General features: G+C 43.1%; 52 protein-coding genes and 1 pseudogene (2 of these 53 cut by a window edge). 38 read left to right on the forward strand and 15 right to left on the reverse strand.

Annotated elements, in window-relative coordinates:
• The 11 genes from rplA to rplT all read left to right on the forward strand — a co-directional run.
• Window positions 1-78 carry the 3' end of a 50S ribosomal protein L1 gene (rplA, locus tag R8P61_02235; protein MDW3645861.1) on the forward strand. 621 nt of this gene lie to the left of the window's left edge, so the window shows 78 of its 699 coding nt (coding positions 622-699); its start codon lies beyond the left edge, outside the window; its stop codon occupies window positions 76-78.
• Window positions 79-84: 6 nt separating this feature from the next.
• Window positions 85-612 (forward strand): 50S ribosomal protein L10, encoded by a 528-nt coding sequence (gene rplJ, locus R8P61_02240; protein ID MDW3645862.1) that lies wholly within the window; start codon window positions 85-87, stop codon window positions 610-612.
• A gap of 109 nt (window positions 613-721) precedes the next feature.
• Entirely contained in the window at window positions 722-1,102 is a 381-nt protein-coding gene (gene rplL / locus R8P61_02245; GenBank protein ID MDW3645863.1) for a 50S ribosomal protein L7/L12, read from the forward strand.
• Window positions 1,103-1,257: 155 nt separating this feature from the next.
• Window positions 1,258-5,061 (forward strand): DNA-directed RNA polymerase subunit beta, encoded by a 3,804-nt coding sequence (gene rpoB / locus R8P61_02250; GenBank protein MDW3645864.1) that lies wholly within the window; start codon window positions 1,258-1,260, stop codon window positions 5,059-5,061.
• Between the two features lie 31 nt (window positions 5,062-5,092).
• A complete protein-coding gene (rpoC, locus tag R8P61_02255) occupies window positions 5,093-9,409 on the forward strand; it encodes a DNA-directed RNA polymerase subunit beta' (protein MDW3645865.1) in 4,317 nt (1,438 codons plus the stop codon).
• A gap of 94 nt (window positions 9,410-9,503) precedes the next feature.
• On the forward strand, window positions 9,504-10,016 hold the full coding sequence (locus R8P61_02260) for a phosphoribosyltransferase family protein (protein ID MDW3645866.1): 513 nt from the start codon (window positions 9,504-9,506) through the stop codon (window positions 10,014-10,016).
• Window positions 10,017-10,096: 80 nt separating this feature from the next.
• Window positions 10,097-11,398 carry a serine hydroxymethyltransferase gene (gene glyA, locus R8P61_02265; GenBank protein ID MDW3645867.1) on the forward strand — a complete coding sequence of 434 codons (1,302 nt, stop codon included), beginning with the start codon at window positions 10,097-10,099 and terminating at the stop codon, window positions 11,396-11,398.
• Window positions 11,399-11,748: 350 nt separating this feature from the next.
• On the forward strand, window positions 11,749-12,672 hold the full coding sequence (tatC, locus tag R8P61_02270; GenBank protein ID MDW3645868.1) for a twin-arginine translocase subunit TatC: 924 nt from the start codon (window positions 11,749-11,751) through the stop codon (window positions 12,670-12,672).
• On the forward strand, window positions 12,656-13,243 hold the full coding sequence (locus R8P61_02275; GenBank protein MDW3645869.1) for a uracil-DNA glycosylase family protein: 588 nt from the start codon (window positions 12,656-12,658) through the stop codon (window positions 13,241-13,243). Before tatC ends, R8P61_02275 begins: the two co-directional genes overlap by 17 nt.
• A 521-nt stretch (window positions 13,244-13,764) precedes the next feature.
• Window positions 13,765-13,959: a 50S ribosomal protein L35 gene (rpmI, locus tag R8P61_02280; protein ID MDW3645870.1), complete on the forward strand. Its 195-nt coding sequence runs from the start codon at window positions 13,765-13,767 to the stop codon at window positions 13,957-13,959.
• A gap of 48 nt (window positions 13,960-14,007) precedes the next feature.
• On the forward strand, window positions 14,008-14,355 hold the full coding sequence (gene rplT / locus R8P61_02285; protein MDW3645871.1) for a 50S ribosomal protein L20: 348 nt from the start codon (window positions 14,008-14,010) through the stop codon (window positions 14,353-14,355).
• A 249-nt stretch (window positions 14,356-14,604) separates the two neighbouring features.
• On the opposite strand, the gene R8P61_02290 is transcribed toward rplT, so the two are convergent.
• From R8P61_02290 to R8P61_02305, 4 genes are all read right to left on the reverse strand, one after another.
• Window positions 14,605-16,371, reverse strand: coding sequence for an ABC transporter substrate-binding protein (locus R8P61_02290; GenBank protein ID MDW3645872.1), 1,767 nt, complete (start codon window positions 16,369-16,371; stop codon window positions 14,605-14,607).
• Between the two features lie 68 nt (window positions 16,372-16,439).
• Entirely contained in the window at window positions 16,440-16,895 is a 456-nt protein-coding gene (locus tag R8P61_02295) for a response regulator (GenBank protein MDW3645873.1), read from the reverse strand.
• A 143-nt stretch (window positions 16,896-17,038) separates the two neighbouring features.
• Complete coding sequence (locus R8P61_02300) at window positions 17,039-18,022, reverse strand: MBL fold metallo-hydrolase (protein ID MDW3645874.1); 984 nt, start codon at window positions 18,020-18,022, stop codon at window positions 17,039-17,041.
• Window positions 18,023-18,031: 9 nt separating this feature from the next.
• Window positions 18,032-18,682 carry an HAD hydrolase-like protein gene (locus R8P61_02305; GenBank protein ID MDW3645875.1) on the reverse strand — a complete coding sequence of 217 codons (651 nt, stop codon included), beginning with the start codon at window positions 18,680-18,682 and terminating at the stop codon, window positions 18,032-18,034.
• Between the two features lie 182 nt (window positions 18,683-18,864).
• On the opposite strand from R8P61_02305, the gene R8P61_02310 reads away from it, so the two are divergent.
• From R8P61_02310 to R8P61_02360, 11 genes are all read left to right on the forward strand, one after another.
• A complete protein-coding gene (locus R8P61_02310) occupies window positions 18,865-19,626 on the forward strand; it encodes a LytTR family DNA-binding domain-containing protein (protein MDW3645876.1) in 762 nt (253 codons plus the stop codon).
• Between the two features lie 105 nt (window positions 19,627-19,731).
• Window positions 19,732-21,126: an ATP-dependent protease ATPase subunit HslU gene (gene hslU / locus R8P61_02315; protein MDW3645877.1), complete on the forward strand. Its 1,395-nt coding sequence runs from the start codon at window positions 19,732-19,734 to the stop codon at window positions 21,124-21,126.
• Between the two features lie 35 nt (window positions 21,127-21,161).
• Window positions 21,162-21,647, forward strand: coding sequence for a cytidine deaminase (locus R8P61_02320; GenBank protein MDW3645878.1), 486 nt, complete (start codon window positions 21,162-21,164; stop codon window positions 21,645-21,647).
• Window positions 21,648-21,796: 149 nt separating this feature from the next.
• On the forward strand, window positions 21,797-22,114 hold the full coding sequence (locus R8P61_02325) for an antibiotic biosynthesis monooxygenase (protein ID MDW3645879.1): 318 nt from the start codon (window positions 21,797-21,799) through the stop codon (window positions 22,112-22,114).
• A gap of 70 nt (window positions 22,115-22,184) precedes the next feature.
• Window positions 22,185-22,790 (forward strand): hypothetical protein, encoded by a 606-nt coding sequence (locus tag R8P61_02330; GenBank protein MDW3645880.1) that lies wholly within the window; start codon window positions 22,185-22,187, stop codon window positions 22,788-22,790.
• A 32-nt stretch (window positions 22,791-22,822) separates the two neighbouring features.
• Entirely contained in the window at window positions 22,823-23,194 is a 372-nt protein-coding gene (locus tag R8P61_02335) for a hypothetical protein (GenBank protein MDW3645881.1), read from the forward strand.
• A 3-nt stretch (window positions 23,195-23,197) separates the two neighbouring features.
• Window positions 23,198-23,470 carry a hypothetical protein gene (locus R8P61_02340; protein ID MDW3645882.1) on the forward strand — a complete coding sequence of 91 codons (273 nt, stop codon included), beginning with the start codon at window positions 23,198-23,200 and terminating at the stop codon, window positions 23,468-23,470.
• 5 nt (window positions 23,471-23,475) lie between these two features.
• The gene (locus R8P61_02345; GenBank protein ID MDW3645883.1) at window positions 23,476-23,931 is read left to right on the forward strand and encodes a hypothetical protein; all 456 of its coding nucleotides are present in this window, start codon (window positions 23,476-23,478) and stop codon (window positions 23,929-23,931) included.
• A gap of 65 nt (window positions 23,932-23,996) precedes the next feature.
• Window positions 23,997-25,322 carry a vanadium-dependent haloperoxidase gene (locus R8P61_02350; GenBank protein MDW3645884.1) on the forward strand — a complete coding sequence of 442 codons (1,326 nt, stop codon included), beginning with the start codon at window positions 23,997-23,999 and terminating at the stop codon, window positions 25,320-25,322.
• A gap of 120 nt (window positions 25,323-25,442) precedes the next feature.
• Window positions 25,443-26,480 (forward strand): tetratricopeptide repeat protein, encoded by a 1,038-nt coding sequence (locus tag R8P61_02355; GenBank protein ID MDW3645885.1) that lies wholly within the window; start codon window positions 25,443-25,445, stop codon window positions 26,478-26,480.
• Between the two features lie 9 nt (window positions 26,481-26,489).
• The gene (locus R8P61_02360) at window positions 26,490-27,056 is read left to right on the forward strand and encodes a hypothetical protein (GenBank protein ID MDW3645886.1); all 567 of its coding nucleotides are present in this window, start codon (window positions 26,490-26,492) and stop codon (window positions 27,054-27,056) included.
• A 76-nt stretch (window positions 27,057-27,132) separates the two neighbouring features.
• Here R8P61_02360 and R8P61_02365 read toward each other — a convergent pair whose 3' ends face one another.
• From R8P61_02365 to bamD, 4 genes are all read right to left on the reverse strand, one after another.
• The gene (locus tag R8P61_02365; protein ID MDW3645887.1) at window positions 27,133-28,041 is read right to left on the reverse strand and encodes a DUF4835 family protein; all 909 of its coding nucleotides are present in this window, start codon (window positions 28,039-28,041) and stop codon (window positions 27,133-27,135) included.
• 2 nt (window positions 28,042-28,043) lie between these two features.
• Window positions 28,044-29,240: a bifunctional phosphopantothenoylcysteine decarboxylase/phosphopantothenate--cysteine ligase CoaBC gene (coaBC, locus tag R8P61_02370; protein ID MDW3645888.1), complete on the reverse strand. Its 1,197-nt coding sequence runs from the start codon at window positions 29,238-29,240 to the stop codon at window positions 28,044-28,046.
• 279 nt (window positions 29,241-29,519) lie between these two features.
• Entirely contained in the window at window positions 29,520-29,822 is a 303-nt protein-coding gene (locus R8P61_02375) for a DNA-directed RNA polymerase subunit omega (protein ID MDW3645889.1), read from the reverse strand.
• Window positions 29,823-29,899: 77 nt separating this feature from the next.
• Complete coding sequence (gene bamD, locus R8P61_02380; GenBank protein MDW3645890.1) at window positions 29,900-30,736, reverse strand: outer membrane protein assembly factor BamD; 837 nt, start codon at window positions 30,734-30,736, stop codon at window positions 29,900-29,902.
• A gap of 235 nt (window positions 30,737-30,971) precedes the next feature.
• On the opposite strand from bamD, the gene R8P61_02385 reads away from it, so the two are divergent.
• Window positions 30,972-32,045 (forward strand): LptF/LptG family permease, encoded by a 1,074-nt coding sequence (locus R8P61_02385; protein MDW3645891.1) that lies wholly within the window; start codon window positions 30,972-30,974, stop codon window positions 32,043-32,045.
• Window positions 32,045-33,712 (forward strand): hypothetical protein, encoded by a 1,668-nt coding sequence (locus tag R8P61_02390; GenBank protein MDW3645892.1) that lies wholly within the window; start codon window positions 32,045-32,047, stop codon window positions 33,710-33,712. The genes R8P61_02385 and R8P61_02390 overlap by 1 nt, the downstream gene beginning before the upstream one ends.
• Before the next feature lie 155 nt (window positions 33,713-33,867).
• Here R8P61_02390 and R8P61_02395 read toward each other — a convergent pair whose 3' ends face one another.
• Window positions 33,868-35,016 carry an iron-containing alcohol dehydrogenase gene (locus tag R8P61_02395; GenBank protein ID MDW3645893.1) on the reverse strand — a complete coding sequence of 383 codons (1,149 nt, stop codon included), beginning with the start codon at window positions 35,014-35,016 and terminating at the stop codon, window positions 33,868-33,870.
• Between the two features lie 149 nt (window positions 35,017-35,165).
• Here R8P61_02395 and R8P61_02400 point away from each other — a divergent pair, with 149 nt between their 5' ends.
• From R8P61_02400 to R8P61_02410, 3 genes are all read left to right on the forward strand, one after another.
• Window positions 35,166-36,011: a sulfurtransferase gene (locus R8P61_02400; GenBank protein ID MDW3645894.1), complete on the forward strand. Its 846-nt coding sequence runs from the start codon at window positions 35,166-35,168 to the stop codon at window positions 36,009-36,011.
• A gap of 14 nt (window positions 36,012-36,025) precedes the next feature.
• Entirely contained in the window at window positions 36,026-37,102 is a 1,077-nt protein-coding gene (locus R8P61_02405; protein ID MDW3645895.1) for an alpha/beta hydrolase, read from the forward strand.
• Window positions 37,103-37,205: 103 nt separating this feature from the next.
• The gene (locus R8P61_02410; protein MDW3645896.1) at window positions 37,206-37,496 is read left to right on the forward strand and encodes a hypothetical protein; all 291 of its coding nucleotides are present in this window, start codon (window positions 37,206-37,208) and stop codon (window positions 37,494-37,496) included.
• A 243-nt stretch (window positions 37,497-37,739) separates the two neighbouring features.
• On the opposite strand, the gene R8P61_02415 is transcribed toward R8P61_02410, so the two are convergent.
• From R8P61_02415 to R8P61_02435, 5 genes and pseudogenes are all read right to left on the reverse strand, one after another.
• Window positions 37,740-38,834 (reverse strand): ATP-dependent 6-phosphofructokinase, encoded by a 1,095-nt coding sequence (locus tag R8P61_02415; protein MDW3645897.1) that lies wholly within the window; start codon window positions 38,832-38,834, stop codon window positions 37,740-37,742.
• A gap of 63 nt (window positions 38,835-38,897) precedes the next feature.
• Window positions 38,898-40,358 carry a hypothetical protein gene (locus tag R8P61_02420; GenBank protein ID MDW3645898.1) on the reverse strand — a complete coding sequence of 487 codons (1,461 nt, stop codon included), beginning with the start codon at window positions 40,356-40,358 and terminating at the stop codon, window positions 38,898-38,900.
• A 124-nt stretch (window positions 40,359-40,482) separates the two neighbouring features.
• On the reverse strand, window positions 40,483-41,145 hold the full coding sequence (locus tag R8P61_02425) for a sterol desaturase family protein (GenBank protein ID MDW3645899.1): 663 nt from the start codon (window positions 41,143-41,145) through the stop codon (window positions 40,483-40,485).
• A gap of 308 nt (window positions 41,146-41,453) precedes the next feature.
• Window positions 41,454-43,556: a methylmalonyl-CoA mutase gene (gene scpA, locus R8P61_02430; protein MDW3645900.1), complete on the reverse strand. Its 2,103-nt coding sequence runs from the start codon at window positions 43,554-43,556 to the stop codon at window positions 41,454-41,456.
• A gap of 24 nt (window positions 43,557-43,580) precedes the next feature.
• Window positions 43,581-44,687, reverse strand: a pseudogene (locus R8P61_02435) (methylmalonyl-CoA mutase family protein).
• Window positions 44,688-44,792: 105 nt separating this feature from the next.
• Here R8P61_02435 and R8P61_02440 point away from each other — a divergent pair.
• Complete coding sequence (locus R8P61_02440; GenBank protein ID MDW3645901.1) at window positions 44,793-45,146, forward strand: iron-sulfur cluster assembly accessory protein; 354 nt, start codon at window positions 44,793-44,795, stop codon at window positions 45,144-45,146.
• 80 nt (window positions 45,147-45,226) lie between these two features.
• Here the strand turns inward: R8P61_02440 and R8P61_02445 are convergent, their stop codons facing one another.
• Window positions 45,227-46,363, reverse strand: a complete 1,137-nt coding sequence (locus tag R8P61_02445; GenBank protein ID MDW3645902.1) for an SPOR domain-containing protein — start codon at window positions 46,361-46,363, stop codon at window positions 45,227-45,229.
• 207 nt (window positions 46,364-46,570) lie between these two features.
• Between R8P61_02445 and R8P61_02450 the strand changes: the two genes are divergently transcribed.
• From R8P61_02450 to R8P61_02495, 10 genes are all read left to right on the forward strand, one after another.
• A complete protein-coding gene (locus tag R8P61_02450; protein MDW3645903.1) occupies window positions 46,571-48,376 on the forward strand; it encodes an ABC transporter ATP-binding protein in 1,806 nt (601 codons plus the stop codon).
• Between the two features lie 130 nt (window positions 48,377-48,506).
• Window positions 48,507-49,310: a DUF3108 domain-containing protein gene (locus R8P61_02455; GenBank protein ID MDW3645904.1), complete on the forward strand. Its 804-nt coding sequence runs from the start codon at window positions 48,507-48,509 to the stop codon at window positions 49,308-49,310.
• A gap of 37 nt (window positions 49,311-49,347) precedes the next feature.
• Window positions 49,348-50,364, forward strand: a complete 1,017-nt coding sequence (gene murB / locus R8P61_02460) for a UDP-N-acetylmuramate dehydrogenase (GenBank protein ID MDW3645905.1) — start codon at window positions 49,348-49,350, stop codon at window positions 50,362-50,364.
• A gap of 496 nt (window positions 50,365-50,860) precedes the next feature.
• Window positions 50,861-51,127 (forward strand): DNA-binding protein, encoded by a 267-nt coding sequence (locus R8P61_02465; protein MDW3645906.1) that lies wholly within the window; start codon window positions 50,861-50,863, stop codon window positions 51,125-51,127.
• A 592-nt stretch (window positions 51,128-51,719) separates the two neighbouring features.
• Window positions 51,720-52,832 (forward strand): glycosyltransferase, encoded by a 1,113-nt coding sequence (locus tag R8P61_02470; GenBank protein ID MDW3645907.1) that lies wholly within the window; start codon window positions 51,720-51,722, stop codon window positions 52,830-52,832.
• Window positions 52,829-53,104 (forward strand): hypothetical protein, encoded by a 276-nt coding sequence (locus R8P61_02475; GenBank protein ID MDW3645908.1) that lies wholly within the window; start codon window positions 52,829-52,831, stop codon window positions 53,102-53,104. Before R8P61_02470 ends, R8P61_02475 begins: the two co-directional genes overlap by 4 nt.
• Before the next feature lie 24 nt (window positions 53,105-53,128).
• The gene (locus tag R8P61_02480) at window positions 53,129-54,232 is read left to right on the forward strand and encodes an ABC transporter permease (GenBank protein MDW3645909.1); all 1,104 of its coding nucleotides are present in this window, start codon (window positions 53,129-53,131) and stop codon (window positions 54,230-54,232) included.
• A 24-nt stretch (window positions 54,233-54,256) separates the two neighbouring features.
• Complete coding sequence (locus R8P61_02485; protein MDW3645910.1) at window positions 54,257-55,483, forward strand: PP2C family protein-serine/threonine phosphatase; 1,227 nt, start codon at window positions 54,257-54,259, stop codon at window positions 55,481-55,483.
• A 102-nt stretch (window positions 55,484-55,585) separates the two neighbouring features.
• Window positions 55,586-56,980 (forward strand): nucleotide sugar dehydrogenase, encoded by a 1,395-nt coding sequence (locus tag R8P61_02490; protein MDW3645911.1) that lies wholly within the window; start codon window positions 55,586-55,588, stop codon window positions 56,978-56,980.
• Window positions 56,981-57,131: 151 nt separating this feature from the next.
• On the forward strand, window positions 57,132-57,671 hold the 5' portion of the coding sequence (locus R8P61_02495) for a polyprenyl synthetase family protein (protein MDW3645912.1). The gene runs 453 nt beyond the window's last position; the window shows 540 of its 993 coding nt (coding positions 1-540); its start codon is at window positions 57,132-57,134; the stop codon falls past the right edge of the window.

Consider the following 57,671-nt stretch of genomic DNA (forward strand, 5'->3'; position numbering starts at 1 on the left):
TACTTCAAATCCATTAGCATGGCTTCTACGATGGGGCCAGGTGTGAAAATTGATAAGTCTAGTGTGCCCGGAATTTAATGTATCATGACGAAAGAACAGAAAATTCAATTAGTTAAAGACCTCACGGAGAAGTTTCAGGAGTATCCTAACTTCTACATCACTGAGGCAGGCGGGCTCACAGTATCAGAGACAAATCAACTTAGAGCCTTGTGCTATGAGAAGGGAATTCCCCTTCAGATGGTAAAGAATACCTTGGTAAAGAAAGCACTCGAAAATCTTGAAGGAGACTATTCTGAAGTCTTTGATGTACTGAAAGAACCTTCTTCTATCTTTTTCGCAGGTGTAGAGAATCCAAGCGTACCGGCAAAATTGATCAATGAGTTTAGAAAGAAAAATGAGAAGCCTCTTCTAAAAGCAGCAGTTATTGATACTTCTGTCTTCAAAGGAGATGATCAACTCAAAGCACTTGCTGAACTCAAGTCTAAGGACGAACTGATCGGAGAAGTTATCGGATTGCTACAAAGCCCAGCGAAAAATGTTATCTCTGCGCTTAAGTCTAGCGGCGGTACTCTTGCAGGACTCCTCAAGACCCTTTCCGAAAGGGAAGAGTAAGATTTATACGCCGTGGCTAAGCTTCCATCGGATTACCGAATTGCCCGGCACATTATTTTGAAGTTATTTTTTTTGACATAAGACATTTACACTAAACGGCATTTTAAAAATGGCAGATTTGAAAGCATTCGCAGAGCAGCTGGTTAACCTGACGGTAAAAGAAGTTAACGAACTAGCTGACATATTAAAAGAAGAATACGGCATTGAGCCTGCAGCTGCTGCAGTTGCAGTAGCTGGACCCGCAGGAGGTGGAGAAGGTGGAGAAGAAGGCGGTGGCCAAACTGAGTTTGATGTAATGCTCATCAGCCCAGGTGGCGCTAAGCTCAACGTTGTAAAAGCAGTTAAAGCTATTACAGGTCTAGGCCTGAAAGAAGCTAAAGGAGTAGTTGATTCAGCTCCTACTGCTGTTAAGGAGAAAGTTTCTAAAGAAGAAGCTGAATCCGTTAAAGCTCAATTAGAAGAAGCTGGTGCTGAGGTAGAGCTGAAGTAAATAAACCATTTGATGGGTTATTTAAGTTCTACCCATAGAATAGACCTGATTCTTGTAGTCAGGTCTATTTCTCCATGTTTTTATATGATATGACCATGATTCGCAATATCCAAGCAGTAAAATTTGTGTCTTCAACCCACTAAACCGATAGCAATTTGAGTAGCACAAAGCAGCCGAAACGGATTTCCTTCTCCCAGATAAACAAGGTGATCGACTATCCGGATTTTCTTGAAGTACAACTCCGTTCATTTCAAGAATTTTTGCAAGTTGATACCCCACCAGACAAAAGAAGAGAAGAAGGACTGTTCAAGGTATTTAAAGAAAATTTCCCGATTACCGATGCGCGGGAAAACTTTGTTCTTGAGTTTTTGGACTATTACATTGATCCTCCCAGATATTCTTTATCAGAATGTAAGGCGAGAGGTCTTACTCATTCCGTAGCACTCAAAGCAAAGCTCTTTCTCTACTGTACAGACCCTGAGAATGAAGACTTTGAACCGGTTACCCAGGAAGTTTACTTAGGTAATATTCCTTATATGACCGGAAAAGGTACCTTCATTATCAATGGGGCTGAAAGAGTAGTAGTAAGTCAGCTGCATCGTTCCCCCGGTGTGTTCTTTGGCCAGTCATTCCATGCAAATGGTACAAAGTTGTACTCTGCCCGTATCATTCCTTTCAAAGGATCATGGGTAGAATTCTCAACTGATGTAAATAATGTCATGTACGCATACATCGACCGTAAGAAGAAATTCCCGGTCACAACTCTGATGCGTGCAATCGGATATAGCTCCGATAAAGACATCCTTGAGATTTTCGGCCTCGCAGAAGAGGTGAAGATCAATAAGGCGAGTGTAAAGAAAAGTATCGGAAGAAAGTTAGCCGCCAGGATCTTGAGAACCTGGACGGAAGACTTTGTTGATGAAGATACAGGTGAAGTAGTATCTATTACCAGAAATGAAGTACTCTTCGAAAGGGATCATGTGATCGCTAAAGAAGATTATGAAGACATTCTTGATTCTGGGGTAGCTTCTATGATCCTGGTTGCAAGTGATGCTAGTGCCGCTGAGTACTCCATCATTTACAACACCCTCCAAAAAGATAATTCTAACTCCATGTCTGAGGCAGTTGACCTCATCTATCGCCAGCTGAGAAATGCTGAGCCGCCAGATGAAGAAACGGCTCGTGGAGTAATTGATAAATTGTTCTTTAGCGATAAGCGTTATGACCTCGGAGAAGTAGGTCGCTATCGTTTGAACAAAAAATTGCACGGAGTATTTGAAGAAGACAGTCAGGTACTGACCAAGCAGGACATCATCAAAATTGTTGAATTCCTGGTTGAGCTTCAAAACAGTAAAATGAATGTGGACGACATTGACCACTTGAGCAATCGTCGTATCCGTACTGTTGGGGAGCAATTGTACTCTCAGTTTAGTGTAGGTCTCGCTCGTATGGCGCGTACCATTCGTGAAAGAATGAACATTCGCGACAATGAGATCTTTACTCCGGCAGACCTGATCAATGCAAGGACACTTTCCAGTGTTATTAACTCCTTCTTTGGAACCAACCAGTTGAGCCAGTTTCTGGATCAAACGAACCCACTCTCTGAGCTTACTCACAAAAGAAGAGTATCAGCTTTGGGACCAGGGGGACTTTCTCGTGAAAGAGCCGGTTTCGAAGTAAGGGACGTTCACTATACTCACTACGGGCGTCTTTGTCCGATTGAGACTCCGGAAGGTCCAAACATTGGATTGATCTCTTCTCTTTGTACCTATGCCAAAATCAACGATATGGGATTCATAGAAACCCCATATAGAAAAGTTGAAGAAGGGGTAGTTTCGCCTAATGCGACTTACCTGAGTGCAGAAGAAGAAGACCAAATCATTATCGCACAGTCAAATGCGCCGATTACAGAGGATGGGAAATTCATGAATCCCAAAGTCAAAGCCCGTAAAATGGGTGACTTCCCGGTAGTTGAGCCTAATGACGTAGCATATATGGACGTTGCGCCCAACCAAATCGTGAGTGTGGCTGCATCTCTGATTCCATTTCTGGAAAATGATGATGCAAACCGTGCCTTGATGGGATCAAACATGCAACGTCAGGCAGTACCTCTCCTCAAACCGGAAGCACCTATTGTAGGTACAGGTATTGAGGAAAAAGTAGCCCTGGACTCTCGCTCCATGATGAAAGCAGAGGGCAAAGGGGTTATCGAGTATGTGGATGGAAGTAAAATTGTTATTAACTATGATCGCTCTGCTATTGACGATCTTGTTAGCTTCAATTCTAATGTAGTTACCTACATGCTTCCCAAATTCTCCAGAACCAACCAAAACACTTGTATCAACCTTCGTCCGGTTGTAAAAGTGGGAGATAAGGTTGAAGCTGGAGATGTGGTTGCAGATGGATACGCAACAGAAGATGGCGAATTGGCACTCGGTAAGAACCTCCTGGTGGCCTTCATGCCCTGGCAGGGATATAACTTTGAGGATGCCATCGTAATTTCTGAGCGTGTAGTTGCTGAGGATGTTTATACATCTCTACACATCGAGGAGTTTGAATTGCAGGTTAGAGATACCAAGCGAGGGGAAGAAGAACTTACCCGTGAGATTCCTAACGTAAGTGAAGATGCGATCAAACATTTGGATGAAAATGGATTGATCCGTGTTGGAGCTGAAGTAAATCCTGGCGACATCCTGATTGGTAAGATTACTCCTAAGGGAGAATCTGATCCTACTCCAGAAGAAAAACTGCTGCGTGCAATCTTTGGAGACAAAGCGGGAGACGTAAAAGATGCATCTCTCCGTGTACCTCCTTCTATTGCTGGGGTAGTTATTGATAAAAAACTTTTCTCTAAAGAAAAGAAAGAAAGCAAAGCGAAAGCTCGTGATAAGAAGCTCCTTCAAGGATTGGAAGAGCGCTACAATAACGAGCTCATGGAGTTGAATAACACCATGGTTTCCAAGCTTCTCGGACTCTTAGGAGATCATAAATCAAAAGGAGTTAAGAATAAGTTCAACGAAGAAGTTATTCCTAGTGGAAAGAAATTCACGGAAAAAGGACTTTCTTCTCTCATCTTCCTGGATATCGTCCCAACCGGATGGACAGGAGATGATGATCTTAACAAGAATATCGAGCACCTCTTCAGAAATCATAAGCGTCGTTATGACCTGATTGAAGGTAGCTTCAGAAGAGAAGAGTATCAGATCCGTGTTGGAGATGAGCTTCCTTCCGGTATTTTGAAACTCGCCAAGGTTTATGTTGCCAAAAAACGTAAACTGAAAGTAGGTGATAAAATGGCTGGGCGCCACGGAAACAAAGGGGTAGTATCTCGTATTGTTCCTGTGGAAGATATGCCATTCTTGCCAGATGGAACTCCAGTTGATATCGTACTCAACCCGCTTGGTGTACCTTCCCGTATGAACCTGGGACAGGTATATGAAACCATTTTGGGATGGGCCGGTAAAAAACTAGGCGTAAAATTTGCTACACCTATCTTTGATGGTGCGAGTGTCGAAGATGTTAACAAGTATATCAAAAAGGCAAAATTACCCGATTATGGGGTTGCTCAGCTGATCAATGGTCAGACTGGAGAGGACTTCAGTGAGAAAACTACCGTGGGTATTATCTACATGCTGAAACTGATTCACTTGGTTGACGATAAGATGCACTCCCGTTCCATCGGACCATACTCGCTCATTACGCAGCAGCCTCTGGGTGGTAAAGCTCAGTTTGGTGGTCAGCGTTTTGGTGAGATGGAAGTATGGGCCCTGGAGGCCTTTGGTGCAGCTCACATCTTGAGAGAGATGCTGACTGTCAAGTCGGATGATGTGATAGGTCGTGCGAAAGTGTACGAATCTATCGTGAAAGGTGATGTATTGCCTTACCCGGGTATCCCTGAATCATTCAACGTATTGATTCATGAGCTTCGTGGTCTGGCTCTAGAGGTAACATTAGACTAATTGTTTGAAAATTAATTATTGGAGGTAACATATGCCCATCGCTAAGAATACCAAAATAAGCAGTGATTTCAAGCGTATCACCGTGAGTCTCGCTTCGCCGGAGGCTATCCTTAACCGCTCCAATGGTGAGGTCTTAAAACCTGAGACCATCAACTATAGGACTTATAAGCCGGAAAAGGATGGATTGTTCTGCGAACGTATATTCGGTCCTGTAAAGGACTATGAATGTCACTGTGGTAAGTATAAGCGTATTCGATATAAAGGCATCATTTGTGATCGTTGTGGTGTAGAGGTAACTGAGAAGAAGGTGCGACGTGAAAGAATGGGCCATATCCAATTGGTGGTACCGGTAGCTCATATCTGGTACTTCCGTACACTTCCTTCCAAGATTGGCTACTTGCTCGGTCTTACAGGGAAGAAACTTGACCAGATTATTTATTACGAACGCTATGTCGTTATAAATCCTGGTATCATGGAGAAAGAAGGCATTGCAAGGATGGACTTCCTTACCGAGGAAGAATACCTGAATATGCTGGAAACAGTTCCCAAAGAAAACCAGATGCTTCCAGATGATGATCCGGAAAAATTCCTGGCTAAAATGGGAGCAGAAGCCCTTGAGGCAATTCTTTCTACCATTGATCTGGATGATCTTTCTTATACTCTTCGTCAGAAAGCAGCTACTGAAACTTCTCAGCAAAGAAAGAATGACGCACTTAAGCGTCTGAAAATTGTTGAGGCCTTCCGTGCAGCTAACCGTCGTATAGAGAACCGCCCTGAGTGGATGGTTGTCAGAATTGTACCCGTCATTCCTCCCGAATTGAGACCCCTAGTCCCGCTGGAAGGTGGACGTTTCGCAACTTCTGACTTGAATGATCTTTACCGTAGGGTAATCATTCGTAATAATAGACTTAAGCGTCTGATTGAGATCAAAGCACCAGAAGTAATCCTTCGTAATGAGAAAAGGATGCTTCAGGAAGCAGTTGACTCTCTCTTCGACAATACCAGAAAAGTTAATGCAGTTCGCTCTGACTCCAACAGAGCCCTCAAATCTTTGAGTGATATGCTCAAAGGTAAGCAGGGTCGTTTCCGTCAGAACCTGCTTGGAAAACGTGTAGATTACTCCGGTCGTTCTGTGATCGTAGTAGGACCTACGCTGAAGCTTCACGAATGTGGACTTCCCAAGTCTATGGCTGCTGAGCTTTTCAAACCATTCGTTATCAGAAAGCTGATCGAAAGGGGAATTGTTAAGACAGTAAAAAGTGCGAAGAAACTCGTAGATCGTCGTGATCCGGTGATCTGGGATATTCTGGAAAATATTCTGAAAGGACACCCGGTTCTGCTAAACCGTGCTCCAACCCTTCACCGTTTGGGTATTCAGGCATTTATGCCTCGCCTGGTGGAAGGAAAAGCGATCAACCTGCACCCCTTGGTATGTACAGGTTTCAACGCTGACTTTGACGGAGACCAGATGGCGGTTCACGTTCCTTTGAGCAATGAAGCTTGTCTGGAAGCTATCGTTTTGATGCTTGCCAGTCATAACATTCTTCACCCTGCAAACGGTTCTCCGATTACCCTGCCTACTCAGGATATGGTATTGGGAGTATACTACCTCACCAAAGGTAGACCCAAGCAAAAAGGAGAAGGACTCCTCTTCGGTGGTTCTGAAGAAGTTGAAATCGCTTACAATGAAGGAGTTGTTGCAAAACACGCCATCATTAAAGTACGATTGAGAAAGCAGGATGAGAATGGTGAATATATCCTGAATGAAAATGGTGAGGAAGAAACTGAATATATCGAAACCACAGTTGGAAGAGTCTTGTTTAACAAGATTGTACCGAAAAAAGCGGGTTACGTAAATATTCTGCTTTCCAAGAAAACCATGCGTACCGTTATCGGTGATATCTTCCGTAAGGCAGGATTGGTTGATACGGTTAAATTCCTGGATGATCTCAAAGACCTCGGGTTTAGAGAAGCATTTACAGGAGGACTTTCATTCGCCTTGGATGAGGTGATTATTCCAAAGGCAAAGGATTCTTTGATCAAAGAGGCAGAAGCCAAGATCGAAGAAGTTGCGATGAACTATGGAATGGGTCTCATCACGGAAAACGAACGTTACAACCAGGTAATTGATATCTGGACACATACCAATACTTCTCTTACGGAGACGCTAATGAAGCAGCTTGCTACCGATAAGGATGGATTCAATAACATCTACATGATGTTCCATTCTGGTGCAAGGGGTTCCAAAGAGCAGATTCGTCAGCTTGGAGGTATGAGGGGATTGATGGCCAAACCGCAAAAAACCCTCAAGGGATCTGCCGGTGAGATCATTGAAAACCCGATTCTGGCAAACTTTAAAGAAGGACTCTCAGTACTTGAGTACTTTATCTCTACCCACGGTGCACGTAAAGGTCTTGCAGATACCGCCCTTAAAACAGCGGATGCAGGTTACCTGACTCGTCGTCTTGTGGACGTAGCACAGGATGTGATCATTACAGAGCACGATTGTGGTACACTGAGAGGATTGACTACTTCTGCCTTGAAAGAGAACGAGGACGTGATTCAGCCTTTGGGTGAGCGTATCCTCGGTCGTGTTTCTCTGGACGATGTGTTTGATCCACTTGATCCTGAGAGAAAGATTGTGGAAGCAGGCGAAGAAATAACTGAAGCTATTGCCGCAGAGATTGAAGATTCTACCATTGAAAGTGTAGAGATTCGCTCTGTATTGACGTGTGAATCTCGTCAGGGAGTATGTGCAAAATGCTACGGACGTAACCTCGCTACTGGAAAACTGGTGCAAACCGGAGAAGCAGTAGGAGTAGTAGCTGCTCAGTCTATTGGTGAGCCAGGAACTCAGCTTACGCTGCGTACCTTCCACGTGGGTGGTATCGCTCAGCGTGTTGCCTCTGGTAGCCAGTTGATCTCTAAATTCGAAGGAAAGATCGCGCTCGAAAATGTGAAAGTTGTTGAGCGTGAAGAGGATGGAGACACCATCAAAGTTGTTATCAGTAGAGCTGGTAAACTGAAGATTCTTGATGACCAATCTCGTATACTCTTCTCGAATAAAGTTCCTTACGGATCCAGAGTCTATGTAAAAGACAAGCAAAAGATCAAGAAAGGTGTTCTCATGTGTAACTGGGATCCCTATAACTCCGTGATCATCTCCGAGTTCAACGGTAAAGTTGAAATGGAAGATGTGAAAGATGGGGTAACCTTCCTGGAGGACACTGATGATCAAACTGGACACAAAGAGAAAGTTATCATAGATAGCCGTGATAAGACCATCAACCCAACCATCCACGTTGTAAACGAGGCGGGTGAAGAACTTCGTTCATACAACCTGCCTGTAGGTGCTCACCTGGTGGTAGATGATATGGAGAAAGTTACTGCGGGTAAGGTAATGGTTAAGATTCCTCGCTCTGGTGGGGGAACAGCGGATATTACGGGTGGTCTTCCTCGTGTTACCGAGCTTTTCGAAGCCCGTAACCCTTCTAACCCTGCAGTAGTAACAGCTATTGAAGGTATCGTTAGACTGGGAGGTATCAAACGTGGTAACAGAGAGGTATTCATCACAGCTCCCGATGAGTCTGATGAGAAGAAATACATGGTTTCTCTGAAGAAACACATTCTCGTTCACGATGGAGACTATGTGATGTCAGGAGAATTATTATCTGATGGTGCAACCGCTCCTAAGGATATCCTGGCAATCAAAGGTCCTAGTGCCGTACAGGCTTATATCGTAAATGAGATTCAGGAGGTTTACCGTATGCAGGGGGTACCGATTAACGATAAACATATCGAGGTAATCGTACGTCAGATGATGCAGAAAGTAGAAATCGTGGATGCGGGTGATACTATCTTCCTTGAAAAAGAAGTAGTAAACAGACTGGACTTCCAGGAAGAAAATGACTGGATCTTCGATAAATTGGTTGTTGATGACCCCGGTGAATCAAACGTACTGAAAACAGGGCAGATCATTTCTCAGCGTAAGCTGCGTGATGAGAACTCTTACCTCCGCAGAAATGACATGAAACTTGCCGTGGCTCGCGAAGTAAGACCTGCAGTATGTAAGCCAGTGTTGATGGGTATTACCCGTTCTTCACTCGGAACTAAGAGCTGGTTGTCAGCTGCTTCCTTCCAGGAAACTACCAAAGTACTCAGTGAAGCTTCGATCACAGCGAAAATCGACCATTTGCTTGGTTTGAAAGAAAACGTGATCGTTGGACACCTTGTACCAGCAGGTACTGGTCTTCGCAAGTACCAGGACATTATTGTAGGTTCCAAAGAAGAACACGAAGCCCGGATGGAGCGGAACTCAGGTCCTCGCTACCGTGCCTACGCAGACTAATACTTGATTTAGTATACAAAAGAAAGGGACTTCGGTCCCTTTCTTTGTTTTATCAGCTATCTATTTCGTTAATTGCATTTCTTAAATCAGCACTATGACGGCAGATAAAGTACAAATTCTGGATGAAGCCGCTATCCTTGCGAGATTGAAGCGGATGGCTTATGAGATATATGAAGCTAATTTTAGTGCGAAAAAGCTGGTTCTCATAGGGATTGATGAAAGAGGCGGATACCTTGCCGATCTATTAGAGGGATTTCTGAAGGAGATTTGTCCTCATAAAATCGAACTCATCGATGCCGAATTAGATCGGGAAGCCGAAGAAGGCATTGGAATCACATTATCCGGAGATCTCGATAAACTCGCCAATCAGCATATCATTGTTGTAGATGATGTCCTGTATAGTGGCACGACCATGCTCAATGTCGTAGCTATTCTGTTGCAGGTCAAACCCCAGAGTATTCAAACTGCTGTATTGATTGATAGAGGCCACCGGGCGATGCCAGTATCTTCCGATTTCATTGGGCTGGAACTGGCTACCACCATTCAGCAGCATGTGTACTTTGAAAAAGGAAAAGGTAAAAAGAAAATGAATGCCTTTATCATGTAATTATCTACAGAAATTTGGGATATTCTTCACCAAATAAGCCGTAAATTTATCCTCTGTTTAAACAAAAATTCAGCAAATATATGTCTCACATTCCTAATACACCTCTAACTAAAACTGTGGATCCTATATTCGACATCATTGCAAGAGAAGAAAAGCGCCAAAAAGAAGGAATCGAACTGATCGCCTCTGAGAATTTTGTAAGCCCTGAGGTAATGGCTGCTGCCGGAAGTTGTTTGACCAATAAATATGCAGAAGGACTTCCCGGAAAAAGATATTATGGAGGATGCGAAGTGGTTGATGAAGCAGAAGAGCTTGCCAGAGAAAGAATCAAAGAACTCTTTGGAGCCGAATGGGTGAATGTGCAACCGCATTCAGGAGCCCAGGCAAATGCAGCTGTTTTTCTTGCAGTCTTAAAGGCAGGTGATACCATTTTAGGATTCAATCTGGCCCATGGAGGACACTTGACTCATGGTTCCCCTGTAAATTTCTCTGGTAAACTATACAGACCTACCTTTTACGGAGTTAGCCAGGAAACAGGAAGGGTTGATTTGAATGAAGTCCGAGATACCGCTCGTAAAGAGAAACCTAAAATGATCATCATGGGAGCCAGTAGTTATTCCAGAGACTGGGATTACAAGGCATTCCGGGAAATAGCGGATGAAGTGGGTGCAGTCTTGATGGCAGATATTTCTCATCCTGCGGGATTGATAGCTAAAGGACTATTGGATAATCCGCTTGACTATTGTGATATCGTTACCACGACTACCCATAAGACCCTGAGAGGAACCAGAGGAGGCTTGATTATGGTAGGGAAGAATGGTCCTAATCCCATGGGAATCACTACCAGAAAAGGAACCGTAAGAAGAATTGGTTCTGTACTCGATAGTGCTGTATTTCCCGGAACACAGGGAGGTCCTTTGATGCACATCATTGCTGCCAAAGCCATCGCTTTTGGGGAAGCACTGAGACCTGAATTTAAAACCTATGGAGAGCAGGTGATTCGCAATGCGCAAGCACTAGCCAAAGCCATGGTGGATAAAGGTTATGGAGTGATTTCGGGAGGAACAGACAATCACTCTATGTTGATCGATTTGAGAAATAAGGGTGTTACGGGGAAAGTTGCCGAGGAGTCTCTGGTAAAAGCCGATATCACCATTAATAAAAATATGGTTCCTTTCGACACAGAAAGTCCGATGGTAACCAGTGGAATGAGATTGGGAACACCTGCTTTGACTACCCGCGGATTGAAAGAAGCGGATATGGAGAAAGTAGCTGGCCTGATCGACAAGGTACTTAGTGATCCAGATAATGAAAGTAGCCTGAAAGAGGTGAAAGCAGAGGTAAATACCTTTATGGAAGCTTTCCCTATGTTTCAGTGGTAAACACTTTATAAAAAAATTTTATAATCCCGGCCTTCAAAGCAAGGTCGGGATTTTTTTAAGGTGCTTGTACAAAGGATTTCTAATGGAATTTGTCCCTAGAAACTGTACATCATTTACTCCAAACCCCTTATCATTGTGAACAAAAGCTAGCAATCTGCTCAAGTCCGAAAAATTACAGGAATAAAAATGTATTGTTTCCTTATCCTGTGCAGGATATACCTGGCTTTTTTCCTCAAACTCTTAAGCTCGATTTTTTTGCGTAATTACCTAATGCAATTCTGCAAGCTTAACCTTCTAATTCGGTATATTTGTATATAAATTTTCGATTAGCTCATTAAAGGAAGAAGATTGTGGGACTAGTTTCTAAATTCAAAGAATTCAGGCAAGGCAATAAGAAGAAAGAGGCCGATGATCCAATTGAAGAGGGTGAAATGTCATTTCTCGACCATTTGGAAGAATTGCGATGGCATTTGATGCGTGCATTGATAGCTATTCTGGCATTCGGGATTTACTTTTTTATATACAGAAAATGGTTTGTCGAGGAGATCATCATGGTTCCCTTTACCAGTGATGCACCTATCAATCAGTTTCTCTGTCAAATTGGATTTTGTGGAGAGGAAGTTGTCATTGACTACCAGGTGTTACATCCCACGGAGCTATTCCTGAAATCCATCATGATTTCTTTTGTGGGAGGTTTGGTACTCTCTTTTCCCTACATTCTGTGGGAAATGTGGCGTTTTATCAAACCGGGCCTTCATGAGCATGAGCGAAAAGGCACCCGCTGGATTGTCTTCGTGATGAGCCTACTTTTCTTTGCCGGTATAGCCTTCTCCTATTTCATCATATTACCTTTCTCCATTCGATTCCTGGCCACCTTTGAGTTGTTTGGGGAAATCAGCATTGCCTGGCGAATAGGCTATGTACTTTCATTCTTCGCCCAGATTATTCTTGCCGGAGGTATCCTCTTTGAGATGCCAATTCTTGCCTACTTCCTGGCCAAAATCGGGGTGATTACCCCTCAGTTTTTGGTGAGTTATCGAAGGCATGCCATCGTTGTTTTACTCTTAATCTCTGCGATTATTACTCCTCCGGATGTACTTTCTCAAGTACTCATATTTATCCCGCTATTGCTTCTTTATCAAGTCAGTATCCGGGTAGTTCGGGTTGTTCACAGAAATAAAGAAAAAGCACTCGCCAAGGAAAAGGAAGAAGAGGAGAAAATGAGAGAATCTGCCCTTAGCAAGCAACCCCCATCTAATGGATCAGAGTCTTGAACAACTGATAACGGAAATTAAGGGCTGTACGGCTTGTAAAGATCTCCCTTTAGGTCCAAGGCCTGTTTTGACAGGAAAGGTTGCAGCCAGGATTGTATTGACAGGCCAGGCACCCGGCACCAAAGTACATGCTACTGGCATCCCCTGGGATGATCCCAGTGGCGACCGATTACGGATGTGGCTGGATATGGAGAAAGAGATCTTCTACAATGAAAATTATCTGGCTGTCATACCTATGGGCTTCTGTTATCCCGGCAAGGGTGAAAGGGGCGATTTGCCTCCGCGTCCCTTATGTGCCGAGCTTTGGCAGGATAAGTTGAAGGCTAAACTCCCAAATGTAAAACTCAAGCTTCTCATCGGCCAGTATGCCATCAAATACTATTTAGGGAAAAGACGAAAAAAGACACTCACCGAAACCGTCAAGCATTGGAGAGAATACCGCGATGATGGTTTTATCCCTTTGGTACATCCCTCTCCCCGCAACATCATGTGGCGCCGACGCAATCCCTGGTTTGAAGCAGAAGTCGTTCCTCAAATCAGGCAGGAGGTTTGGAAGGTAATAGGCGAGTGACGCTTTAGTATTTAGTATAATTATTAATGTTCTCTTCTTCTTTTCCTTAGATAGATCCGTCATAAATTATTCAGGGCGGGCATCGCAAAAATCAAGCTGCTGCCAATCCATCGCAAAGTCCGACCCCCGCACACGATGCAGCAGCGCGGCCCCGTCGAGCAAGGAAGAACGTGTTAGTGTTTTTGAGTCTTAGGGTGTTGGCGTTTGATGCGCATATAAATTACTCCATCCAGTCTAACACCCTAACATACTAATACCCAAACGCCTTTCCCCCCACCCAGACGCGATGGCCCTGCAGAGCCCATCGGGGGTCGGGGCGGCAAGTGAGGCTGGCTTTGGGCGCTGCGATTTTTGGCTCCACCTTTACTAAAAAAGGTGGAAAAACGCTCATAAAGTGAAATCCATAAAATAAAAGGAAGATTCTTTACCAGGGAGACATGATTTTTCAATACAAAAGCTATTGATTCAGAAATTATTTCCCTACCTTTGCAATCCAAATTTTTAATCAATAGAACACTATCATGCCAAAAATGAAGTCTAATTCAGGGGCCTCTAAGCGTTTTAAAAGAACCGCCTCTGGGAAGCTTAAGAGAAAGCATGCTTTCAAAAACCACATTCTGACCAAGAAGTCCAAGAAGCGTAAGCTGAAACTGAGACATTTTGCCGTAGTAGATGCATCGGACGAAAAACGTATCAATGCAATGCTCAACGACTAGGGTCAAACCTATTTTAATTTATCCATTAACAATTAAAAGAAAAGCAAAATGCCACGTTCAGTAAATGTAGTAGCAGCAAGGGCCCGTCGCAAGAAAATGATGAAACATGCGAAAGGCTACTTCGGTCGTAAAAAGAATGTTTGGACCGTTGCAAAAAACCAAATCGAAAAAAGCTGGCTATACGCCTACAGAGACCGTAAGAATCGCAAGCGCGAATTCCGCAAGCTCTGGATACAGCGTATCAATGCCGGAGTACGCCTCCACGGAATGAACTATTCTACCTTCATGGGGAAAGTTCTCAAAGCCGATGTTGGCCTCAACCGTAAAGTACTCGCTGATTTGGCCATGAATCATCCAGACGCTTTCAAAGCGGTGGTTGATACGGTTAAAAAATAAATTAGCTTACAAACTTAAAAAAAGCCCTTCATATGAAGGGCTTTTTTGTTTTTATATGAATGCTCTTCATCTCGAGGCTTGGTATAGCTCTGGCATGCCGCGCTGAGAGATCGTGTATTTAAGCTCGATCATACCTACAGGTTTTCTCGCCAAACTATCGGCACCCCAGCTTCGAACTGACAAGAAATGCAAAAGCCTCCACCAAAGGCAGAGGCTTTATGCTATATTTTTAGGTCCTTGTAAAACTGCTTAATTCACTCGCTTCACTCCATCTGCAGTATACTGACCGATATTCACAGACTGATTGCTTTGGGTAGAACCAAAGTGATAGTCGATATGCAAGCCTTTCACAACAGGAGTAACACGAAGGAAGGTTTCCAAACCTACGCCCATGCTGGGATCGTAACTATCCATCAGACTTATCAGAAACTTCGCAAGGTCATAGCCCTGGATAGAATTGTCTGAAGGAGGCATTTTATACCGTTTTAAATACTCGATGTATACCCTTTTGTAATCTTCGTCTTCTTTGGTCTCCAGATGAGTTGTGCTGAAGAGAATTTGGAAATCCTCTTTTACATCAATCGGAAGAGTTGTGTAGCGCGAACGGAAATGAGGGGAGCCCATTACTCTAACGGCTTTTTCTTCTTTTTTCAAAAGATTCACGATTAGAGAAGCTGCTTCTTCATTGCCCATAAGAGGAATATAAACTCCTGTACTATCTTTTACTTGATCAATCAAGTCTGGAATTTCTTCCAGGGCCTCTTCTTTAAAATCACGTCCAAAGTATAGCGTATCTACGGTTCCTCCCAGCATATTGAATCTTTCGGTAAACCCATCGGCCAATTCCTGGGTGCCATTAGATTTATCCGAAAAGATGCTTATGTAATTGAGATTGAGCTCATTGAAAGCATAATCAGCCATACGTGCACCATGTGTTCTTACAGATGGATGGGCAAGAAAGGTGAAGCTTTTATTTTCAACCAAGTCCTCAGCCGGACTCATCGGCACAATCTGTGGAATACCTCTTTCCTCAGCATACTCAGATATGATGCGTGAAGTGGCATTATATATTCCTCCTATAATCAATTGAGGTTGTAGATAATCCAGCTCCTTTAACTGAGTGCGAGTCGTTAGGGTATCTCTAAAGGTATCAAATACTCTAAGGTATATCTTTTTACGAGTGGCATTGCCGAGCTCATTCAAGGCCAGTTGCATGCCTTCATAAAATTCCAGCCCCCTTACACTCCTATCCGGAATCTTTCCCCCATAGCCCATACTTTCGCTGCTTGCGTAGACCGGAAGGAATAAAGCAATACGCAAAATCTCAGGCTCAAAAATCTCGATGGGTTCATTTTCTGGCTCTTCAGGGAAAAGCTTTTGAAAGAAAGGACTGTCTTTGCCTTTGTTTTGCAGATACAAAGAATAGCGATTTTTTGCAGCTTCCCGATCCCCTGCCATCAACTCCCTATAGAGCAGTGCTTCCATGACCATTTGTTCGATACTGCCAGGAGCATTGTTGAAATACTTCTTGAGCAGGTTGAGATCTGCATTTTCAAAAAGCTCTCTTTGAAGAGCAGCTTTTGAATCTCTTGCGAGGCGACTATCACGGGATGATCCCAATTCTGCCAAAAGATCCAGGCCCCGCATGCGGTCGGCATCGGTATTGAAGCTCCTGGCATTTAGTATGCCTTTATGATACTTGGCATTATCTGCATATCGGGATTGAGGATAGTTTTGAATAATATCGTCAAACCTTTGTAAAGCAATATCATCATAGTTGAGATAATAAGCAGAAAGGCCTGAGAGGAATATCGCCGTTGTGCTGGCCTGGTTAAATTCCCTTTCCCGAGCCAATTCAAACGCGTCCCATGCTTTGCTGTAATTCTTGCTGGACAAATACCTTTTACCTTGCTGGATCAATTGCTCTGATCGCTGGTCTTGCTTTAAGGTGGTCTGCTTTAAGAGATTACAGGAAGAGAGGGTAAATAATAGAATAAGTATAAATAGCCTATACATATATAGTTTCCAATTTGCTTGTAAGTTCCCAAAAATTCCTGAAAGATTCAGCTAATTAACGGGCTTTCCTACAGATCTGTATGTTTATGCGCAAGTTTCACGCGTTTCATCCAAAAATTCTCTATTGCAAGAAGAATTTTAGGCAGATCATCGTAGTCAAGCGGTTTCTTTATATAGGCGTTTGCGTATGACTGATATGCTAGTTGTATGATCTCAGGGTCGTCATGGCTTGAAAAGATCACAACTGGTATATTTCTCCAGTTTTTACTCTGTTTCAGAATATCAAGTGTTTCCAGCCCTGATTTTACAGGCATTTGCCAATCTAACATAATTAAAGAGGGTAGAGGATATTTCTCCTCATTACCGTCTGATTTTGTCAGATAGTTTAACAAGCTTTCACCATGATTAAAAAACGTGACATCGAAAGAGAAATCATGCTCTTTCAAAGCTTGTTTGAACAATTCTTGTTCGATCTGAGAATCTTCTGCGTATAGAATAAGATTCTCATACGTATTAATACCCATACCCGTGGAACGTATCCCTGTTATAGCATTCTTAGTAGTACTCGTTATGGCGTTTTGGCTGAAAATATTGAGCGTGTATCTTATTAAATACAAGGTCAATCTAAAGGTAGCGAAATTCTTTAGAAAAGAACAAAAATATGAAATTAATTTGATTTCTGTTTAAACCGATTCCGAAATATTTGCAGTTTCGAATTTTTTTCTTCTATGTTTATATAGCCCTCATCTTCCAGTAAATCTAGGTATCCTACCATCATGGCCCATCCAATTACGTTTCTTCCGTACATCTGAGTAAAGATTTCATGGGGATTAAGGATGCCATTATCTATGTGAGATAAGCATTCCAGTTTTCTTCTGTGAATTCGCTTCTCTTGTTGACGAATGGTGTCATGAGCGTGTTCGAAGGCTTCATAATGACCCGGGAATACTTTTTGAATCTCCAGTTTTTTCAGACGTTTATAAGAATCCAACATTTGAAGCAAGCCTTTTACCCGCTCATTGGGATTTTCCAGACTGGGATCAATTACGGGGCTGGGAGTAATGGAAAGCAGCATATCTGAAGAAATCAAATGTTGCGCTTCTGCCTGGTAAAAACAGCATTGATTGATACAATGCCCGGGGGTATATAGGACCTCCCATTTATTCCCGCCCATGTCCAGAAAATCTCCTTCTTCGTAACTCATGAGATATTTTTCCGGAATAGCTTCCCAGGCAGTACCGAATGCCTGAAATATGCGGGCGAAAGTTTGCTGGACAATGGTATCTGGTCCCGCACCATACAAATTGAGATTGTCTTTTATGAGTTTGATCCGACTTTCTCTCATTGCCGACAAATCAAGGGCCCATGGCCAGGCATAGCGTGGGAGATATACCTTCGCTCCACTTTCTTTAGCCAGACTTGCCGCTGCCCCCATATGATCGACATGAGCATGTGTGATGATTATTTTTTGCAAATCCCCAATCTCAAGTCCTTCTTTGGCCAGTCCTTCTCGTATCGCCTGTATATTCTGAGCTGTCTTTTCTCCACAATCAATAAGTACGGGTTCAGGCTCTACAAACAAATAAGCATTGACAGATTTCATCCCGAAGAGGGTGGGAAGCTCAAGACGAATGGGGGGAGTATATGACATCAAAAATTGTTAGAAGACGAGTTTGTCAATTAGTTTGAGTAGTTTCTTGGGTTTGCTAAAGTCCTTGATTACTGGAAGTCCCATTTCCTTAAATGGTCTGGATATGCCGGGCAATACTACGCCAATAAAATGTACATCCGCTTTTTTGGCTGCTTCGTAATCCGGCATGGTATCTCCCCAGAATATCACTTCCGTATCGAATTTCTTTTTTAGCATACTCAATACTTCTGCCTTATTGCTAGTACTATACCAGTCCTGAAGAAAAGGAGTAAGTGTATGCCCGTACAAATGATCTTCTACTTCACTGATATGAGCCGCTGAACAAACAAATTTCAGATTAGAGGTGTTTTGGAAAAATTCCGGTATCCCTGCAACCAGTTTTGCTTCGGCTAGGATGGGCTTATAAATTTTCAGGGATTCTTCTACATAATCTTCTGCCTGCTTACGGGAAGCATTTTTGTCCATCCCTATAATATGTTCAAAGATGTAGGCAAATTTCTCCTTCCTTGGCATTCCGATCGTACTATGTGCATAGGCCCGAACTTCCTCCACTTTCTCTGGAAATTCCCGGGCGATCATCTCCTCATATATCCGAAGCTTGATCGACTCCGTATCCACAATTACTCCATCTTTATCAAAAACAAAAATAGGATCAGGCATGTCTTTTTTTATTAGGGCGGGAAAATAAAACAGGATTGGGAGAATACAAAAAGGAAGTAGGGATCAATTTTTTTTGATTTCGTGCATCCCCGGACCCGCCTTATCCGTCTATTTAGTAGTTTAAGCTAAAAAACACTATTTTCGTTAATTGAAAGATTTACATTTGAGAATAACACAATACTATGCTAAAAGCCGTTATCGTTGAAGATGAAAAGAATAGCCAGGAGTTGCTGAAAGAGCTGATCGGTGAATATTGTGAAGGAGTAGAAGTGGTTGCGATTGCAGGTAATGTTGCAGAAGGACTCGCCGCCTTGAAAGAACATAAACCGAGTTTACTTTTCCTAGATATAGAACTGCCCGATGGGGATGGATTTCAGATTCTTGAAAATGCTGAAAACCTGGACTTTGATGTCATTTTCACAACTGCATACGACCAGTATGCGATGAAGGCATTCAAGTTTTCTGCAACTGACTATCTGTTGAAACCAGTAGATATTGACGAACTACAGAGTGCAGTCGAAAGAGTAACTGAGAAGCAGAAAGAAGAGGATGGTTCTGATAAAAGTGAGCAACTAAGTGCTTTGATAGCCAATGTCCGTAACATGGGCAAGCCTTTCAAACGCATCGTGCTTCCTACTTCCAATGGATTTACCGTTGTTAACCCGGAAGACATCATTCGTTGTGAATCAGACCGAAACTATACCTTCATATTTCTGAATGATAAAAGACGTATCCTGGTTTCCAGAACCATCAAAGAATATGATGAAATGTTGAGAGATTTCAATTTCTTCCGCATCCATCAATCTCACCTGATCAATCTGGCTTATCTGAAAAACTATACCCGAGGTAGAGGAGGTTATGTAGAATTGTCAGACGGTACGACCCTCGATGTTTCTGCCAGAAGAAAATCAGAATTCCTCAAGCGAATGGCTTACGATAGTTGATTTGCGAACATATAACTAAGAAATTCGTTCATCCTTATAGGGAAAGCCCAAAAGCTTTCCCTACATTTTTTTTAATTTGCGACAAGAATTACTCGAACAATATAAATGCTAGATTCACTTACACCCGCCCGGATCGTACAGGAGCTTGACAAATTCATCATTGGTCAGGCAGAAGCGAAGAAGTCCGTAGCTATTGCTCTAAGGAACCGTTGGAGAAGGCTGAAAGCTGCCGAAGAGATCCGCAAGGAGATCATCCCCAACAATATCATGATGATCGGACCTACCGGTGTAGGTAAAACCGAGATTGCCCGAAGGTTGGCTCAATTGGCTCAGGCACCTTTTGTTAAGGTGGAAGCTTCCAAGTTTACAGAAGTGGGCTATGTAGGGCGTGATGTAGAAAGCATGGTCCGCGACCTGGTGGAACAATCCGTCAATTTGGTCAGAGCTGAGCAAAAGGAGAAAGTAAAGGAAGCGGCTTTGGAAAACGCCAATGAAGCTATCCTGGATATATTGATTCCGCCTATTCGCAAGAAAAACAAGAATCCCATTATCCTCTCGGATGATATAAAAGAAGGCATTGGCTTTAATACCAGTTCTGCCTCGGAAGAAGAACTCAATGAGCGGACCCGGGATAAGTTCAGGCAAAAACTCTTGAATGGAGATTTAGAGGAAAGGAAAATCGAACTGGAAGTAACAGTTCCATCTCATAATGTTCAAATCGTTGGGCCTATGGGTATGGACGGTATGGACGGCCTGCAGGATATGTTGAGTGGGATGATGCCTAAGAAGCAGAAGAAGCGAAAAATGACGGTTGCGGAAGCCCGCGAACATTTGATTGAAGAAGAAGCTGCCCGACTGATAGATATGGATAGCGTAACCCGTGAAGCCATTGAAAGAGCGGGCAATAGTGGAATCATTTTCATAGACGAAATCGACAAAGTTGCCGTTTCCAGCGAAGGAGGCAGAGGAGGAGCGGATGTTTCTCGTCAGGGAGTACAAAGAGACCTCTTGCCCATCGTTGAGGGATCAACGGTCAATACCAAGCATGGTGTGATCAAAACAGATCATATCCTCTTTATTGCGGCTGGGGCTTTTCATATTGCCAAGCCCTCGGACCTGATTCCGGAACTTCAGGGACGTTTCCCCATTCGAGTAGAACTCAATTCTCTGACCGAGAATGATTTCGTAAGGATTCTCTCCGAACCTCAAAACGCCTTGACCAGGCAATACAGTGCTTTGTTGGAAAGTGAGAACGTAAAACTGAACTTTGAGGAGAAAGCGATCGCTGTCATGGCTCGTATGGCATTTCAGGTAAATCAGGAAGTGGAGAATATTGGTGCACGTAGATTGCATACCATCATAAGCAATCTGCTGGATGATATTCTTTTCGAAGTACCGGATTTGAATCCTGAGAGTTCCTTTACCATAACTGCTGATTTTGTAGAGGAAAAGTTGGGGAAAATGGTTGATAAAAAAGATCTCAGCCAGTATATCCTGTAAAAAACCTATCTTGAGAGCTTCTCAAAACCATGACTATGGAAAAGAAGGAGTTCAAGATTTCCTATCAGCTATTTTCTGAAAGATCACAACTTCCCCAGGATGAGCAAAATCTTCTGGACAGGGCCTTTCGTTCCTGCAATTTTGCCTATGCGCCATTTAGTCGCTTTCGGGTGGGAGTAGCAGTTTTGCTGGATGGAGGGGATATCGTTTTAGGTAATAATCAGGAAAATAAAGCTTTCCCTTCCGGACTCTGTGCCGAACGGGTTGCCCTCTTTTCCATAGGAGCTTCTGGGAAAGCGACTAAGATTCGCAAAATGGCTATCCGTGCGATTAGTGCTGTAAATAAGGTAGATGCCCCTGCGATGCCCTGTGGAGCTTGCAGGCAGGTCATGCTCGAGTACGAGCAGATGACAGATCACGATATGGTCGTTCTGATGCAGGGAGAAGAAGGAGATATCCTCCGGGTAGAAGGTGTAGCCAAAAGTCTGCTTCCCTTCCACTTTGATACAAAATTCACCTAAATCAAAATGTTAGCCCAAAAAAGCCGCGCTGGGGATGGAACGAAAATGTAGCGGATGGAAATGTGGGTAGGCCTTGGTTTTTTCGTTCCGATTTTGTGCAACTTTTCTAAAAAGTTGCGAAAAGAACCCTATAATATTTATCAAAAACAATGATCGCAAACACACCCGAACCTCCCTATTACGCAGTCATATTCAGCTCTACGAGAACAGAAGGCGATAATGGCTACATCGATATGGCCATTCGCATGGAAGAACTGGCCCGTGAGCAAGCAGGATTTTTAGGCATAGAAAGCGCAAGAAGTGAAGTAGGCATAACGGTCTCCTACTGGAAAGACCTGGAGTCCATCAAAAAATGGAAACAGAATTCCGAACATCTGATCGCCCAACGAAAAGGGAGGTCGGATTGGTACAAAAGCTATAAGACACGCATAGCCAAAGTCGAAAGAGACTACGGTTTTGAGCTGTAGAGATTTTATATGTCCATGCAGCGAAAATTCGTAGAATTTCGATTGGATAGATATACAATAAATTGAATTTATGATCAACAAGCGACTATCAACTATCATACTGTGCATACTTTTTTCCGGATGTTGCATTCGGAGTTCCGCTCCCTGTTTCTGTTCACCTCCCGATCCCGAAATCGAAGCGCAAGCCCTGAGTTGGATCAGTCCCTTTGATGCTTCCACAGATCACATATTTGAAGACGAAAATGGAATCCTGGATACCCTGGAAATCGAAAGAATTCAGGATACGGAATGGACAGGCGGTGAGGAATGTGGAACACAAGGAGATCGGGAAGTTGCAGTTTTACGATCCAAAAGCAATAACGAAAGGCTTTTCAGCCTCTCAGCTAGCCAAAACGTACTCGTAAGTTTTAACTTATATGAAGAACCCACTTCCTTTATTCCCGGATATCTGAATACCCTGGGCGATGAAATCATCGTATTTGAGGAAAACAGCGATGGGGAGCTGGATGAAAATTTTGAGTGGCAAGGGGAAAGCTTAAGGGTTATAAAGATAGCCTGTGAAAGTACGGATACGAGCTGCGACGATTATAAGATGAAAAGTTTTATTGTCTCCGAAAGCCTGGGATTGCTGGAGTACGTTGATATGAATGGATTAAAATGGAGCCGGATCAATTGATCCTGAGAGGGCTTCATCATATTGAAGCAAAGATGAAAACACAAGAAATCGTTTATACCATCGAAGAATTTTACGATTGCCCCCGAGAGGGAATCGCCGAATACCAGGGAACTCCGGTTTACTATACCTGCCTTTTTGATGAAGAAGCAGAGGAATGGTCGTCGATATACGAACTTCGTGAACTGGCAGATGAGAGCCTGAGTAAAATATTCAAACATGAAGGAAATTGGCGGGACTGGAGCTATGTTCCCCAGAAAAAAGTTCTGCAGGCAGCGGGCGAGGGAGCAGAAGTCCAACAAAGCTTTATCTTGAAAGAGGGAGAAAGAATTAGACGGAAGGCGGTATTTATTCGCTTTGCTAAAGGATGTTGGAATGGCTATCTGGTAGAATGGCATCCTATTTAGAAAATGATGAACGATCCTCAGAAAAAAGCCATGGACCTGATTGCCTATCTGTCGGCAAGAAAAGATACAGAATTTATCACTAAAGAACTGCTTGCAGATGCATATGAACTCATTTTTCATTATGAGTGGGGGATCGCATTGGAAAATTTGATGGAGATGCTTTATGAAGAAGAATTCAGCTGGGATAAGGAGGGACTGAGAATCGCTCGGGAAGCCTGGATAGCTGCTGGATTGAACTGGAAGGTTTGGAAGTCTCTTTTAAAAACGGGAAGTTAAAGCCTATGTCCTACGTCCTACATGCAATCGTAGCAAAAGAAGCAGTGTTAGACCGAATGCTATCTGAAATAAAAGCTGCTAAGAAAATAAACCTGGAACAAGGCTTTGCCATGATCCCCGTAAATGGAAAGCTGGCAGATATTATAGATCCTGCTTCAGATTCAGAATGTATTGCAGATTTTATCATGTTGACTGATGCTTTCGAAGAAAGAGTTCTGGAGATTCTTAAAGAAGAGAAATGGGCCTACCTGGAATCAGAATTCTTCGGCGGAAGGGGTGGACATATGGGTATTGTTTGGGAAGAGGGCAAAAGAAAAATGGAAATCTCAGAAAGCTATACTGGAGCAAATGAGCTCCTTAGGGAAATAGGGGTGAGGCGTACAAGTCATCTGGATGAGTTTGATTGTATGGGGCTGGGAAGGCATAGAAGTGTGGATGACTGGTTGGAAGAAAATCCATAACTTATGGTGTAAATACGACTTCTTAGTCGTTATGCCCTATAGAAAACCACTCAACCCTAAAGCCGATGAAAACGAAAAGCCTGCTTATTCCCATTGTCCTATCCCTGTTTCTGCTAAATTTCCTTTCCTGTACACAGCCCAAAAAACCGGCCCCAAAAGATTATGATTCTCAACTCCTCATCTCCTGGAATGAACTCATTTTCAAAATAGCTGTAGCTGAGGACGGACTTATGACCCTCAAAGGAGTCCGAACAGCAGCCATGATGCACACAGCTATGCATGATGCGATCAATAATAGCCTTAGTATTTATCAAACCCTTGCTTACCACAAAGAAATAATCTGGGTTGAACCAGAGCTAGCTGCTGTTCAGGCAGCTTTTGAAGTTGCTGTATCCCAGTATCCTGATCAGAAAAAGGTCTTCCAAATGGAATTGGATAAAGTGCTTTCAAAAATGGAAGAAGGACCTGGAATGGAACAAGCCATTGCTACAGGCAAAGAGGCTGCGATGGAAATCCTAAAAGTACGAAGTGAAGACCGATGGAATGCAGAGGCAAGCTATGACTTTCATCCTATGGCGCCGGGGGTATATGCAGAATTCAATGAGCATAGTGGAACGCCCGAAGGTTTCATTTTTGGAGCGGGTTGGGCAAATGCAGAAACCTTTCTATTGGATAGTCCCGACCATTTTCGCTCACCGCCTCCACCTGAAATCAAAAGTGAAGCCTACACCAAAGCCTTTGAAGAAGTCAAAAATTATGGATCGCAAGAAAGCGAAGTGCGGACAACTGACCAGGCACATTTGGCCATGTGGTGGAAAGACTTTGTTGAAAACTCTCATAATCGACTAGCAAGAGATTTAGTGGTTAAAGAAAAGCTGAACCTCTGGGAAGGAGCCCGTCTATTTGCCCTGCTAAACCTGACGATCTATGATGCCTATGTGAATGTGTTTGACAATAAATTTCACTACAATCACTGGCGGCCCTATACTGCCATTCGGTGGGCAGAACATGATGAGAATCCCGATACTGAGGCTGATCCCGAATGGAACAATCTTCATAAACATACCTATGCCTTTCCTTCCTATCCTTCTGCCCATGGAACTGCAAGTTCGGCAGCTATGACTGTATTGGCTCATACCCTGGGCAAGGGAAATGATTATATCTTTTCAATGCGGACGGATTCTGTAGATATAGGTGGACCATTTTCTGGCAAAATAGCCATGGATCCTCCAAGTCGATCTTTTGAGAAGTTCTCTGATGCTGGTCTGGAAGCTTCTATGTCTCGCGTCTACCTGGGAATACATTTTCGCTACGATTCAGAGGAAGGACATGCTCTGGGAAATAAGATAGGGACCTACACCAGCGAGAATTATTTGCTCAAAATAAACTAGGAAATCCGGAAAAAAGCTTACTGGAAATTTATGGAATAGATTTGGTGGGTTAATCTAATGATTAAGGACCTATTTCTGCCCGTTAACCATGAGGCCTTTACTCCCACTTAATACACTGACATGAAAACCGTATCAGCTTTTCTCCTTTTATTTACTCTCTCTCTTTTTACTTTCGCCCAAAACAGCATAGAAGACATTGTCAGAGAAGGCATTGGCTACCATGATGCGGGGGAATATGATAAAGCCATAGCAACCTATAAAAAGGCCTTGAAAATCGATTCAAAGTCTACCCTGGTCAATTACGAAATTGCCCTGAGCTGCATGCGGAAGGGAGATTATAAGAATACCGTAAAATATGCCAATAAGGTCTTGAAGCGTAAAGAGGATCATATGACCTCTGCTTATGTGGCTAAAGGTTCTGCCCTGGATATGTTGGGAAAGACCCGTCAATCCATCGATTTATTTGAAAAGGCTATAGCAGAAGGCGATGAGCATTATTTGCTTTATTACAATCTGGCGGTCAATTACCTGAAGATAAACAATCTGGGAAAGGCAGAACCCAATTTGGTGGGAGCCCTTAAAAATAATCCCTCGCATGCAAGTAGCCATTATCAATTGGCTCGCATTCACAATTGGAAAGACAATCCTGTACAATCTCTACTGGCCAGCCACTTTTTCCTCCTCCTGGAACCTGATACAGATCGAGCCATAGAAGTTTATAAAATTATGGAGTATCACTTTGGGGGCAAAGTCAAAAGAGATAAAGAGGATAAAAAGAAGATCACTATTAGTATAGATCCTAATACAGATTCTGCCTTTTCAGCAGCAGAATTGACTCTCTCTCTGCTTTCTATTTCAGATGATCTGGCTACAGAAGCCCTCAAGGAAATTGATGAAGATCTTGAGCTGGAAGGATTGGATGCATTTACAAGAAAGACCCAGTCATTTATTACGGTTTTAGAAGAATCTTCGGAAAAAGGCCGAGATGAGATTTGGTGGAACCTCTATATCCCAACACTACAGGAAATCGCTAAATCCGGTCATCTGGAAGCCTATTGCCACTATATCCGCTTAGGGAATGAGGAAAGTTCTGCAAAATGGCTGGAAGAAAATGAGGATAAACTGGATGCCTTTATCAAATGGATGAATGAAGGCTAAGCCTGTTTTATGGATAATGAAAACCCGCTTAATCTCAGAAAGGCGCCTCTCATCAGGGATCGCTGGCTAATACTTGGCTTTCTTCCCTTATACATCTTATTTGGACCTGTAGCACTCTATGCCGAAGGGAGCGGTTTAGTTTTCCTGATAATTTTGCTTGCAGTTTGTCTTGGGTTCATAGGCTATAGGCGCAGTTGGAAGATAGGGATTGCTGCTTTGCTCAATCCCCTGATAGCCTTACCTGTTTTTTATAGCTTTCAAGCGATATTCAGGTATGCATGGGGACGTCCAACCCTCATTTACTGTAGCTATAAGGAAAAACCTTTGCAGTTTGATGAAAGTAAGGAAGTCTATGTGAAATCCTGGGATGATGACTGTGATTGGGATATGCTTTATAAGCTGAGTTCAGATTTGAACAATTGGATCACTGAAGGATTGATGGAAAATCTGGGAAAACCCGGGATAATACATCTTGTGTTTTTTATCCTGGCTATTTTCTTGACTTTCGCATTCCTTTCCCGGACAAGTTTGGCGCAAAACTTCTTTAGAGCCAGAGCTCTTAAGTCTAAAGGATAAAATTTAGTAATATCCGATGCTCATCTCTGTGCAACAATTCCTGGCATTTTTATCCATCTTGATGTTCAGAAAGCCGTCAATTCCCCTCCAAAACAGAATTGTATCGGGCGATATTGGAGGGATCAATTTCATTCATGATATTGATAAACTCCTGTTTATCGTTAGAGAAAGCTTTTCCAAATACGCCTACCAATTCATTTTGCTTGGCATCTAGGAAAGTTTTGATCAGGATTAAGAGGGGATTTTGTTGATTGAGCCTTTGGAGTTCTTTCAAAGATTCCATAATTGCTCTTCTTCCCTGTGCAGGTTTTGACTCCATGATATCCAGCCCCTGACGATGGTATTTGTATACGATATCATGAAATGATTTGTAGCGACTATTGCTCAGGTTTTCCATCAACCAATAGCGGTTTCTGTTATTCTCATTGGCTCTCCATCCGCTTTCATTGGAAGCAGAGGATGCGAGGTTTACGATTTCCTGGCATTTTTGGAAGAAAGGGCTTCCTCCATTTAATCCAAAGCTATCATAATCAAAAGCCAAAATCAGATAAGCATAAAAATTCAGCAGGGCAGTCAGATTATCCGTATAGGAATTGTCTGTAAATACCATGTTCTGATAGGCTACATAATTGAAATTGAAAGACTGATCGGCAACCTTTAGCAAAACCGTTTCATAGGTAGAGTTATAGGTAGGACGAAAAACCTGCAAGTTCATATTGCAGACAAAGTAATCCGGGGCAGGTCTTTGGATAACTACAATCTGGAGATTGCAGCGGATTCTTTCCTGTGATTCAAATTTATCTCCGCCCCATTGGGTGAAGTTCATGTATTCGGAGATATTTTTCTGCATATCTTCGAATACGGTTCTATCACTTTGTATCCTGCCTGCATCAACAGAAACAGAACAAAGCAATTCCTGAGAAAATCCACTTTGAAAAGCGAGGAGGAAAATGAGGAGAAAGAAAGGCTGTGTTATCCTGTTCATGTTTAGGTATTTCTTGCGGCGAAGAGTTTGATGACTTTCTGCAAAATATCTCCCGCCAGTTCTGCTTTACTTTTAAGGGGAAGGGCCTCCACATTTCCTGCCTGATCCATGATGGTTACTTTATTGGTATCATGTTTAAATCCGGCACCCTTATCCCGCAATGAGTTTAAAACTACGAAATCCATCTTTTTCTTAAAGAGCTTTTTTTGTGCATTGTCTAACTCATTTTCGGTTTCCATAGCAAAACCTACCAATATCTGTCCCTCAGGCTTCTTTTCCCCCAGGGATTTTAAGATGTCTTTGGTCCTTTTCATAGGGATTTGCATATCATCTCCGCTTTTTTTGATCTTTTGTTCCGCTGTAGTCATAGGAGTGTAGTCTGCCACAGCGGCTGCCATGATGATACAATCCTGTCCTGTGGCCTCCTCTGTTACGGCTTCAAACATATCCTGGGCGGAGATTACGCTTTTGAATTTCACCCCTTTAGGAGGACTTAATTGTGTAGGCCCTGAAACCAAACTCACATCGGCTCCCATATACCAGGCGGCTTTAGCTAAAGCATATCCCATTTTTCCGGACGAATGATTGCTGATAAAACGAACGGGATCGAGGGCTTCCTGGGTAGGACCCGCACTTATGAGAAATTTCTTACCTGCAAGCTCAGTGCCCCGGAAATGAGATTCGATGATTTCATAGATTTCTTCCGGCTCCAGCATTCGTCCTACACCTTCCAATCCGCTAGCGAGAAATCCTTCTCCAGTTTCCAATACAATACATCCATCCGCTTCCAGTTCTTTCAGGTTTTTCTGCGTACGACCATGCTTGTACATATCTACATCCATAGCGGGTGCAAGCATGACCGGACAGCGAGCCGCGAGATAAACAGCAGTGAGGGCATTGTCGCAGAGGCCATGGGCAAATTTTGCGAGGGTATTGGCTGTAGCAGGAGCTACAATCATGAGGTCAGCCCACAAACCCAATTCCACATGCTCGGACCAGTTCTCTTCCCAAATGCCACTGAATACGCTTTTGCCTGAAAGGCTACTCAAGGTAAGTTCTCCAAGAAAGGCATTTACAGAAGGGGTGCATACAACTTTTACTTCTGCACCGGCTTTGATGAGAATTCGAAGGAGCAAGACAGACTTATAGGCAGCGATACTACCCGTTATGCCGAGAACAATCTTTTTTCCGCTTAACATAGAATGTGGGGATTAGCGAGAATTAAAGGTATGAAATTATTTTCACTGAGGATTTAGAGAGCATTCTCTAAGCTTCAACAAGCTTGTCATTGCGAGCCTGTGTTACAGGTGTAGCAATCTCCTTGAATCGAATAAGTATTTGTAGCCAAGGGGATTGCTTCGACCTTGATAAGGCCTCGTAATGACAGCAAGGCTGGGTCTTTACACAAAAAAAGCGGGCATTGCCCGCTTTTTTATGCTTTTCGATGCTAGAGGAAAGATCAATTTCCCCTGCAGCTATTAATTTTCAAAATCGTGGGGATCTCTGTAATAGATCTCTTCGGCCAGAAATTCTTCCAGCGCTACCTGAGTGGGCTTAGGTTTGCGCTCATAGAAACGGCTGATCTCGATCTGCTCCTTATTTTCCATCACCTCTTCCAGGTTGTCATAAGCAGGAGCAAACTCGGCAAGTTTTTGGGTCAGCTCATCCTTGATGTCGAGGGTAATCTGATTGGCTCTTTTGCCAACAATGATCAGGGACTTATACAGGTTTCCTGAAAATTCGCCTACCTTCGGTACATCAACTGGGATAAAATCTTTCATATCAGCTTAAATAATTTAGATCGCAAATATCGTAAAAGATAACGAGATTTCTATCAGGGTGTTGCAAAAATTTAAAATTAACTCCCATTTGCCTCACCGGCCAGTACTTTTCCATAGCCTTTCTTGGCTTTTACAAAGGCAGCTTCTGCATCTTTGACGAAAACACTGTTGGGATACTTATCTATAAATCGCTCATAAAGATCCAATGCATCGAGGTAGCGATTCTTCTTTTTGCTGAAAATACTGTTGTCAGCCAGATCTGCCGCTGATTTGAACCAAAGATACTGGGCTTCTTCACGATAGCGAGAATCCGGAAATTCCTGGATCATTACTTCAAATGCTTTGGTGGCAGCACGGAAGTTTTGGATTTTGAAATAAACATTGGCATTCTCAAATGCTTTTTTCGCCAGCCTTTCCCTCAATTCTGTCATCAGCGTATTGGCTTTCTCAGATCTTTCATCTACCGGATAATTGTTGATGAATAACTGGAACTGACTGATCGCTTTCAAGGTAGCAGCCTGATCCAGGTAATATGGGGCAGATTCGAGGTATGCACAGTATCCTACCATATACATACATTCTGGTGCGAGGGGATCATTGGGATACAATTTGGAATACTGCTCAAAGTTGAAGGCAGCCGTCGTATAGTATCCACTTCCATACTTGGAGTATGCATATGCATAGAGCACTTCTTTGGCGCGAGGTTGTCCACGGTAGGCCGTTTGAAGTTCTTCCAATAGGAAGGATGCTTTGTCATAGTCCTTTCTTTCATAAAAGTAAAAAGCAGCAGAGTCTTTCTGTGCTACTGTTCCTTTTCGGGACCATTTACTAAACTTTTTATATTCCTTGCCACAGCCTACAGTCATCAAAGCAATCAGGAGGGCCAGGCCGATTATTCTTATATTTTTTTGCATAGAGCGCAAAATTACAAAATTGTTATGTTTCAAAGAAGTCTAAAGCCAGATGAAGGTTGTATGGCTGATAGATCTTTTCTTTTATTCTATGACTGAGAATTGAAGGAAAAGGTTGTCTCCTGTTTCAGCTCTAAGCACTGTTTCTTAATTTTACGCAGATTTTGAAGAAATATAGAAAAAGCTGGCAACCAAATGAGGCTTTGTCGGCACTTTAACAAAAATTGCGGATAGAGGAATGAATATCCTGGATCGATACATCATTAAACAATATCTCACAGCAAGTTTGTTCATCCTGGGGATGATCATTGCGATTGCCGTGATGATTGATTTGGTGGAAAGGATAGATTTCTTTCTGGACCGGAAACCTCCCTTTAGTGAGATCATCTTTGATTATTACCTCAACTTCATTCCCTTCTGGGCGGATCTCTTGAGTCCGGTCTGTATTTTTCTGGGGGTGATCTTTTTTACTTCCCGGATGGCAGGGCGCTCGGAGGTCATTCCTATGTTGGGTGCGGGAGTAAGTTTTTACCGCATTTTTGTACCCTATCTGATCTGTGCAATCGCATTGGCCGGGGTTTCCTTTTATTTCAAAGGCTATCTCATTCCCCGTGCAACAGAAGAACGGGTAGCCTTTGAATACAAATACTTTAAAAAGAAGACCATACACAGAAAGCGGGATATCCATAAAAAGGTAGCCCCCGATACCTATGTCTACATCGGCTTTTACAATGAAAAGCGGAAAGAGGGGCATACTTTTAACCTGGAACAAACCAAAGACGGGGATATCATCGCCAAGATTGAAGCCAAACGGATCCTCTGGGTAGACTCTACAGAAAACTGGCGACTGATCAATGCGCGACTGCGAAAGATGAAAGGGAAAAAGGAGCGTATGTGGACGACTCCGGAATTGGATACTACCTTCCTTTTGTATCCAGATGATATCTTTATTCGGGAAGAAGCGGAAAAGACGAAAACCTCAGAGGAGCTTGTAGAGTATATAGAGCTGGAGGAAATGCGGGGCTCAGACATCTTGAAGGCCTTGTACATCGAAAGGCATCGACGCTTGTCCGATCCTCTGGCTATGATTATCCTGACCATTATTGGTTATGCTATGGCCTCTCGAAAATCGAGGGGCGGTATCGCCTTACAAATTGGATTGGGACTATTTCTGTGCCTACTATATGTGGGCCTGCTTTTTGGTAGCCAGGCGATGGTCAGTCAGACCTTTCCTGCCCAGCGAGCTGTTTGGGTTCCCAATGCTATTTTCCTTCCTATCGCACTATTCTTAATGCGCATAGTACCGAAATAATGGCCGAATTAGCTGAAACTTCCTATCCCAATGAAGTACCGGAGGGACATCCTTACCGACTACTGGGTATTGGTATTTTGATGGCGGCACTCTATTTCCTGGCCTATGGCTTTCATGGAATGAGTGATACCGATCAGGGATTTCTTTCCGCTTTATCCTATAGAGTGCTACAAGGTGAGGTTCCCTATATAGACTTTATCTATATCAGGCCACCCTTAAGTTTATACCTCCACGCCTTCATTCAATCCCTCTTACCTGCTTCTCTGGAAATCCTGGGAGAACGCTTTGTCTTTTATCTCTTTATGGCACTGAGTGTGTTTTGGACCATTAGAGGACTGCAGCATTTCTTTGATTTCCGAAAGATTGGTATTTCTACCGAACTGTTTCTGGTCATGGCTTTTGCCTGCAGTGTTCACAATTTCCCGCCCATGGCTTGGCATACGATTGATGGCATCTTATTCTCCTCACTGGGAGTCTATATGGTGGCCCGCAGGCAAAAAATTTATTGGCATGTCTTTGCTTTGTTTTGCTTTGTGGCAGCTGCCCTTTGCAAACAGGCATTTTATCCTATGCTGGTTTTTGGGCCGGCTCTACTCTTTCTTCAGTATGGAGCAAAATACGCATGGAAACCAGCGGCTATATTCGGAGGAATATTAATGGCATTTCTGGGCTCTCTGTATCTTAGTTATCCAGAATATTGCGAAGCTTTCCTTGCGCAAAGTACAGGAGAAAGCAGGCTTGCTGATCTAGTGGATGTTGCCATAGTCGAATATGCAAAGCCCTTTCTGCTCATTGTTTTACCTTTATTGATTGTCTGGAGGGCTCATGCGATCTATACCTGGAGGTATTTACCTGCCGGGATATTTGGATTAGCCTTTTGGGGATTGTTGGGTATGCATGTGTACCAAAGTTTAAAATTGGATGCTTATGTAGCTCCTTCCTTTGGATTTGCTCAGGCTTTCTGGTTGATCGCAGCAGGAGTTGCAGTTAAAAGTTTCTGGCTAAATCGAGCTGCATTTTCTTTTCTGCTGAGTCTCTTGAGTATAGGTTGGTGTGCAGGTATAAGCTGGGGCTACGCCAATCCCATGCTTTTCTTTACTCCCATTCTTTTCGCCTTTATTTATGGATTAAATGAAGAATTGGAACTGAGTGTGCCTCGCTATTTTTATGGGGTCGCCTGTATTCTCCTGATATGGGTTTTTGCTTTCCTCTACCAATATCCCTACCGCGATCAGGATAGAGACACTCTGACTGCCAAACCCGGCATGTATGTGGAGAAATTGACAGGCTTGAGAACTGGCGAACCATTTGAAGAAAAGCTCCTGGAATTGAAGGACTTTTTCGAAAAGTATGATCCAAACAAGACGGCCGTTCTTCCCGGCTATCCTATGGCCCATTATCTTTTTGATGCGCAAAATCCATTGCCCGTTGACTGGGCGCATAATGCTGAAATGAATTATGCTCGTTTGGAAGATGAGTTGAAGTTGAAAATTTCGGAAGAAGTGGAATGGGTTCTCCTTGAAAAAGAGGAGATAGATATGTTTGACGAAGAAGATCGTTATGGGTCTATGCTGAGTGGATATGTAAAGGAAAGTTGGCTCCCTGCGGATACAAGTGAGTATTTCTGGCTTATGAAAAACCCGAAACTGGAGCCAGCTTCAGATTAGTAGGGGAGGGTTATTTTTTACAACATGTTTGTCATTGCGAGCACTAATTTAGGGCGAAGCAATCCCCTTGATTCCAGTAGGTGTTTTGTATTCAAGGGGATTGCTTCGCCTGTATTACAGGCTCGCAATGACAAGACTGTTTGCTGAAGCTTTCTCTACCAGGCTTTCTGGTAAATCGCCCGAAAATCTGCCCTGCTCACAGGCTTGGGATTGTTGGGATGGGCGAAATCAGCTATCGCCAAATCGCTCAAAGCTTCTAAATGAGATTCTTCCACGCCTTTCTCCCTGAGTTTGGTAGGTAATCCCAGTCTTTGGTTCAAGGCAAATAGTTCCTCGATCAGGCCTTCTGCTGAAGGATTCTCCATAGAAGTCAGCCGAGCCATTTCTTCAAACTTATCCTCCAGGCCGGTCATATTGAATTCCATTCCATAGGGCAGATTGATTGCATTGGCAAGTCCGTGGTGCATATCCAATAAGGTAGAGAGGGGGTGGGCCAAAGAATGGACAACTCCCAGACCTTTTTGAAATGCAACAGCTCCCATCAAAGAACCCAACATCATTTTTGCTCTGGCTTCAGGAGTTGGGTTGAGGGTGGCGGCTTCAATGGAATCAAAGATGAGTTTCATACCCTGTAAAGCAATCCCATCAGCCATGGGATGGTAGTTTTTGGCGAGGTAAGCTTCCATATTATGGGTAAGGGCATCCATACCGGTTGCGGCTGTAATATGTGCCGGTAATTCATAGGTCAGAGCAGGATCGGCAAAGACCTGTTTCGCCAATAAACTGGGCGCAAAGAGGATACGTTTGCGCTTACTTTCATCCTCAGAAATAATAGCTGATCGTCCAACTTCACTCCCTGTACCAGAAGTAGTAGGCACCGTTACAAAATGCGGAACAGCTTCCGTAACATATTTATCCCCCCCTATCAGGTCATCATAGACAAATAAATCCTGATGGTGATTGATCCGTAAAGCGATGGCTCTTGCTACATCCATGGCAGCCCCTCCGCCTATGCCTATGATCGAATCCCGATTCGAACTTTTATATGCATCTCCTCCGGCGAGCACATCAGACTTGACAGGATTCGCATGCATATCAGAAAATACATCCACACTAAGTCCTTTTGCATGTAGATGGCTCAGGATTTCTTTGAAAAAGCCCAATTCAGCAACATTGGGATCCGTAACTACCAGAGGACGTTCGAGTCCATGTTTTTTTAGGTAGTCCGGCAATTCTTTGATTACTCCCTCACCAAATCTGATATCTGTGGGGAAACTAAAGGAGGTAGGAGAAGTGATGTCCATAATTTGTTCTTGAAGGGATACAAAATAATATACCCAAATGAATCGGACAAGGCTTTCATTTTTTTCTCCAGTTTAAGAGAAGAAAAAAGAAAAAATCTGTAACTAGGGAAGGATTTTTAATAGCTACTCCGGCCCAATTACAAACTGCTATGTATAAGACCTTTATTAGCGCATATGAACTGGCTCAGCATTTAGATAATCCTCAATGGCAAGTCTTTGATTGTCGCCATGAGCTAAAGGACACAGAGGCCGGCCGAAATGCCTATAAAGTAGGACATATTCCAGGAGCTATCTTTGCCCATCTGGATGAAGACCTCTCGGGTCCTATAGATGCTCCCGTGACAGGAAGACATCCTTTGCCCCATCCCGATAAATTTTTGGAAAGTCTTCAAAACTGGGGATTGAATCCCGATACTCAAGTAGTGGTTTATGATGATAAAGGGGGGGGTATTGCTGCCAGACTTTGGTGGATGCTGAAGGCTATGGGGCATGAAGCTGTTGCCGTGTTGGATGGAGGAATCCAGGCCTGGGAAGCTTCTGGCGGAGCTTTATCCACAGACATTCCCCAAGCGTCTAAGGGAACTATAGAAATCCAAATGCAGGAAGGGGTTGCGGTAAATGTAAAAGAAGTGGAAGCACGTTCGCAATCCGGTCAGGGACTCCTGATCGATGCCCGGGCAGGAATTCGGTATCGAGGCGAAAAGGAACCCATAGATCCGATAGCGGGACATATTCCCTCAGCTGTTTCTGCTCCCTGGATGGAGAATTTGGGGGAAGACAAAAAAATCAAATCGAAAGAAGACATTTCCGCCCGTTTTCAGGAAATACTGGGAGATACGCCCATAGAAGAAAGCATCGTCTATTGTGGGTCGGGAGTTACTGCCTGTCATAATCTTTTGGCAATGGAATATGCGGGCTTATCTGGAGCAAGATTATACCCTGGTTCCTGGAGCCACTGGATAACGGATAAAGATCGTGCAATTGAGAAAGAATAAGAATACCTGAGATTGTGGCTAGCTTTGACTCTATAGAACTAAAAGCAGGTAAAGCTGCTTATGAGGCCATCATGGATGGAGGCCTCAAGCCTGAAATGATCAAACTAATGTCTGGTGCAGCTGGAGGTCCTAAATGGATCGTGTTGGGACATTTGGATCGCTACCTTTTTGGAGAATGGTTTAAGGGCCGAAAGGAGGCCCTTCCTATGATCGGCTCATCGATTGGCGCCTGGAGGTTTGCATCATCAATGGCCTTTCCTGATCCTGTAAAAGGATTGGAGTTGTTTAAAGAAGGTTATTTCGGTCAGGCCTATTCTGACAAACCCACACGTGAGGAAATTACTGCTGTCATTCCTCAGGTAACGAAAGAATATATAAACCCGGATACGATTCCTCATATTTTGAATCATCCTTTTGCGCGGCTTTTTGTCATTGCAGTTAAAAGTAAAGGACTACTTGCCAGCGAAAACAAATTGCTGCAAGGTACCGGGCTTATTGCGACAATTATAGGCAATGCGATGAGCCGAAGGAACCTCAATGCCTTCTTTCATCGGGTTCTTTTTCACGATCCCCGGGGAGAAAGCAGTTTTTTGGGGAAAGATGCTTTTCCTACTACAGAAGTCGAACTCCATAAAGATAATTTTGAGGCAGCTCTTTTGGCAACGGGCGCCATTCCTATGGTCATGGAAGGTATTCCCAATGTTCCGGACGCACCTGAAGGAATGTATAGAGATGGAGGTTTGATTGATTACCATTTGACCCTGCCTTATCAATTGGGCGAAGGAGATATCGTATTTCAACCGCATTTCTTTGACCAGGTAAAGCCCAGCTGGTTTGACAAAAAACTCAAAAATCGCAAACCCTCAGAAGCGGAGAAAAATCATGTGCTTTTGCTTCACCCTTCTCAAAAGTTTATCCAAAAACTTCCTGGCGGCTATGTACCGGATCGAAAAGATTTTGAAAATTTTCCCACCAAAGAGCGTCAGGAGCGATGGGAAAAGGCCTTTGATCTCAGCAAAGAAGTCAGAGATGATTTTGCAGAATTAGTTCAAAGTGGAAAAATTCGGGAAAAATTGAAATTATGGGAGTGATGCGTGACTTATCAAATATTTTCCTATCTTATAATTGAAGCCATACTGAAAACTCCCTAGAAGTATTAAAAACGCACATTTTACTAATATTAATACTTTAATTATGGGAAGCTTACTACCGCTTATTATTCAACTTATTTCAGGTGCAGCAGGAGGAAATCTTGCCGGATCACTCATGAAGAATCTTTCATTGGGTACGCTTGGTAATTCTATTGCCGGTATCCTGGGAGGAGGGCTCGGAGGTCAGGTATTGAACATGTTTATGGACATGCCCGCTGGAAGCATGGACGTTGCCGGAATTTTGGGTAGCGTTGCCGGTGGTGGAGTAGGAGGAGGAATCGTGATGGCTGTTATTGGCCTGATTAAAAAAGCGATGGCAGGGGGAAATAGCTAAATCAAGGCATACCCACGCAACATATGACCTTGAGCAGATATATTCCTTGCTCAAAGAAATGCGGAGCCGAAAGGCTCCGCTTATTTTTTGTCATGTGAACAAGGGTAGTGTGAAGCGAATAGTATCCAGGATAATAAGGATGGAGAAAGTTCAAGTGCAAGTATCAAGCTCAAATGCAAAAAGGAAGGTAGTAATCCCCTGAACTTGAAATTTGAATTTGCGCTTGATCTTTCTTTTTACCCATCAATCACCAAAGCTGATTCCGATTCCACGCGCTACCTGAACCAGATAGGAGTTAGGATCAACAAAATTGTAGGTGGAGGTCGCTTCTTCCAGGCTTACGTCTATGATGCTATTGTTGCGATAAGCAGCCATTCGTCCAAACTTTCCTTCCAAAACCATCTCAAAAGCCTTTACTCCATACTGAGTTGCCAAAATGCGGTCAAATGCAGTAGGTGTTCCTCCTCTTTGCAAATGTCCCAGGACCGTAACTCGAAAGTCTCCTGCACAATCCGAAGCTTTCAATTCCTCTACCAAACGATAGCCTGCACCTCCCAATCTCTTATGACCATATCCAGCTTCACCCATATCAGTCGCAACCACAGTTCCGCCTTTGGGCTTGGCTCCTTCTGAAATCACAATATTGGCAAAGCCTCGTCTTTGTTTATAACGCGCATTTATGCGTTTTGAGATTTTCTGGATGTCGTATTCTATCTCCGGAATCAGGCAAACTTCTGCGCCACCAGCTATGGCAGAATGCAAGGCTATCCAGCCCGCATCTCTTCCCATAGTTTCCATAATCATTACCCTCGAATGGCTTTCTGCTGTGGTTACGAGTTTATCAAAACTCTCAGTTGCTACCTGCACTGCTGTTTGAAAACCAAAGGTATAATCCGTAGCGGAAAGGTCATTGTCAATGGTTTTGGGTACCCCGACTATGTTGAGCCCTTTTTCGCAAAACTTCCTGGAAATCTTTTGAGAGCCATCTCCACCGATGCTGATGATAGCATCAAAACCCATTTGCTGGCATTTTTCTATCAATTCATCAGAACGATCTACTTCGGACCAAGTGCCATCTTCATTTTCTACGGGCCAACTAAAAGGATTCCCTCTATTGGTCGTCCCAATGATGGTTCCCCCTTTGACATGGATACCACTTACTGCCTTCTCATCTAATGGAACAATTTCCATAGGATCCAGCAAGAGGCCATTGTAAGCCTCCACGCATCCGTATACTTCCCAGTCTTTTTCTTGCAAGGCGCGTTTAACTGCAGCTCTGATTACTGCATTGAGACCCGGACAGTCGCCACCACCGGTCATGATCAGGAGTTTCTTCATAAAAAATATGCATGGCCTGTGAGTACAGGCGTTTTTCTCTCGGGCAAAGATAGAAGATTGCAGCTATTTTATACGCTTGCCTTCCCATATTCCCGAAGATTTTACTCCCTGAATGGTTTTGGTATAGGCCCATTTCCCTTTAAAATACTTTCCATCAGAAATGGTGATACTAAAATCAGCGGTAGTTCTCCTTCTTCCATCTGTGAGAATTCCTTCCAATCTTTTGTTTCGAGCATCATAGCTTGCTTTATAAATAGAGACTTTGTCTCCCTTGCCGCTTACCTTATTGCTTTTCTGGCTGAATTCGATTTCCCCAAATTCAGCGGTATCCCAGATACCTTCCCATGGGAAATTCTGAAGGCTGGGCATGCGACTGGAAGTTTTGCTACCGGTCCATCTACCTTGAGTTTTTGAATCATTGAAAGACCAACTCCCTCCCATATTTTCCCCAGAAATGGTCCATTTGAAGGTGCCCTCTCTTGTCCCATTGACAAATTCTCCTTTTAAGGTTTGAGAATTTGGGTCATAATAGCCTTCGATGGTTCCCAATTTCCCATAATCACCATATACCCTGTTTCCGGAAGTTTTTAATCTAAGGACGTCAAAAGAAGTTTTCCAGGTTCCTTGCCAGGAACTTGCGGGAGATTTGATCAGCTGATCGACTGGAATTTTACCGGTCTCTACGAGATCTGGGAGTCTTTCCAATAGTTCTGGTTTGATATTTCCGGGATCTAAGGTGAGAGTTCCGCCTGGATTTCTGCTGTCTGGATTATCGGGTTTATCGGGCTCTTTTGTATCTGTAGTCGAATTTCCGGGATTCCGGGGATTAGGATTCTCTGGCTCTTCAGTCGCTTCTTCTACTTGAGTAGTTGCTACTTCTGTCCGCTTTCTTTCTGCTGGAGGTTCATTGAAATTTTTCACGAGAAAATAGCCAAGACCTATAAATGCAAGAAGTCCTGCGCCCATCAAGTAATAGCGGACATTGCTGGTGCGGGTTTGGGGCCTGGCTTGAACGCTTTGCCTTCTTCTTTTTTCTGCCTCTGCTTTTTTTCGAAACTCTTCCTTCTTTTTCCCTTCAATGGCCTGAAGCTCACGGATGAGCCTTTGGGTTTCTTCTTTATATTTTCCGTTGGGATACTTTTGAAAATAATCCTGGTAGCCTTCTATATCATTGGATGCGGAGGCGATAGCCCAGGCTTTTTCTTCAGTTTGTTCGTTGAAATATTTTTCCAGGATGGGATACTCATCATCGAGACTATTGAGAATATCTACCAGGGTTTTGTTGATTCTGGCCATTTGAGTATTGAAATCACCGGCATCAATGAAATCTTGTTCACGCTCATTTACGGCTTTAGAAAAGCGACTTGAAAGGATGATGATTTTTCCCTGCAGGGGTTCAATTTCCTCTTTCAACTCCTTGGTCGATCTGGCTGCCTCATCCAGAGTTTCGATGAGGCTATTCATAACCTCCTTTACTTCATTATTGGCAAGTAGCTTCTTTAATTCCAGGGTATATGCATCCATATCTGAAATGTTTCCATGAGAATATAAGGATTTATTTACTCAAGGCAAGGCTTGAGGCATGGGCATAAAAAAGGCTCGCCTCCTTCAAAAGAACGAGGCGAGCTAATCTTTTACATGAAGTGAATTACTGAGGAATAGCGGTTTTAACCCCATCCTCTTTCACGGTAACTCTTCCTTTCTGTGGCATGGTTCCAAATATCCAGTCCCAAAGAGGAGAAGAAACTCCATAGGCCACGGAATCATCTTTGTAGTGATGGATCGCGTGATGTACCCATAGTTTTTTCAACTTGTTTTTGGGTGGCTGGAATACATGGGTGGCATAATGGATGGACAGATAGCTGGCATATCCAGAAAGGAAACCGGCTCCAAATCCGTATCCAAAGTCTCCCAAACTTGCTCTGAATAACCAAATGAAGAAAAGGGCCAGAGTTGCACTCATTAAAGGAGGCATGATCAAGCGCTTTTTGTCACGTGGATATTCATGGTGGATACCATGAATCAGGTACTGAAACTTTTCAGCAGAGGGAAGGTGTTCTACAATATGAAACACATGTTTGTGCATCATATATTCGAAGAAAGTCCAGAAAAACAGACCAAACCAAAACAATCCGGCTATCAACCAGCCAGACATATGGGTTGTGGTAAGTCCAAAGGTAATAAGACCGATAGAGGCGCCGTAAAACAGGATCAGGGGAACCGAAATATGCGTTACGGTTAGTTTCTCTAGAATCGGGTTATTAAATACAGCTTTGCTTTCTCCTTTTTTGATGCTGAATTTATTTTTCATAGCTAGGTATAAGATTAAAGGAAAATTGTATTTCTAATAATTAGTCATTCCTACTTCAAAAATCCGGATTATTTCTAACCGGTAATGTTGTTATGAGGACAAAGTCCCTAAAAAAATAGTAGAAGGACGAGGGCTTAGTGGAAAGGACAGGATGTGTGAATCTCTTTAAGTGATTATAGTGTATGTATCTACGCACATGTAATGCGATCTGAACAGAACTTAGTTTGTTTGTCAACCTTAGCGGTAGCAAATCTAACCTATATACTCCAATAAATTGAAAAAGTTGCTTTAAATAGTTATTAATTAGCTCATGCTAAGAGTTTCTTGAGGACCTCTCCGGCTGCTTCGGGAACCGGGGTTCCAGGGCCGAAAATACCCCCTACTCCTGCTTCATATAAGAAGTCATAATCCTGTTTTGGGATTACCCCTCCGGCTATGACCATGATGTCATCTCTTCCCAGTTTTTTCAACTCTCCGATGAGTTGTGGAACGAGGGTTTTGTGTCCGGCAGCCAGACTGGAAACCCCTACGACATGCACATCATTTTCGGCAGCTTGCATGGCCACTTCGCTAGGCACCTGAAAGAGTGGACCGATATCTACATCAAATCCAAGGTCAGCAAAACTGGTTGCAATCACTTTCGCTCCTCGATCATGTCCATCCTGTCCCATCTTGGCGACCAGAATCCGAGGACGTCTCCCTTCCAGTCGGGCAAATTCGTCAGCGAGTTTACGGGTCTCTTCAAAAGATGCATTATCCATAGCTACTTTGGCATAAACGCCACTTACTGATTGAATGGGGGCCTGGTATCGGCCAAAGTGTTCTTCCATCGCTTGAGAAATTTCGCCCAAAGTTGCCCTGGCACGGGCAGCCTCCACGGCCAGGGAAAGAAGATTTCCTTCTCCGCTTTTGGCACTTTCTCTTATTGCGTCCAGGCATGCGTTTAGGTTTGCCTGATCTCTGCCAGCTTTTGTATCATTTAGCCGCTTGATCTGGGCCTCTCGAACTGCTGTATTATCAACTTCCAGTATATCAAAATCCTGTTCGTAATCTGTCTGGTATTGATTGAGTCCTACGATGATATCCTTGCCCGAATCTATACGCGCCTGTTTGCGGGTAGCAGCTTCCTCAATTCTCAATTTTGGGATGCCGGCTTCTATAGCTTTTGCCATGCCTCCATGTGCCTCCACCTCTTCAATCAATTTCCAGGCTTTATCCACCAAATCGCGGGTGAGCCTTTCTACGTAATAAGAACCTGCCCAGGGGTCAACGGCTTTTGTAATCTGAGTTTCCTCCTGAAGGTAAATTTGAGTATCTCGGGCAATTCCCGCTGAGAAGTCGGTAGGCAAGGCTATGGCTTCGTCAAAAGAATTGGTGTGCAGGGATTGGGTATGGCCGAAAGCAGCCGCAAGGGCTTCTATACAAGTTCTTGCAACATTATTTAAGGGATCTTGCTCAGTGAGGCTCCACCCGGAGGTTTGGCAATGGGTTCTTAGAGAAAGGGATTTGGGATTTTGAGGATTAAACTGCTTGATTAGTTTCGCCCACAATAATCTACCCGCTCGCATTTTTGCGATCTCCATAAAGAAGTTCATCCCAATTGCCCAGAAAAATGAGATACGTGGAGCAAACGCGTCTATATCCAGACCTGCCTTTAATCCCCTACGTACATATTCCAATCCATCTGCCAGGGTATAAGCCAACTCCAAATCTGCGCTTGCACCTGCTTCCTGCATGTGGTAGCCACTTACAGAAATCGAATTGAAGCGAGGCATATTTTGGGAGGTATATTCAAAGATATCTCCAATGATGCGCATACTGGGCTCAGGAGGATATATATAGGTGTTCCGAACCATGAATTCCTTCAATACATCATTCTGTATGGTTCCGCTCAATTGTTTCGGCTCAACTCCCTCTTCCTCTGCGGCTACTATATAGAATGCCATGATTGGAATAACGGCTCCATTCATGGTCATGGATACGGACATCTTGTCCAGAGGAATCTGATCAAAAAGAATCTTCATATCCTCCACACTATCTATAGCTACTCCTGCCTTACCTACATCTCCTTCTACACGGGGGTGATCTGAGTCATAGCCTCTATGGGTTGCCAGGTCAAAAGCCACAGAAAGACCTTTCTGCCCGGCAGCCAGGTTTCGTCTGTAAAAGGCATTAGATTCTTCGGCAGTAGAAAAACCAGCATATTGGCGAATGGTCCAGGGACGCACAGCATACATACTGGAATAAGGGCCTCTGAGGAAAGGAGGAAGTCCTGCAGCAAAGTCTAAATGATCCAGACTTTCCACATCATCATCCTTATATAAAGATTTGATCTCAATGTCTTCCGGCGTTTCCCAGTTCAATTGGTTTTCTCCAAAAAGATCATCTTCTGAAAAATGAGCTTTCTGCACAAAGGTATCTCCCTGAAAGTCTTTCCAAACCTTATCGATCAAACGAGTCGTGAGTTCTTCTATATAATAGGCACCTCCAGCCGGATCGAGTACCTGATCAAGGTAGGATTCTTCTCTCAGGAGATGATGAATGTTTCTGCTTAGTCTTTGATTGAGGGCCAGATCGCGATCTTTACCCGGATCAAAATCAGAAAGAATCAGGCCATGAACGCCACCCAGAATGGAAGCGATAGCTGAACTGCTAAGTCTGAGAAGATTGCTATGTTTTTTATTGGGCTCTGTATGCCAAAGAGGGGCATGGGCCATAACGAAAGGAGACTGTAACTCCTTATCGTGAATACCTAAAACTTCCAACATGCGTGCAAAAAGAACCCTAAAGGCACGAAATTTTGCCAATTCCGGGAAAAAGGCAGTATCGACCGGGAAATTGAAAGCCAGGTTCTCTATAATTTCTTTAGTCTCAATTCCTTTGGACTGCATACTCTCGATCAGGTTGAGGCTGCGGATCAGAGCAAAGGTAAGTTGCGCACTGATTTTTACAGGTGGATCCCAGAGCTCTATACTGAGGGTACGGAAATAAGGAGAAGCTTCACTGCTTTTTACCAACTTGATGAGTTCTTCTGTCGAAGTCTCACGAGGCGTTGCATAGGTTCCTGTCAAAAAGCTTAAGTCCTGAGATTTGCTTTCCAGGTATTGTTGTAGCTTTTGAATTAATGTTGGGTCGGCATCCCGAGAGGAGAAATGGAGAGCTGTATCTTTCAGGGAAAAGAAAGGGAGTAATTCCAGAAAATCCTGAGGAGCATCGATATAAAAAGCATGTGCGTCTGCTTCTTCTGCTGTCCGTAGCTGATCCAGGGGATCTCCATAGCGAAAGGACAATTTCTGGATCAATTGCCAGGGCATGCCCGGAAGATTGAAGAGATTGCCGCGTCTAAAGGAGGAGAGCCGATCTTTGATTTTGTCAAGATCCGAGTTTCTATAATATGGGGCGAGTTTTATCCCTTTTTCAAATTCCCAATTCAGGTCTTCAAAACTTCGGCCCTTGAGATCCTTGACTATTTTTTCTTTCCATTCCTGATCGCTGATTGCAGGAAATTCGGAAAATAATGATTGCTCTCGCTTATTATCCATAAATGCCGATTGCGGTACTGAAACTATCGAAAGGTTAGTGTCCTGTTATTTCCAACTAAATGCGTAAATTTACGTTTACAAAGATTGATTAGCAATTTTCATTTAATGACAGAATTAACTCCAACACAAGAATCATCCGTTTCTCTGACTCCTACAGCTATTGAAGCCTTAAAGGAAATTCAGCGTACAGATAATCTACCTGCAGATAAGCCTTTGCGTGTAGGTGTAAAAGGAGGAGGATGCTCCGGCCTGACCTATGTGCTCAGTTTTGATGAAAAGCAGGAGCTGGATGATGAATGGATGATAGATGGAATACGTGTGATCATGGATAAGCGGCATGCCCTCTATGTCTATGGCATGGAAGTGGACTACCAGAGTGGACTCAATGACCGGGGATTTATTTTTAATAATCCCAATGCGAAAGATAGTTGCGGATGCGGGACTTCTTTCTCAACCTGATCAGAATCATGTTTTAATATACACGAAAAGGGCCACCATAGCGGTGGCCCTTTCTTGTTTGTTTGGATTTGGATAATTCTCTATCTCAGATACACCAGGAATCCTGCCTGTGTACCCGTTGCCGCTCTGTATTGTTCCTGAAAGGCTCTCGCCTCTGTTTCTGTTGTAAAAGGACCTACCTGAACTTTGTATAAGGCCTTGCCACTATTTTCTTCTTTGTTGATAAAGACATTCTTGCCGAATGTTTGTTGGAGGTATTCGACATGACTTCTCATGAAGTAACTCTGTTCGAAAGCTCCCGTTTGTATGCCGTAACCGTCAAAGCTGTTTCCATTTTCTTCCTTCATATCGGGAATAACTTCATAGCTACTGGCTTCTTCCTTTTCCTGCCAGTCAGGATTAATCAGTGCTAGCTCTGATACCCGTTCTTTCTCCGCATTAAATTCCTGGATGATATCTTTTCTCTGATGTGGAGCGCCTCCATCTACTTCTTCCTCAAAATCAAAACGCTGACTTACTACCGGATCCAGCTCTAAATAGGTTTCCTCTTTTACAAAATTTGAGGAAGTTGCCTGACTGGAATAAGTCTCCGGCTGAGCTTCTTCTCTTTGCTCCTGTAAATCTTCTATAATGATACCATCGGATTGCGATCCCATAATTCCTTCCCTTGCCGGCTGTGCATTTCCTTCGTAGTTCTGAACCTCAGCTTCTTCAAAAAAGAAGTCACCCAATTCCCTACGAGAGGTGCTGGACTCTCCATCTTCCTGCTGAATCTCTACTCTTCTACTGGCTCCTCTTTCTGGGAGGAAATTTTGTAATTGTTCATAAAGGGTTTCAGGACTTACAAATCCGCTAATCTCAGCTTGCTGCTTGCTGTACTCATCGAAAATGAGAAAGCTTGGCTTATTTACTTCAAAATCTACCGCTTTGTAGCGATCGCTTTTATGGGTCCAACTTTCGTCGATCTCATAAATCAAAAAATGCTGCTGGATCAGTTCTCCGAGTTTGCCATCCTGGAAGGTATAGTTTTCTATACCTTTACAGTCGTCATTTCCTTTAAAGGAAAAATAAAGAATATAAGGGCGGGATTCTTCAAAAGCTTCTTTACGAAGTTGGTCGAAACTTCCTTCATAAAAGGAGAAACTTCTGTAATTTAGGGCATGCGCCGAAATGCATAATGATAAGAGCGTAGGAAGAACGATTGCTGCGTATCTCATATCTGAGCGTGCTTGAGTTCCGACAGACGGAAAGCTCGATGAAAGGGCGAGTCTTTGTCTATCTGTTCACTCAAGTAGAGGAAAAATATTCCATAAACCAAATAATCAAATCTGTGTATCATTTTTGTGTTGTAAGATTTGAAATAGGGAATAACAATTCTCTGTATTAGCTTCCGTGAGATAAATTTATCTGTATCTTTGCTGCCGATGAGACCTTTGTTTGCCTTAAACACTTACATTTGGAAATACAAGTGGCACTTCTTGCTCGGTATTTTCTTCGTTACCTTATCCAATCTTTTTGCGATCTATCCGGCACAAATTATGCGTCGCGCCATTGACATGGTTGAGGACGTTTTGGGATTTTACGATCAGTTTAAAGGCTTTAAAATTACCGAGCACCTGGATGGTATGTTGGGTAGAAGTCTCTTGCTTTTTGCAGGCCTGGTGATCTCGGCGGCCCTTATCCGGGGATTGTTTCTTTTCCTGACCAGACAAACCCTAATCGTGATGTCAAGGCTGATAGAGTATGATTTGCGCAATGATATCTATGAGCACTTTCAGTCTCTTTCCCTTTCTTTTTACCGGAAGAACAGAACCGGTGATTTGATGGCTCGGATTACGGAGGATGTTTCACGTGTGCGGATGTATTTGGGGCCGGGAATTATGTATTCTATCAATACTATTACCCTCTTCGTAGTAGTTACCACTACGATGATCACAGTCAATCCTGAGCTTACATTTTACGCCTTCATTCCTCTTCCCTTTTTGAGTTATCTGATTTACTATGTGACTTCTATTATCCAGAAAAGAAGTGAGCGAATTCAGGAACAACTCTCGCGATTGACCACCATTTCACAAGAAATATTTTCAGGTATACGTGTAGTTAAAGCATATGTACAGGAGTTAGATTCTGCTAAAAAATTCTCGAACGAATCTGAGGTCTATAAGAAAAGATCTATGCATTTGGCGAGACTCGATGCTTTGTTCATGCCTTTGGTAAGTTTCCTTGTAGGCATGAGTGTAGTACTTACTATTTGGGTAGGTGGAGGAAAAGTGATCGGAGGGAGCTTGACGCTTGGCAACATTGCCGAGTTTATCATGTACATCAATCTCATCACCTGGCCGATAATCGCGATAGGATGGGTTACGACTTTGGTGCAAAGGGCAGCTGCCAGTCAAAAGCGGCTGAATGAACTGCTGGAACAACGCTCTGAAATTTTATTCCCCAAAGAAAGCAAAGGAATCGAAAAGGCTGAACTGGAATTTGAAGAAGTTTCCTTTACCTATAAAGAAACAGGCATACACGCACTCAATGATATCAGCTTTAAGTTGAAACCTGGACAGAAACTGGGGATCGTAGGACCTACCGGATCAGGGAAGTCCAGCCTTTGTGCGATGATTCCTCGTCTATTTGACATAGATCATGGCAAAATCATCCTGGATGGACAGGAGCTCCAGAAATACGAAAAGGACAAATTGCGTTCAGCTATCGGATATGCACCTCAGGATGTATTTCTCTTTTCCGACGATATCAGCAATAATGTGGCCTTTGGTAAACCGGATGCCAGTCAGGAGGAAATAGAACAGGCCACCCAATGGGCCTCTGTCTATGAGAATATCAAAGGTTTCCCGGAAGGTTTTAAGACATTGGTTGGGGAAAGAGGAGTAACCCTTTCTGGTGGACAGAAGCAAAGAATATCCATTGCCCGTGCCTGGATCAGACTTCCCAAATTGCTCATCATGGATGATGTGCTTTCGGCAGTTGATACCCGAACGGAAGAAACGGTCCTTCGCCATCTCAAGAACTTTAGAAAAGAACATCCGGAAGTTGCCGTCATTATGGTGGCCCACAGAATCTCCTGTATTCAGGATGCTGATCAGATTCTGGTCCTGGAAGAAGGAAAGATTACAGAGGCTGGAACCCATGATCAATTGCTGGAAAAAGACGGCTACTATGCACGTATATATGAAAAGCAATTGCTGGAATCAGAAAGCCAGCCTAAAGGCCATTGAGACAGATTTTTAACATAAATTCAACATATTCCGAAGAATTTACGTTCTAAAAGAGGTAAATACGTTTGGAAAGGAAACAAAGGGGCCAATCAATATCCAACCTGCACTGAAACCAGGAAATCGATTAGCAATGAAAAATCTTATCACCTCCTTTCTTCTGATCTCCCTCATGCTTCTTGTTGAGGCCTCCTATGGCCAGCGAATGCGCAAGATGCATAATGATACCTTTCGTCCCGGGGAATTTTTGAAATACAGGGTACATTATGGTTTGATTACCGCCGGATATGCGACTGTGAAAGTGGGTAATCGTATGGTCAGAGAAAAAGACCGTCCCTGTTATCATATTGTCGTAGAGAATTATACAACCTCCACCTTTGATGTTTTTTATAAGGTCAGGGATAAATATGAATCCTATTTTGATCAGGATGCTCTGCTCTCTCTGAGGTTCAATCGCTATATAGAAGAAGGCAAGTTTATCAGTTATACAGAAACTCATTTCGACCACCTCTCTCGTAAGGCTCGTTATATCAACAATAAAAAGCAGGTTAGCTATTATTCCATCCCGAACAACATACAGGATGTGATTTCAGCTTTCTACTATGCAAGGACCCGTTATGATAATCAGGAGATGAAAATTGGAGATCGCATTTCTTTGCAAAACTTCATCGACCGTAAGACGGTAGCCCTTCAAGCCGAATTGAAAAAGCGAGAAGTAATCAAAGTAGAAGGAGTAAAATACAAGGCCCTCAAATTTAATTTGTTGATAGAAGAAGCCGGTATGGTTACTGATAACAGCAAGATCGAATTCTGGATCACAGATGACGAGAATAAAATCCCCATCCGCATCAAAAGTGATCTTCCCATAGGTTCGCTCAAGGCAGATCTGGTTGAAAGCAAAAATCTGCTTCATCCTTTGAGTGCCGCTAAAGATTGAGCATCTTTGCCTTCCTTAATTTGGAAGCCTTTTTCACATGCCCCATCTCAAAAGTCAGGTAGATCTTAGCTCATACAATACCTTTGGAATAAAGGCCCATGCCCGCTATTGGATAGAGATCATGAATGAAGTGGAGGCGCGTGAATTTCTGATCGATAATATGCGCAATCCTTCTGAACTCTTTATCCTGGGAGGAGGAAGCAATATTCTGATTCGGGGAGATTTGGATAAAGTGGTTCTGAAGAATAATATTTTGGGAAAGGAACTCATCAGGGAAGAGGGAGATGATATATATGTTCGGTTTGGGGCAGGGGAAAATTGGCACGAATGTGTCATGCATTGTGTTGAGAATGGATGGGCAGGGATTGAAAACCTGAGTCTCATCCCCGGAACTATAGGAGCCGCTCCCATTCAAAATATTGGAGCTTATGGCGTGGAGTTGAAAGATGTCTTTGTTTCTCTCGAAGCTATGGATATTCGAACAGGCATCCTTCGAAGTTTTAACAAGGAGGAATGTAAGTTTGGCTATAGAGATAGCATTTTCAAGGGCTCCGCTAAAGGCAAATACCTGATTACAGGGGTTATACTTAAGCTTTCTCATTCAGCCCGTCTAAACAGTTCCTATGGAGCCCTGGAAGTTGAGCTGAAGCAAATGGGCGTTCAGGATCCCGGGATCAAAGAATTGAGTCAGGCTGTGATCAACATTCGCCAATCCAAACTCCCTGATCCAAAAGAAATCGGAAATGCAGGTAGTTTCTTTAAGAATCCCGTAATCAGTAGAGAAGCCTTTGCCCAAATTCAGCAATCCTATCCTCAGGCTCCTCATTATCCGCAGGAAGAGGGAGTGAAAGTTCCGGCTGGCTGGTTGATCCAAATGTGTGGATGGAAAGGAAAGCGCTTTGGTACCTATGGGGTACATGAAAAGCAGGCCCTGGTTTTGGTAAATTTTGGAGGGGCAGATGGAAATGAGCTTTATGAACTATCCGAAAAAATACTCCAATCCGTACATGAGAAGTTTGGAATCAGCCTGATTCGGGAGGTCAATGTGATTTAAGGAAGAAAGATCAAATCCAGGTATCAAGCTCGCATTCAGATGAAGGGTACATCCTAAAGGAGCTATTAGCTGGAAATTCTACAGATAGGGATGCCAATATCTTTATGCAATCGGATTCCTGGAAAGTCGCTGATAAGCTAAAGGGGCAAGGCCAATCGAAAAATAAAATTGTGGAAAAGAATTTTTGACACATCCCGGCTAAAGCTTACGTAGCAAAAATCTTGGGCAGAACAGAAAAGAAAGCAGGTTTTCTTCTATTTGATTTTTTTCGAAAAATTGGAATGCCTTACAAAGAGAATCGATTACTGCCATAAGTACTTGGTTTTCTGCATTTTTTTCCAGACATTATAAACTAATAACCGCATTTCGGGACCAATTAAAAATCATTCAGAGCTCTTTGTTTTGATGAGGGTATACACGTATTCTTACGTGGACCCGGGACGCTACTAACTCTATTATCCATTCCAAGTCATTATTTAAAAAAAATTATGTAGTTATGACATTAACCTTCAATGAACTTCGCCGCATTAAGGACCGTCTACCTGACGGAAGTATGAAGAAAATTGCAAAAGAATTGAATTTGTCAGTTGAAACTGTACGCAACTACTTTGGCGGCACTCATTACTCTCAAGGAAGACCAACCGGTTTCCACCTTGAGCCCGGACCCGACGGGGGAGTAGTTCTATTAGATGACACCCAGATCTTAGAAATGGCACAGGCAATGCTTGGAGAGACTCCAGCTACTGCTAGTGCCAGCAGTTAAAGACACTCTTAAGAAAATTTTAGAATAACAGGTATGAACAGCTGAATTCATACCTGTTTTTTTATGTGCTTTTTTGAACGTGTTCATGTGTTCATGTGTTCATGTGTTCATGTGTTCATGTGTTCTCGGGTTCAGGAGGGAGAGGTGTTTTTTGTTGTTGTACGGCAGTTAGCATTCAACCACAACACCAAAACACTTTTAGAATTCTGAACAAGGAATGGAGATTAAGAAAGGATTCGTGATTTACTTAGTATCCCTAAAACCCTTTCGGGGCAAGCCCCATTTCGCTTAATGCTTGATTAATGGAAATGTGCGGCAGTCCTTTCACCCTCAGGCTGTGCGGGTGCGAAAAAAGGGAAAAGGGCCAGGAGCGGAAGGGTTCACAAAGCAATACAGCGCAGCTGTCATTGCGAGGTCAAAACCTGACCGAAGCGATCTCCTTCCCCCAGATATATTTTTAGAGGTCAAGGGGATTGCTTTCCCGATGATCGAGATCGTACAGACTTGGGCTGACAAAGGTTTTTGTCAGCCCAAGTATTAATTCTCTCTCCCACTAATTTGCAATCCCGCTTTTTATTTTTCTTTTTCCCGCATGCAAATTCTGCTACTCATTTGTAGTATCTGTTTGCTGCTTTACCTCTGCTTTGTCCTGTGGAGCAGCTGGAATTTCTCTCGCGGACCTATAGCGGAGAAGCCTCCACAACATTTGGAGCCTTTGCTGAGCGTGCTGATCCCTGCCAGAAATGAAGAAGCGCAAATTGAATCCTGCCTGAAAAGTATCCTGGAACAAGTATGTTCGGCCCGCATAGAAGTCTTATTGATAGATGATCATTCTACGGATCGAACACGACTACTTGCTGAGGCAATGAGGCATGAGTATCCTCAGTTAAGAATCCAGAACTCCGAAGGGAATGGAAAGAAAGCTGCATTAGCTAGTGGGATTAAGGCTGCCAAAGGGAGCATTATTTTTCAAATAGATGCCGATTGTCGGGTAGGAAAGAAATGGATGGAAAGTATGTGGGCTTATTTTGAAGCGGGGGCTGATTTTGTCTCAGGCCCGGTCGCTCTGGAATCAGAAACTCCTTTTCAAACTATGCAGGCATTGGAGTCTATGGGACTAGTAGTCTTCGGAGCAGGTTTTCTCATAGGAGGCAGACCGAATATGGCCAATGGAGCAAATATGGCATATCGAAAAGAGGTATTCGAAGAAATACAAGGCTATGAGGGCATTGACCATGTTGCTTCGGGAGATGACGAACTCCTATTGCAAAAGATAAGACTGGCTGGCAAGTATAAGATAAGCTTTTGCAAAAAGCCGGAAGCTATTGTTCGCACTACGGCTCCAAAAAACTGGAAGGACTTCAAGGCTCAGCGCATTCGTTGGGTGAGTAAATCTCGCGCTTATTTACATAAAGGCCCCAATTTGATTCAGGGCATTGCTTATTTGGGCTTCCTGACGTTTCCCCTCTTACTCGTCGCTTCTTTTCAGGATATTCGCTACTTATATCTGGCAAGTCTCTACTTTCTGATCAAGCTGTGTATAGATCTTATAATCATGCTTCAGGCTGCTCGATTTTTTCATAACTTGCACATGTTACGCTGGTTTCTGCCATTGACTTTTCTCTACATACCCTATGTAATCTGGATCGGAATGGCGGGTATCCTGGCAAAAAGCTATAGCTGGAAAGGAAGGAATGTATCATGAACAATGAACTCACAGAGCTACAATTTCAAATTCTGGATTCTGTTTATTTTGTCGAAAGCTTTGACCATATCGTGGAAGAAGCAATGGAGTCTACTGCCGTGGTCAAGGATGAGCTACGGACTATGATTGACCGGGGCCTGATTCAGGTCATGATGTTTGATAAGGGCAAAGGAGATTTTGTAAGAACCAGCATTTTTGATGCTGATAATATGCAGGAATATTCCTTTCTGGCGACCAAGGATGGATTGTTGAAACACAATGGCTTTCGCTAAGTAATGCTTAGATAAAGGAGAACTATGGATAGTCCCCGCCAGCTTGCCTGGAAAAAGTATAAAAAGAATCCTACGGCCCTTTTCGGCCTGGGCTACTTTTTCCTGTGCCTCATTCTGGCAATCTTTGGCTATCTCTTCAGTCCGGATTCTACTCCCTATGCAAATCGCCAAATCCTGGAGCTTGCCAAGAAAGCGCCAGGAACACGAGCCTGGATTCTAAAGCTGCCACAAGAAGAAGGGGAGGAAAGTGGATTGCTGGCTCGCATGTTTGTAGGGGCAAAGGCCAACTACCGGCCAATTGCAATTCAAGGCTTGGAAAGTATATCCTTGGATGGGGATCGATTGAGCTACACCAATTATGGAGGAGGGGAATTTGATCTGGCTTTATCAGAATTTGGATTGGATGCGGCGAGCTTTGACCGAAATAGTTTTCTGGAACAATATGCAGAGGAACTCTTCTTTTTTCTGGGGACGGATGGCTTTGGTCGAGATCTTTGGAGCAGGATTCTGTTGGGAACCCGAATCAGTTTGACGGTAGGGCTGCTGGCAGTGAGTTTAAGCTTGCTGATCGGGATTGTCCTGGGAAGTTTTGCTGGCTACTTTGGGGGCTGGGTAGATCGTGTCATTATGTGGTTGATTTCAGTGATGTGGTCATTACCGACTTTGCTGCTGGCCCTTTTAATTAGTTTTTTATTAGGAAAAGGTTTTTGGCAGGTCTGTATAGCTATCGGTATTTCTATGTGGGTAGAAGTAGCGCGTATTGTTCGGGGGCAAATTCTGAGTGTGAGGGAGCTACAATACACAGAAGCTGCCAGAGCATTAGGATTTAAAGACCTCAGGATTATGTTTCGCCATGTCCTCCCCAATGTGATCAGTCCGATAATTGTGGTTGCTGTCGCTAATTTTGGTTCTGCGGTCTTGATTGAGTCGGGATTGAGTTTCTTGGGGATAGGAGTAGAGGTACCAATTCCCAGTTGGGGGAGCATGATTGCCGAAGGATATACCTATATTGTTTTTTCTACGGGTAAATGGTTAGCTTTCTTCCCGGGAATAGCATTAATATTGCTTGTGGTTAGTATCAATCTGATTGGAATAGGGTTGAGAGATGCTTTAGATGTAAATATATAAGACAATTTGCTTCCAGAAATGTACATGGAGAACGCATATAATACCAATGATCCGAAGAAGCTGCTTGAATTGAAGCGGATGGAATCAGATGCTATGCTGGATGTATTGAGGAGTATCAACAATGATAACCTTAACATCAAACAGCTATGCATGATCGTTAGGAATGTCCTTCGTGCGCAGATAGGAGTAAGGAAAATGGTCTTCTTTTATGAATATGAAGGGCTTTGGAAAGAGGGAATGCGTCTGGGTTTTGATCATTTTGAACAAGATGCGGTAGACGAACTTCTGGATATTGATAAAATTACGGCTATTGATGCGGCCTCCTTCCCTGAATTGTTTAAACATAAAGTTGAATATATCATCCCTTTCATCAATCGGGGAGATACCCATGCTTTTTTTGCGATTGCAGACTTTGCGGATACAGAGGTAGAAGCAGAAGGGGATTTGATCTTTATTGAATCAATGGGAACGATCCTTTCAGTTGCCATTCGAAATAAAGAGCTTTTCAAGGAAAAGATGGAGCAGGAGTTTATCCGGAAAGAACTGGAAGTAGCTGAAACCATTCAGCGGCAGTTGCTGATTTCGGATTTTCATCGCTTCAAAGAGATAAATGTTTTCGGATTAAATATTCCGCATCACGGCATAGGAGGCGACTATTATGACGTGATCAAAAAGCAAAAAGGAACCACCTTTGTTTGTATTGCTGATGTTTCGGGTAAAGGTATAGGAGCTGCTTTATTGATGTCCAATCTACAGGCTAACCTCAGGGCCCTCGTTGCCCAAACAGATGATATCCGGGAAATTGTTGTTGAGCTGAATAAAGTTCTTTTCAATGTGACTACCGGAGAAAAATTTGTAACCCTTTTCCTCGGAAAAATCAACAGCTTTGAAAATACCCTCACCTATATAAATGCTGGTCATAATTACCCCATTTTCATAGGTGCAAAAGAAAATCAGCGACTAGATAAAGGCTGTACAATTCTGGGGATCATGCCTGAACTTGAACCTGAGAGTCATAGCTTCTCCTACGAAAAAAATGATATCTTATTTATGTTTACCGATGGGGTAACTGAACAACATAATCCCCAGGAAGAAATGTTTGGGAGTGAACGTGCAAAAGAACTTGTAAGAAAACATAAGAATAATTCCGCCGGGGAAATAATAGAATCCATGCTAGAAGCGTTGGAAGAGTTTGCAGAGACGCAAGTAACTACCGATGACCTTACCATGTTATGTGTTAAATTTTTGTAAGAATCGTAAATTATTTACAAGTAAAACATGTTTATTTAGGGCTAGTTCTTTCGTAATCCCAGACAAAACTGAATTTTTCCTTATTAACCTTTCATCCCACCCATGAGATTATTCCGCGAAGATTTATTATCAGGCGTACAGGGCCTGGCTACAGAACTCATTGAAAAAATCGGCACAAAAAAGGCCAAAATTGGTATCGTTGGCCTGGGCTATGTAGGTATGCCTATAGCCCTGGAATTTTGCAAAAGAGGCTTTGCATGTAAAGGGGTAGATGTCTCAAAACAAAAAGTTGACAGCCTCAATGAGGGCATAAATTTTATAGAAGATCTCGATGATCAGGAAGTGGCTGAAATGGTGGGAATTGGTCTACTGAGTGCCTCCACAGATTATAATTTTCTGGCTGATACAGATGTGATTTTTATCGCTGTACCAACCCCCTTCAATTTGAACAAAGAGCCCGATATCAGCTATATTATTGCTGCGGGAGAAGGTGTTTCTCAAATCCTGAGACAAGGCCAATTGGTGATCCTGAAAAGTACCACCTTTCCGGGAACCACAGAAGATTATCTTTTACCAGAACTGGAAAAGTCTGGTCTGAATCCTGGCTCTGACTTCTTTCTGGCTTTTAGCCCAGAACGAGTGGATCCCGGAAATAAAGTTTTCCATACAGGCAATACTCCTATTGTTGTAGGAGGTATGGAAGAAACCAGTTCGGTTTTGGCTGGCTTTGTCAACAATCAAATCATCGAAAAGGTGTACCTGGTAGACAATCCTAAAGTTGCCGAACTGGAGAAGTTATTGGAAAATATTTTCAGAAGTGTAAATATAGCCCTTGTCAATGAGCTGGCTTTGCTCTGCGAAAGAATGGGAGGGATCAATGTTTGGGAAGTGATCGAATCAGCTAGTACGAAGCCTTTTGGGTATATGAAATTTACGCCTGGACCTGGGGTAGGGGGGCATTGTATTCCGATCGACCCTTATTATCTGTCCTGGTTGGCGAGAGAATATGATTTTGAAACAAAATTTATTACTCTGGCAGCCAATGTAAATGAAAGCATGCCCTATCATGTGGCGCAGCAGGTTATCCGAGAGATCGCCCGCCAACCGATTGCGCTTGATGAAGCCAAAGTGCTCGTATTGGGGGTTTCCTTTAAGAAAAATGTAAAAGATCTCAGGCATTCACCTTCTGAAGCAATTATCTATCGATTGATCGAAGAAGGTATAGAAAATATAGATATCAGTGATCCCTGGGCTCCTGAATATGAAGTTTCCGGTAAGACCTTTTATTCGGTGGACCTTGATCCCGAAACCCTTGCCTCCTATTCTGTGGTAGTTATGGTGACAGATCACGATGATTTTGATATTCCTTATATCGTCAAGCACTCCCAGGCTGTCATTGATACCCGAAATATGACACGTGATGTAGTTGAAGGAAGAGAAAAAATAAAACTTCTGGGGCATACTCCTCCACGCCCAAAGTTGATCCCCCAGCATTAGATTGATAGGGGGAGAATAGGAGGAAATAAAAGAGACCGATGTTCAGGCAAGGACATCGGTCTCTTTGCTTTAAACAGAAAAGCTATTTTGTTAAAAAAAGAACAAAATCCTCACTTAGGGGTTAAGAGATTTTCTATATTTGCCAGCCACTATGAAGAAATCCACCTTCCTGATGCATTCACACGAATCTCTCAAGAATCTGATAGAATCTCATTTTGCAAATTTTCCCTTTGATTCTCTCAGTCCCCAAAATTTGTATGAACCCATGTCCTATATCCTCAAAATGAAGGGGAAAAGGATACGACCCATATTGACCCTCATGGCCTATAAAGCAGTATCGGGGGATGAGATTGATCGTGCCCTGAATCTGGCAAGCGGAGTAGAGCTTTTTCATAATTTCACCCTGATGCATGACGACATCATGGACAAAGCACCCGTTCGTAGGGGTAAGCCGACAGTTCATAAGGTTTGGAATACGGATATCGCCATCCTGAGTGGAGATGCCATGTTTGCCTATTCTATGGGACTGATTATGCAGGGATTTGAGCAAAGAGCTGCTCAATTGGGATTGGAGTTTTCCAAGGTTGCTATGGAGGTCTGTGAAGGGCAAATGGAAGACATGGATTTCGAGGAAAGAAATGATGTTACCATTCCGGAATATCTGGAGATGATCCGGAAAAAGACAGCTGCC

The sequence above is a fragment of the Bacteroidia bacterium genome (assembly GCA_033391075.1).
Lineage (GTDB): Bacteria > Bacteroidota > Bacteroidia > J057 > J057 > JAWPMV01.

Coding starts and splice junctions, on each gene's coding strand:
- rplJ (MDW3645862.1), top strand. CDS start 85: ATGACGAAAGAACAGAAAATTCAATTAGTTAAAGACCTCACGGAGAAG.
- rplL (MDW3645863.1), top strand. CDS start 722: ATGGCAGATTTGAAAGCATTCGCAGAGCAGCTGGTTAACCTGACGGTA.
- rpoC (MDW3645865.1), top strand. CDS start 5,093: ATGCCCATCGCTAAGAATACCAAAATAAGCAGTGATTTCAAGCGTATC.
- R8P61_02260 (MDW3645866.1), top strand. CDS start 9,504: ATGACGGCAGATAAAGTACAAATTCTGGATGAAGCCGCTATCCTTGCG.
- glyA (MDW3645867.1), top strand. CDS start 10,097: ATGTCTCACATTCCTAATACACCTCTAACTAAAACTGTGGATCCTATA.
- R8P61_02275 (MDW3645869.1), top strand. CDS start 12,656: ATGGATCAGAGTCTTGAACAACTGATAACGGAAATTAAGGGCTGTACG.
- rpmI (MDW3645870.1), top strand. CDS start 13,765: ATGCCAAAAATGAAGTCTAATTCAGGGGCCTCTAAGCGTTTTAAAAGA.
- rplT (MDW3645871.1), top strand. CDS start 14,008: ATGCCACGTTCAGTAAATGTAGTAGCAGCAAGGGCCCGTCGCAAGAAA.
- R8P61_02290 (MDW3645872.1), bottom strand. CDS start 16,371: ATGTATAGGCTATTTATACTTATTCTATTATTTACCCTCTCTTCCTGT.
- R8P61_02295 (MDW3645873.1), bottom strand. CDS start 16,895: ATGGGTATTAATACGTATGAGAATCTTATTCTATACGCAGAAGATTCT.
- R8P61_02300 (MDW3645874.1), bottom strand. CDS start 18,022: ATGTCATATACTCCCCCCATTCGTCTTGAGCTTCCCACCCTCTTCGGG.
- R8P61_02305 (MDW3645875.1), bottom strand. CDS start 18,682: ATGCCTGATCCTATTTTTGTTTTTGATAAAGATGGAGTAATTGTGGAT.
- R8P61_02310 (MDW3645876.1), top strand. CDS start 18,865: ATGCTAAAAGCCGTTATCGTTGAAGATGAAAAGAATAGCCAGGAGTTG.
- hslU (MDW3645877.1), top strand. CDS start 19,732: ATGCTAGATTCACTTACACCCGCCCGGATCGTACAGGAGCTTGACAAA.
- R8P61_02320 (MDW3645878.1), top strand. CDS start 21,162: ATGGAAAAGAAGGAGTTCAAGATTTCCTATCAGCTATTTTCTGAAAGA.
- R8P61_02325 (MDW3645879.1), top strand. CDS start 21,797: ATGATCGCAAACACACCCGAACCTCCCTATTACGCAGTCATATTCAGC.
- R8P61_02330 (MDW3645880.1), top strand. CDS start 22,185: ATGATCAACAAGCGACTATCAACTATCATACTGTGCATACTTTTTTCC.
- R8P61_02335 (MDW3645881.1), top strand. CDS start 22,823: ATGAAAACACAAGAAATCGTTTATACCATCGAAGAATTTTACGATTGC.
- R8P61_02340 (MDW3645882.1), top strand. CDS start 23,198: ATGATGAACGATCCTCAGAAAAAAGCCATGGACCTGATTGCCTATCTG.
- R8P61_02345 (MDW3645883.1), top strand. CDS start 23,476: ATGTCCTACGTCCTACATGCAATCGTAGCAAAAGAAGCAGTGTTAGAC.
- R8P61_02350 (MDW3645884.1), top strand. CDS start 23,997: ATGAAAACGAAAAGCCTGCTTATTCCCATTGTCCTATCCCTGTTTCTG.
- R8P61_02355 (MDW3645885.1), top strand. CDS start 25,443: ATGAAAACCGTATCAGCTTTTCTCCTTTTATTTACTCTCTCTCTTTTT.
- R8P61_02360 (MDW3645886.1), top strand. CDS start 26,490: ATGGATAATGAAAACCCGCTTAATCTCAGAAAGGCGCCTCTCATCAGG.
- R8P61_02365 (MDW3645887.1), bottom strand. CDS start 28,041: ATGAACAGGATAACACAGCCTTTCTTTCTCCTCATTTTCCTCCTCGCT.
- coaBC (MDW3645888.1), bottom strand. CDS start 29,240: ATGTTAAGCGGAAAAAAGATTGTTCTCGGCATAACGGGTAGTATCGCT.
- R8P61_02375 (MDW3645889.1), bottom strand. CDS start 29,822: ATGAAAGATTTTATCCCAGTTGATGTACCGAAGGTAGGCGAATTTTCA.
- bamD (MDW3645890.1), bottom strand. CDS start 30,736: ATGCAAAAAAATATAAGAATAATCGGCCTGGCCCTCCTGATTGCTTTG.
- R8P61_02385 (MDW3645891.1), top strand. CDS start 30,972: ATGAATATCCTGGATCGATACATCATTAAACAATATCTCACAGCAAGT.
- R8P61_02390 (MDW3645892.1), top strand. CDS start 32,045: ATGGCCGAATTAGCTGAAACTTCCTATCCCAATGAAGTACCGGAGGGA.
- R8P61_02395 (MDW3645893.1), bottom strand. CDS start 35,016: ATGGACATCACTTCTCCTACCTCCTTTAGTTTCCCCACAGATATCAGA.
- R8P61_02400 (MDW3645894.1), top strand. CDS start 35,166: ATGTATAAGACCTTTATTAGCGCATATGAACTGGCTCAGCATTTAGAT.
- R8P61_02410 (MDW3645896.1), top strand. CDS start 37,206: ATGGGAAGCTTACTACCGCTTATTATTCAACTTATTTCAGGTGCAGCA.
- R8P61_02415 (MDW3645897.1), bottom strand. CDS start 38,834: ATGAAGAAACTCCTGATCATGACCGGTGGTGGCGACTGTCCGGGTCTC.
- R8P61_02420 (MDW3645898.1), bottom strand. CDS start 40,358: ATGGATGCATATACCCTGGAATTAAAGAAGCTACTTGCCAATAATGAA.
- R8P61_02425 (MDW3645899.1), bottom strand. CDS start 41,145: ATGAAAAATAAATTCAGCATCAAAAAAGGAGAAAGCAAAGCTGTATTT.
- R8P61_02440 (MDW3645901.1), top strand. CDS start 44,793: ATGACAGAATTAACTCCAACACAAGAATCATCCGTTTCTCTGACTCCT.
- R8P61_02445 (MDW3645902.1), bottom strand. CDS start 46,363: ATGAGATACGCAGCAATCGTTCTTCCTACGCTCTTATCATTATGCATT.
- R8P61_02450 (MDW3645903.1), top strand. CDS start 46,571: ATGAGACCTTTGTTTGCCTTAAACACTTACATTTGGAAATACAAGTGG.
- R8P61_02455 (MDW3645904.1), top strand. CDS start 48,507: ATGAAAAATCTTATCACCTCCTTTCTTCTGATCTCCCTCATGCTTCTT.
- murB (MDW3645905.1), top strand. CDS start 49,348: ATGCCCCATCTCAAAAGTCAGGTAGATCTTAGCTCATACAATACCTTT.
- R8P61_02465 (MDW3645906.1), top strand. CDS start 50,861: ATGACATTAACCTTCAATGAACTTCGCCGCATTAAGGACCGTCTACCT.
- R8P61_02470 (MDW3645907.1), top strand. CDS start 51,720: ATGCAAATTCTGCTACTCATTTGTAGTATCTGTTTGCTGCTTTACCTC.
- R8P61_02475 (MDW3645908.1), top strand. CDS start 52,829: ATGAACAATGAACTCACAGAGCTACAATTTCAAATTCTGGATTCTGTT.
- R8P61_02480 (MDW3645909.1), top strand. CDS start 53,129: ATGGATAGTCCCCGCCAGCTTGCCTGGAAAAAGTATAAAAAGAATCCT.
- R8P61_02485 (MDW3645910.1), top strand. CDS start 54,257: ATGGAGAACGCATATAATACCAATGATCCGAAGAAGCTGCTTGAATTG.
- R8P61_02490 (MDW3645911.1), top strand. CDS start 55,586: ATGAGATTATTCCGCGAAGATTTATTATCAGGCGTACAGGGCCTGGCT.